At 62.2% G+C, this 56191-nt stretch carries 53 protein-coding genes (1 of these 53 cut by a window edge); 27 read left to right on the top strand and 26 right to left on the bottom strand.

The window, feature by feature from the left end:
- The 3 genes in view from J9892_RS09750 to J9892_RS09740 are tightly spaced (at most 28 nt apart) and all read left to right on the top strand, a layout consistent with a single transcriptional unit that may run on beyond the window.
- A protein-coding gene (locus tag J9892_RS09750) for a cytochrome ubiquinol oxidase subunit I (RefSeq protein WP_246876654.1) crosses the window boundary here: on the top strand, window positions 1-932 show its 3' portion. It extends 640 nt beyond the left edge of the window; only the last 932 of its 1572 coding nucleotides appear in the window; its start codon lies beyond the left edge, outside the window; its stop codon occupies window positions 930-932.
- Window positions 932-2059, top strand: coding sequence for a cytochrome d ubiquinol oxidase subunit II (gene cydB, locus J9892_RS09745; protein WP_042015906.1), 1128 nt, complete (start codon window positions 932-934; stop codon window positions 2057-2059). The genes J9892_RS09750 and cydB overlap by 1 nt, the downstream gene beginning before the upstream one ends.
- Window positions 2060-2087: 28 nt before the next feature.
- The gene (locus J9892_RS09740; RefSeq protein ID WP_010674207.1) at window positions 2088-2201 is read left to right on the top strand and encodes a CydX/CbdX family cytochrome bd oxidase small subunit; all 114 of its coding nucleotides are present in this window, start codon (window positions 2088-2090) and stop codon (window positions 2199-2201) included.
- Window positions 2202-2265: 64 nt separating this feature from the next.
- Here the strand turns inward: J9892_RS09740 and J9892_RS09735 are convergent, their stop codons facing one another.
- The 5 genes from J9892_RS09735 to J9892_RS09715 form a co-directional block, all read right to left on the bottom strand.
- On the bottom strand, window positions 2266-3435 hold the full coding sequence (locus J9892_RS09735; protein ID WP_010674208.1) for an MFS transporter: 1170 nt from the start codon (window positions 3433-3435) through the stop codon (window positions 2266-2268).
- Between the two features lie 435 nt (window positions 3436-3870).
- Window positions 3871-4674, bottom strand: coding sequence for a 2,5-didehydrogluconate reductase DkgB (gene dkgB, locus J9892_RS09730; RefSeq protein ID WP_041212773.1), 804 nt, complete (start codon window positions 4672-4674; stop codon window positions 3871-3873).
- 67 nt (window positions 4675-4741) lie between these two features.
- Window positions 4742-5032, bottom strand: a complete 291-nt coding sequence (locus tag J9892_RS09725; RefSeq protein WP_041212774.1) for a putative quinol monooxygenase — start codon at window positions 5030-5032, stop codon at window positions 4742-4744.
- A 153-nt stretch (window positions 5033-5185) separates the two neighbouring features.
- Window positions 5186-5551, bottom strand: coding sequence for a VOC family protein (locus J9892_RS09720; protein WP_102948235.1), 366 nt, complete (start codon window positions 5549-5551; stop codon window positions 5186-5188).
- Between the two features lie 26 nt (window positions 5552-5577).
- Window positions 5578-5964, bottom strand: coding sequence for a DUF6404 family protein (locus tag J9892_RS09715; protein WP_102948236.1), 387 nt, complete (start codon window positions 5962-5964; stop codon window positions 5578-5580).
- A 168-nt stretch (window positions 5965-6132) separates the two neighbouring features.
- On the opposite strand from J9892_RS09715, the gene J9892_RS09710 reads away from it, so the two are divergent.
- Window positions 6133-7035 (top strand): LysR family transcriptional regulator, encoded by a 903-nt coding sequence (locus tag J9892_RS09710; RefSeq protein WP_102948237.1) that lies wholly within the window; start codon window positions 6133-6135, stop codon window positions 7033-7035.
- 181 nt (window positions 7036-7216) lie between these two features.
- Here J9892_RS09710 and glpK read toward each other — a convergent pair whose 3' ends face one another.
- The 3 genes from glpK to tnpA all read right to left on the bottom strand — a co-directional run bounded on the left by glpK (window position 7217) and on the right by tnpA (window position 10594).
- Window positions 7217-8719, bottom strand: coding sequence for a glycerol kinase GlpK (gene glpK / locus J9892_RS09705; protein WP_043155270.1), 1503 nt, complete (start codon window positions 8717-8719; stop codon window positions 7217-7219).
- A gap of 54 nt (window positions 8720-8773) precedes the next feature.
- Window positions 8774-9622: an MIP/aquaporin family protein gene (locus J9892_RS09700; protein WP_042880435.1), complete on the bottom strand. Its 849-nt coding sequence runs from the start codon at window positions 9620-9622 to the stop codon at window positions 8774-8776.
- Window positions 9623-10168: 546 nt separating this feature from the next.
- Complete coding sequence (tnpA, locus tag J9892_RS09695; RefSeq protein ID WP_041205574.1) at window positions 10169-10594, bottom strand: IS200/IS605-like element ISAeme8 family transposase; 426 nt, start codon at window positions 10592-10594, stop codon at window positions 10169-10171.
- A gap of 57 nt (window positions 10595-10651) precedes the next feature.
- On the opposite strand from tnpA, the gene J9892_RS09690 reads away from it, so the two are divergent.
- From J9892_RS09690 to tyrA, 7 genes are all read left to right on the top strand, one after another.
- Window positions 10652-11791 (top strand): RNA-guided endonuclease TnpB family protein, encoded by a 1140-nt coding sequence (locus J9892_RS09690; protein WP_041206863.1) that lies wholly within the window; start codon window positions 10652-10654, stop codon window positions 11789-11791.
- A gap of 47 nt (window positions 11792-11838) precedes the next feature.
- Entirely contained in the window at window positions 11839-13206 is a 1368-nt protein-coding gene (gene glpT / locus J9892_RS09685; RefSeq protein ID WP_102948239.1) for a glycerol-3-phosphate transporter, read from the top strand.
- Between the two features lie 101 nt (window positions 13207-13307).
- A complete protein-coding gene (locus J9892_RS09680; RefSeq protein WP_010674233.1) occupies window positions 13308-14066 on the top strand; it encodes a DeoR/GlpR family transcriptional regulator in 759 nt (252 codons plus the stop codon).
- 449 nt (window positions 14067-14515) lie between these two features.
- Window positions 14516-16003, top strand: a complete 1488-nt coding sequence (glpD, locus tag J9892_RS09675) for a glycerol-3-phosphate dehydrogenase (protein WP_210538237.1) — start codon at window positions 14516-14518, stop codon at window positions 16001-16003.
- Between the two features lie 102 nt (window positions 16004-16105).
- Entirely contained in the window at window positions 16106-17185 is a 1080-nt protein-coding gene (glpQ, locus tag J9892_RS09670; RefSeq protein WP_103243388.1) for a glycerophosphodiester phosphodiesterase, read from the top strand.
- 360 nt (window positions 17186-17545) lie between these two features.
- Window positions 17546-18619 carry a 3-deoxy-7-phosphoheptulonate synthase gene (locus J9892_RS09665; RefSeq protein WP_010674236.1) on the top strand — a complete coding sequence of 358 codons (1074 nt, stop codon included), beginning with the start codon at window positions 17546-17548 and terminating at the stop codon, window positions 18617-18619.
- A gap of 118 nt (window positions 18620-18737) precedes the next feature.
- Window positions 18738-19877, top strand: coding sequence for a bifunctional chorismate mutase/prephenate dehydrogenase (gene tyrA / locus J9892_RS09660; RefSeq protein WP_048207358.1), 1140 nt, complete (start codon window positions 18738-18740; stop codon window positions 19875-19877).
- A 114-nt stretch (window positions 19878-19991) separates the two neighbouring features.
- Here the strand turns inward: tyrA and hdfR are convergent, their stop codons facing one another.
- From hdfR to J9892_RS09610, 10 genes are all read right to left on the bottom strand, one after another.
- Window positions 19992-20867 carry an HTH-type transcriptional regulator HdfR gene (hdfR, locus tag J9892_RS09655; RefSeq protein ID WP_039038620.1) on the bottom strand — a complete coding sequence of 292 codons (876 nt, stop codon included), beginning with the start codon at window positions 20865-20867 and terminating at the stop codon, window positions 19992-19994.
- A complete protein-coding gene (locus tag J9892_RS09650) occupies window positions 20867-21223 on the bottom strand; it encodes a DUF413 domain-containing protein (protein ID WP_010674239.1) in 357 nt (118 codons plus the stop codon). The genes hdfR and J9892_RS09650 overlap by 1 nt, the downstream gene beginning before the upstream one ends.
- Window positions 21224-21513: 290 nt before the next feature.
- Entirely contained in the window at window positions 21514-21996 is a 483-nt protein-coding gene (eco, locus tag J9892_RS09645) for a serine protease inhibitor ecotin (protein ID WP_005328180.1), read from the bottom strand.
- Between the two features lie 187 nt (window positions 21997-22183).
- Window positions 22184-22741 carry a DUF1566 domain-containing protein gene (locus J9892_RS09640; RefSeq protein WP_102948244.1) on the bottom strand — a complete coding sequence of 186 codons (558 nt, stop codon included), beginning with the start codon at window positions 22739-22741 and terminating at the stop codon, window positions 22184-22186.
- Window positions 22738-24090 (bottom strand): DUF1566 domain-containing protein, encoded by a 1353-nt coding sequence (locus J9892_RS09635; RefSeq protein WP_210538240.1) that lies wholly within the window; start codon window positions 24088-24090, stop codon window positions 22738-22740. Before J9892_RS09635 ends, J9892_RS09640 begins: the two co-directional genes overlap by 4 nt.
- Window positions 24091-24152: 62 nt before the next feature.
- The gene (locus tag J9892_RS09630; protein ID WP_210538236.1) at window positions 24153-26567 is read right to left on the bottom strand and encodes a proprotein convertase P-domain-containing protein; all 2415 of its coding nucleotides are present in this window, start codon (window positions 26565-26567) and stop codon (window positions 24153-24155) included.
- Window positions 26568-26596: 29 nt separating this feature from the next.
- A complete protein-coding gene (locus J9892_RS09625; RefSeq protein WP_210538235.1) occupies window positions 26597-28639 on the bottom strand; it encodes a prolyl oligopeptidase family serine peptidase in 2043 nt (680 codons plus the stop codon).
- Complete coding sequence (locus J9892_RS09620) at window positions 28639-30807, bottom strand: TonB-dependent hemoglobin/transferrin/lactoferrin family receptor (protein WP_201956442.1); 2169 nt, start codon at window positions 30805-30807, stop codon at window positions 28639-28641. Before J9892_RS09620 ends, J9892_RS09625 begins: the two co-directional genes overlap by 1 nt.
- 249 nt (window positions 30808-31056) lie before the next feature.
- A complete protein-coding gene (locus J9892_RS09615) occupies window positions 31057-32904 on the bottom strand; it encodes a DUF3413 domain-containing protein (RefSeq protein ID WP_010674246.1) in 1848 nt (615 codons plus the stop codon).
- 43 nt (window positions 32905-32947) lie between these two features.
- On the bottom strand, window positions 32948-33175 hold the full coding sequence (locus tag J9892_RS09610) for a YejL family protein (RefSeq protein ID WP_039038627.1): 228 nt from the start codon (window positions 33173-33175) through the stop codon (window positions 32948-32950).
- Between the two features lie 73 nt (window positions 33176-33248).
- Between J9892_RS09610 and yejK the strand changes: the two genes are divergently transcribed.
- The 5 genes from yejK (at window position 33249) to ugpC (ending at window position 39714) form a co-directional block, all read left to right on the top strand.
- Entirely contained in the window at window positions 33249-34298 is a 1050-nt protein-coding gene (gene yejK, locus J9892_RS09605) for a nucleoid-associated protein YejK (protein ID WP_039038628.1), read from the top strand.
- A gap of 395 nt (window positions 34299-34693) precedes the next feature.
- The gene (gene malE, locus J9892_RS09600; RefSeq protein ID WP_041212786.1) at window positions 34694-35875 is read left to right on the top strand and encodes a maltose/maltodextrin ABC transporter substrate-binding protein MalE; all 1182 of its coding nucleotides are present in this window, start codon (window positions 34694-34696) and stop codon (window positions 35873-35875) included.
- A gap of 73 nt (window positions 35876-35948) precedes the next feature.
- Window positions 35949-37604, top strand: coding sequence for a maltose ABC transporter permease MalF (gene malF / locus J9892_RS09595; protein WP_210538234.1), 1656 nt, complete (start codon window positions 35949-35951; stop codon window positions 37602-37604).
- Window positions 37605-37616: 12 nt separating this feature from the next.
- Window positions 37617-38507 (top strand): maltose ABC transporter permease MalG, encoded by an 891-nt coding sequence (gene malG / locus J9892_RS09590; protein WP_010674251.1) that lies wholly within the window; start codon window positions 37617-37619, stop codon window positions 38505-38507.
- A gap of 70 nt (window positions 38508-38577) precedes the next feature.
- Window positions 38578-39714: a sn-glycerol-3-phosphate ABC transporter ATP-binding protein UgpC gene (gene ugpC, locus J9892_RS09585; protein WP_010674252.1), complete on the top strand. Its 1137-nt coding sequence runs from the start codon at window positions 38578-38580 to the stop codon at window positions 39712-39714.
- 127 nt (window positions 39715-39841) lie between these two features.
- On the opposite strand, the gene ppk2 is transcribed toward ugpC, so the two are convergent.
- On the bottom strand, window positions 39842-40672 hold the full coding sequence (ppk2, locus tag J9892_RS09580; protein ID WP_010674253.1) for a polyphosphate kinase 2: 831 nt from the start codon (window positions 40670-40672) through the stop codon (window positions 39842-39844).
- Window positions 40673-40828: 156 nt separating this feature from the next.
- Here ppk2 and J9892_RS09575 point away from each other — a divergent pair, with 156 nt between their 5' ends.
- Window positions 40829-41635 carry an alpha/beta fold hydrolase gene (locus J9892_RS09575; RefSeq protein ID WP_210538233.1) on the top strand — a complete coding sequence of 269 codons (807 nt, stop codon included), beginning with the start codon at window positions 40829-40831 and terminating at the stop codon, window positions 41633-41635.
- Window positions 41636-41701: 66 nt separating this feature from the next.
- Here J9892_RS09575 and J9892_RS09570 read toward each other — a convergent pair whose 3' ends face one another.
- The 3 genes from J9892_RS09570 to J9892_RS09560 all read right to left on the bottom strand — a co-directional run bounded on the left by J9892_RS09570 (window position 41702) and on the right by J9892_RS09560 (window position 44047).
- Window positions 41702-42511, bottom strand: a complete 810-nt coding sequence (locus J9892_RS09570) for a MipA/OmpV family protein (RefSeq protein ID WP_233735830.1) — start codon at window positions 42509-42511, stop codon at window positions 41702-41704.
- Window positions 42512-42684: 173 nt separating this feature from the next.
- Window positions 42685-43755, bottom strand: a complete 1071-nt coding sequence (locus tag J9892_RS09565) for an AI-2E family transporter (protein WP_029314318.1) — start codon at window positions 43753-43755, stop codon at window positions 42685-42687.
- Window positions 43756-43777: 22 nt separating this feature from the next.
- Window positions 43778-44047 carry a sulfurtransferase TusA family protein gene (locus J9892_RS09560; protein ID WP_042880621.1) on the bottom strand — a complete coding sequence of 90 codons (270 nt, stop codon included), beginning with the start codon at window positions 44045-44047 and terminating at the stop codon, window positions 43778-43780.
- A gap of 127 nt (window positions 44048-44174) precedes the next feature.
- On the opposite strand from J9892_RS09560, the gene J9892_RS09555 reads away from it, so the two are divergent.
- Window positions 44175-45629 (top strand): M48 family metalloprotease, encoded by a 1455-nt coding sequence (locus J9892_RS09555; protein ID WP_223918331.1) that lies wholly within the window; start codon window positions 44175-44177, stop codon window positions 45627-45629.
- 133 nt (window positions 45630-45762) lie between these two features.
- Here the strand turns inward: J9892_RS09555 and J9892_RS09550 are convergent, their stop codons facing one another.
- The gene (locus J9892_RS09550) at window positions 45763-46242 is read right to left on the bottom strand and encodes a TlpA disulfide reductase family protein (RefSeq protein WP_210538232.1); all 480 of its coding nucleotides are present in this window, start codon (window positions 46240-46242) and stop codon (window positions 45763-45765) included.
- A gap of 60 nt (window positions 46243-46302) precedes the next feature.
- Between J9892_RS09550 and arsC the strand changes: the two genes are divergently transcribed.
- The 3 genes from arsC (at window position 46303) to J9892_RS09535 (ending at window position 48343) form a co-directional block, all read left to right on the top strand.
- Window positions 46303-46653, top strand: a complete 351-nt coding sequence (gene arsC / locus J9892_RS09545; protein WP_010674260.1) for an arsenate reductase (glutaredoxin) — start codon at window positions 46303-46305, stop codon at window positions 46651-46653.
- Entirely contained in the window at window positions 46650-47024 is a 375-nt protein-coding gene (locus tag J9892_RS09540; RefSeq protein WP_052815666.1) for a DUF2069 domain-containing protein, read from the top strand. The genes arsC and J9892_RS09540 overlap by 4 nt, the downstream gene beginning before the upstream one ends.
- 248 nt (window positions 47025-47272) lie before the next feature.
- Window positions 47273-48343, top strand: coding sequence for a linear amide C-N hydrolase (locus tag J9892_RS09535; protein ID WP_210538231.1), 1071 nt, complete (start codon window positions 47273-47275; stop codon window positions 48341-48343).
- A gap of 39 nt (window positions 48344-48382) precedes the next feature.
- Here the strand turns inward: J9892_RS09535 and J9892_RS09530 are convergent, their stop codons facing one another.
- A complete protein-coding gene (locus J9892_RS09530; RefSeq protein ID WP_182721810.1) occupies window positions 48383-48994 on the bottom strand; it encodes an ACP phosphodiesterase in 612 nt (203 codons plus the stop codon).
- On the bottom strand, window positions 48991-49314 hold the full coding sequence (locus J9892_RS09525; RefSeq protein WP_124813585.1) for a hypothetical protein: 324 nt from the start codon (window positions 49312-49314) through the stop codon (window positions 48991-48993). The genes J9892_RS09530 and J9892_RS09525 overlap by 4 nt, the downstream gene beginning before the upstream one ends.
- Before the next feature lie 65 nt (window positions 49315-49379).
- Here J9892_RS09525 and J9892_RS09520 point away from each other — a divergent pair, with 65 nt between their 5' ends.
- A complete protein-coding gene (locus J9892_RS09520) occupies window positions 49380-50159 on the top strand; it encodes an ABC transporter substrate-binding protein (protein WP_049637107.1) in 780 nt (259 codons plus the stop codon).
- 58 nt (window positions 50160-50217) lie between these two features.
- Window positions 50218-51348 carry a beta-aspartyl-peptidase gene (iadA, locus tag J9892_RS09515; protein ID WP_124813583.1) on the top strand — a complete coding sequence of 377 codons (1131 nt, stop codon included), beginning with the start codon at window positions 50218-50220 and terminating at the stop codon, window positions 51346-51348.
- An 81-nt stretch (window positions 51349-51429) separates the two neighbouring features.
- Here iadA and J9892_RS09510 read toward each other — a convergent pair whose 3' ends face one another.
- On the bottom strand, window positions 51430-52332 hold the full coding sequence (locus J9892_RS09510; RefSeq protein WP_210538230.1) for a lysine exporter LysO family protein: 903 nt from the start codon (window positions 52330-52332) through the stop codon (window positions 51430-51432).
- 532 nt (window positions 52333-52864) lie between these two features.
- On the opposite strand from J9892_RS09510, the gene J9892_RS09505 reads away from it, so the two are divergent.
- The 4 genes from J9892_RS09505 to J9892_RS09490 all read left to right on the top strand — a co-directional run bounded on the left by J9892_RS09505 (window position 52865) and on the right by J9892_RS09490 (window position 56016).
- On the top strand, window positions 52865-53635 hold the full coding sequence (locus J9892_RS09505) for an ABC transporter ATP-binding protein (RefSeq protein WP_010674267.1): 771 nt from the start codon (window positions 52865-52867) through the stop codon (window positions 53633-53635).
- Between the two features lie 65 nt (window positions 53636-53700).
- A complete protein-coding gene (locus tag J9892_RS09500; RefSeq protein WP_041212797.1) occupies window positions 53701-54474 on the top strand; it encodes an ABC transporter substrate-binding protein in 774 nt (257 codons plus the stop codon).
- 105 nt (window positions 54475-54579) lie between these two features.
- A complete protein-coding gene (locus tag J9892_RS09495) occupies window positions 54580-55320 on the top strand; it encodes an ABC transporter permease (RefSeq protein WP_010674269.1) in 741 nt (246 codons plus the stop codon).
- A 3-nt stretch (window positions 55321-55323) separates the two neighbouring features.
- A complete protein-coding gene (locus J9892_RS09490; RefSeq protein WP_010674270.1) occupies window positions 55324-56016 on the top strand; it encodes an ABC transporter permease in 693 nt (230 codons plus the stop codon).
- Window positions 56017-56191 lie beyond the last annotated feature (175 nt).

Genomic DNA, 56191 nt, shown 5'->3' with positions numbered 1-56191 from the left:
TGGAGATGCGCTTCGCCCTGCGATCCTTTGCCATCGCCTCGGGTTTTGGCCTCGCGGCCATCCTCTCTGTCATCGTGCTCGGGGACGAGTCGGGCTATCGCTCGGGGGAGGTGCAGAAGGTCAAGCTCGCCGCCATCGAGGCGGAGTGGGAGACGGAGCCCGCCCCGGCTTCTTTCACCCTGTTCGGCCTGCCGGATCAGCGTGCCGAGACCACCCACGCGGCCATCAAGATCCCCTATCTGATGGGCATCATCGCCACCCGCTCCCTGGATGAACAGGTAACGGGCCTCAAAGATCTGAAAGCGCAGCACGAGGCGCGCATTCGCAGCGGCATGTTGGCCCACGAGGCGCTCGAAGCGATGCAGGCAGATAGCAGCAACCAGGCGGCCCGCGCCACCTTCGAGCGCCACCGCGGCGATCTGGGCTACGGCCTCTTGCTCACCCCCTATGCCAAGGAGATTGGCAAGGCGGACGAGGGGGCCATCGCCAAGGCGGTGGAGGACTCCATCCCCCAGGTGGCGCAACTGTTCTGGAGCTTTCGCCTGATGGTGGGCATCGGCGTGGCGCTGCTGGCACTCTTTGCCGCCGCCTTCCTGCAGCTGTGCCGGGGCAGGCTGGTGCAATCCCCGCGGCTGCTCAGGGCCCTGCTCTGGTCTATTCCGCTGCCCTGGATTGCCATCGAGGCGGGCTGGTTCGTGGCGGAGTTCGGTCGCCAGCCCTGGACCATCAGCGACGTGCTGCCGGTGTCGGCCTCCGTCTCCCTGCTGCAACCGGGGCAGCTCTGGTTCAGCCTCATCGCCATCTTCTTCATTTACAGCAGCCTGCTGGTGGTGGAGCTGTTCTTGTTGCGTCATGTGATCCGCAAAGGGCCTGCCAGCCTGCAGACGGGTCGTTATCAAGGTGAAGTGTTGCAAAACGGGAGTCCTGCCTGATGGATTACGAAACCCTGAAAGTGATCTGGTGGGGGCTGGTGCTCTTCCTGCTGGTCGGCTTCGTGGTGATGGATGGCTTCGATCTCGGGGTCGGCATGCTGCTGCCCGTGGTCGGCAAGACGGATGACGAGCGGCGGGTGCTGCTCAACAGCGTAGGGCCGGTGTGGGAGGGCAACCAGGTGTGGCTCATCGCCGGTGCCGGAACCCTGTTTGCCGCCTGGCCCCTGGTCTATGCCGCCGCCTTCTCGGCGCTTTACGTGCCCTTCATGTTCCTGCTGTTCGGTCTCTTTTTGCGCCCGGTGGGCTTTGACTATCGCAGCAAGCTGCCGGACCCGGTCTGGCGCCGCTGGTGGGACCGCGCCCTGGTGGTGGGTGGTCTGTTGCCGACCCTGGTGTTTGGTGCCACCCTTGGCCTGGTGCTGCAAGGGCTGCCGTTTCGCTTCGATGCGGCCCTTCGCATCCACTATGGCGCCTTTGCGTTCCACTGGCCGCTGCTGTTGACCGCCATGGGGACGGCGCTGGCGCTGCTCTTGCTGCACGGTGCCAGCTTCCTGCAGTGCAAGACCCAGGGGGCCATAGCAGCGCGCAGCGCCCGCCTCGCCCTCTGGCTCGGCCCCCTGGCGAGCGCCCTCTTTGCCCTTGGCGGCGTCTGGCTTGGGGAGATGGCGGGGTATCGCATCACGGCCATCGGCGATCTCAACGGCGCCCTCACTCCGCTGATGAAAGAGGTGGTGGCGGTGCCGGCGGGCTGGCTTGGCAACTTTGTCGCCCATCCGGTGCTCTGGGCCGTGCCTGTGCTCGGGCTCCTGCTGCCCCTGGTGTGCGCGCTGGCAAGCCGCCTCGGCAAGTCCGGGCTGGCGCTCGTTGCCAGCGGCGGTGCCTGCGCCGCCATGATGCTGACCGTGGCCATCGCGCTCTTCCCCTTCGTGCTGCCCTCGTCCCTGGATCCGGCCAGCAGCCTGACCCTGTGGGACAGCACCTCCAGCGAGCGCACCCTGCTTATCATGCTGGGGATCGTCGGGGTACTGATGCCGGTCAACATCGGCTACACCCTCTGGGTCTACCGGGTGGTGCGCGGCAGGGTCAGCGCCGAGCAGGTGCGCCAGCACGGCCACAGCCTCTACTAATCCGCTTCAACACAAGGATCAATGCGATATGTGGTATTTCACCTGGTTGCTGGGGCTGGGGTTCGCCTTGCTCTGCGGGCTGGTCAACCTGCTCTGGCTGGAGGCGCGCTGGGCTGCCGATGAGGATCTCAAGGAGCCCTGAGCCTCGCATCTTGCCCATGAAAAAAAGGCCGACACAGGGTGTCGGCCTTTTGCTTGCCCGGGGGTCAGGCAAGGGCGGCGCGGCGCTCGCCCGCTTCGCTGACATGGGTGAGGCCGTAGGCCAGCAGCACGATGAGGGCACCAATCCAGGGGGTGTGCATCAGGCCGAGGTGCTCCACCACGAAACCGCCGACCACGGAGCCCAGCGCAATGCCGACGTTGAAGGCGGCGATGTTGAGGCCGGAGGCCACATCCACGGCATTGGGGGTGTGGCGCTCGGCCTGTTTCACCACCAGTACCTGCAGACCCGGCACGTTGCCAAAGGCGAAGGCGCCCCACACCAGCACGGTCAGTACCGCCAGCACCGGGTGCGGTGCGGTGAAGGTGAGCACCAGCAGCACCACGGCGAGACCTGCAAACAGCAGCTTGAGGGCAGGCAGCGGGCCCATCCGGTCGGCGAGCTTGCCGCCCCAGATATTGCCGACGGCGACCGATACCCCGTACACCAGCAGAATGAGGCTGACCGCGCCGGCGCTAAAGCCGCTCACCTGTTGCAGGATGGGGGCGAGGAAGGTAAACGCCGTGAAGGCACCGCCGTAACCGAGCGCCGTCTTGGCGTAGACCAGCAGCAAGGGTTTCCTGGTAAGCACCGAGAGCTGCTCGCGAACGCTGGAGGCGGCCCCCTTCGGCAGGTTCCCCGGTACCAGCAGCAGGCTGCCCACCATGGCGACGAGGCCGAGCAGGCTCACCACCAGGAAGGTTTCGCGCCAGCCAAAGACCTGACCAATCCAGGTGCCAAGCGGGACGCCGGTCACCAGGGCGACCGTGAGGCCGCTGAACATGATGGCGATGGCGCTGGCCGCCTTCTCTTTGGCCACGAGACCCGTGGCGATGGTGCTGCCCACCGAGAAGAAGACCCCGTGGGCCAGCCCGGTGAGGATGCGGGCGACAATCAGGCTCTCGTACCCGGGGGCCTGCCAGGCCAGCAGGTTGCCGACGGTGAAGAGGGCCATCAGCCCCACCAGCAGCCACTTGCGCGGCAGCTTGCCGGTGAGTGCCGTGAGCACGGGGGCGCCGATGGCCACCCCAAGGGCATAGAGGCTGACCAGGAGGCCCGCCGAGGGGAGCGAGACATTGAGCTGCTCGGCGATGGTGGGGATGAGCCCCACGATCACGAATTCGGTGGTGCCTATGGCAAAGGCACTTAAAGTGAGGGCAAATAACGCCAGTGGCATAACAACTCCTTGGATTGGGACTCCCGACGGGAGAATGGCGCCAGTATGCCGAGGGTGTTTGTTGGTAAAAATGACGGCAACGTCAAATTACTTTTGCCAAATCAGCAGCAATGGGGCCGTGAAATGGGGTATTGGGAGTGGTCGAGGCAACTGCGGCAAGAGCGGCCGTAGCGCGCGAGGTGGGTGCAGAGACAACGCGCACGGCGGCAACCCGTGCAGAGCGAGCCGGGACAGAGAGAAAAGAGGAAATAGAAATGAGGTAAGAGGTAAAGGATTGAGGGAAGGTGTTGGAGGAGGACTCGGGCGGCGGTGACGCGCGGTATTGGGGACAAAAAAAGCGGGAGGCATTGTGCCTCCCGCTGGTGCTGAAGAATGTCATTGAGCCTTATTTGCTCCCTTCTCCCCTGGCGGGAGAAGGGCTGGGGATGAGGGGGATCAATCCCAATCCGGCGCAAAGTCCGGGTTGGCGCAGCGCTCACCCCGATCCAGGGTGGCAATCTGCGCCATCTCGTCGCTGCTGAGCCGTACCTTGAGTGCGGCCAGGTTGGCGGCCAGATTCTCCCGTTTGGTAGAGCTCGGGATCACCGTCATACCCTGGGCCAGCAGCCAGGCCAGCGACACCTGGGCCGCCGAGACGCCGCGGCGCTTGCCGATCTCCATCAGCAGCGGCTCGGCGAGCACCTTGCCATAGGCGAGCGGCATATAGGCGGTGATGGCGATACCCTGCTCCTGGCAGAACTCGACCACCTTGCGGTTTTGCAGCAGGGGGTGGATCTCCACCTGCTGGTGGGCGATGGCGCCCGGCCCCAGGATCTCGACCGCCTGTTTAAGCTGGGCCACGGTGAAGTTGGAGACCCCGATCTCCCGGGTCAGGCCCCGGGCTTTGGCCTCGGCGAGTTGCTCCAGATAGACCGCCATCGGCACCTCATCCTGGGGGGAGGGCCAGTGAATGAGCGCCAGATCCAGATAGTCGGTGCCGAGTTTTTCCAGGCTCACTTCCAGGCTCGGGATCACCTTGCCCGGACCGAACTCGCTGGTCCACACCTTGGTGGTCAGGTAAATATCCTGGCGGGGCACGCCACTCTCGCTCATCAACTGGCCGACTTCGGCCTCGTTGTCATAGATCTGGGCGGTATCGATATGACGGTAGCCAAGTTCCAGCCCCTGGAGCAGGGAGTCGCGAAGGGGCTGATCTTTCAGGCGGAAGGTTCCAAGACCCAGGTTGGGCATCTTCATCATCAAATTCCTCAAGTTATTGTTTCTACGCTCAAATGATGGGCTTTGCCTGCGCCGAGGGCGGAGGCAGTCAGGCGCGCCGGTAGCGGCTCACGACCCGGTTGGCAAACCAGGGGGAGGCGAGGCTGGCAAAGGCGATGTAGTGGGGCTGCTGCTGGTGGGCGAGCAGGGCGGCTTCACTCTCCCACTCCTCGTACAGCATCCAGCTATGGGGGCTCTCCAGGCTCTGATGCAACTGGTAGCGAAGGCACCCCGGCTCTTGCAGGGTCGCGGCGATCAGCGGCTCGAGGGCAGCGCGAAACTGGGCGGCGAATTCGGGTTTGGCGTCAAGCTGGGCAATCACAATCAGGGGGGATGGCATCTGAACCTCCTCGTTAAGACGGGAGTCAGTATGCCCGCCCCAGACTGGGGGATACAGGGCAGCAGTCGCAAAACACCATTGAGGTGAGTGCAGCAATGTGGCCTCCCCATGGCTGGTCGTGGTGCAGGTGGGCCAGGGGAGGGCGGAATATTATCAAGCGCTGGCCGGTTCGGACCAGACCGCAAATTCATTGCCGCTGGGCTCGACAAAGTGAAAGCGGCGGCCACCGGGAAAATCGAACAGGGGGCGCACTATGGTGCCCCCTGCGCCGGCTACCTTGCTCTGGGTCGCCTCGATATCGGCGCTGTAGAACACCAGGAGCGCCCCGCCCTGAGCACTCTGGCTGCACAGTTCGGTGCGGTAGAAGCCGCCATCCAGCCCTTCTCCCTCGAAGGCGCAATAATCGGGGTCGTAGTCGGCGAACTGCCAGCCGAAAGCGGCCTGAAAGAAGGCTTTGGTGGCGGCAATATCCCTGGCCGCAAACTCCACATAGTTCAGTTTTTCATGGGCCCTGGTCATAAGGCGCTCCTTGTCGACATCGGTGGTTATTTCGGTTGCCAGCGCTTTTGCGTGCGGCTCGTGGAGTGGGGCAAGGCGTCCCAGGGGGTCAGCTTGAGCTGCTTGCGCCTAAACCAGAACCAGGTCCCCATCAGCAGACCGAGCCCGATGCCAAACAGCAGGCTCTGGCGCAGGGCAAACCCCGGGCTCACCTCATCCTGCCAGCCGAGGCACCACATCAACACCCCCCAGATAGCGCCGATGGGGAGTCCCAGGGCAAGAACGTTGATCAGAAAGCGTTCGTAGTGGGGCGGCCTGATGGTGAACCCCGCCTTTCGCAGCAGCCAGATGATCGGCGGGTTGTAGTTGAGCGTTTGCACGCCCTTCTCGGCCAGCTCCCGATGGGCGGCGGCCAGCCTGTTGTCGAATGTCATGGATCGTCCCTGTCATAGTGTGGCGCCATACGGTGCCGGTTGGCGGCATTGTACTGGCAAGGGCGCAGATAAAACAGGTGGTGCGTCACGATACGAAGCGACGCCTGTCTTGCCAACTCCCGGCCATTGCACCTATAAAGACCCATTACTCTTGCCAGGATGACAACAATGAAGACCCATTCCGATGAATTGACCCTGTTTGTGGCGGTGGTGGAGGCGGGCAGCTTTCGCCAGGCGGCGGAGAATCTCGGCATGGATAATTCCGTGGTGAGCCGCGGCATCAAGCGCCTCGAAGAGAAGCTCGCCACCGTGCTCCTCAACCGCACCACCCGCCGGGTCAGCCTGACCGAGGAGGGGAGCTGGTTCTATCAGCGGGCGGTGAAGATCCTGGCCGAGATGAGCGAGGCGGAAGGGTTGCTGCTGATGCGCCGGGAGCAGCCGGAGGGCATATTGCGGGTGGACGCCGCCACCCCCTTCATCCTGCATAGATTGGTGCCCATCATCGGCGAGTTTCGCCGCCGCTACCCCGCCATCGAGCTGCAACTGCACAGCTCCGAGGGCTTCATCAACCTGATGGAGCGGCGGGTGGACATGGCCATTCGCATCGGCGAGCTGACGGACTCCTCCCTGCGGGCCCTGCCCCTTGGCCGCTCGCGGCTGCGGCTGCTGGCCTCCCCCGACTATCTGAAGGCACGCGGTACCCCGCGCCAGCCAGCTGACTTGCTGGCTGGCCACGAGCTGCTCGGTTTTTTGCACCCCGATCACCTCAATCATTGGCCCCTATTGAGCGAGGAGCAGGGGGACCGATTCGCCATCACCCCGACCCTGCGGGCCAGCAGCGGGGAAACCTTGCGTCAGCTGGCGCTGGCGGGGCAGGGGATCGTCTGCCTGTCGGACTTCATGACGGGGGATGACAGGGCGAGCGGGGCGCTGGTGGAGGTGCTGGCCCGCAGCAACAGCGGCGCCTCGCGCCCCATCCATGCGGTCTTCTACTCCGATGCCCAGCGGGACATCCGGCTGCGGGTCTGGCTCGATTTCCTGAAAGAGCAGCTCGGTGCTGAGGCGTTGTAGAGGGCTTGTCGACAGTTCCAACCCCCTCCACGAGGGGGAGGGGTCATTTTCTCCCACCCCTTGGCAAGGGGAGGGCTGGGGTCGGGGGCGGTCAGAACAGTCGTGCTCGCCAATAAAAAGAGGCCGACATCGCTGTCGGCCTCTTTGCTTTTTTCATCTCAAGGACGCGTTGGTTACCCCATCACTCCTCTTCGGCCCAGCGGCGTGAGCGTTCCACCGCCTTCTTCCAGCCGCTGTAGCGCTTGGCGCGATCGTCGCGGTCCATCTGCGGAATGAACTCGCGGTCCACGCTGAACTTGTCTTCCAGCTCGTCGGAGCTCTTCCAGAAGCCCACGGCGAGGCCGGCCAGGAAGGCGGCGCCCATGGCGGTGGTCTCGATGCGGGTCGGACGCACCACAGGGGTGTGCATCATGTCGGCCTGGAACTGCATCAGGAAGTCGTTGGCCACGGCGCCGCCATCCACCTTCAGGGCTGCCAGCTTGATGCCGGAGTCCTGCTGCATGGCATCCAGCACGTCGCGGCTCTGGTAGGCGATGGATTCCAGCGCAGCGCGGATGATGTGGTTGCGGTTGGCGCCACGGGTCAGGCCGACCATGGTGCCGCGAGCATACGGATCCCAGTAGGGGGCGCCCAGGCCCACGAAGGCCGGCACCAGGTAGACGCCGTTGGTGTCGCCTACCTTGCTCGCGAAGTAGTCGGTATCGCGGGCATCGTGGATGATCTTGAGCTCATCGCGCAGCCACTGGATGGTGGCGCCACCCATAAATACCGCACCCTCGAGGGCATAATTCACTTCCCCTTTCGGGCCGATGGCGACTGTGGTCAGCAGGCCGTTGCTGGAGCGAACCGGCTCGGTGCCGGTGTTCATCAGCATGAAGCAGCCGGTACCGTAGGTGTTCTTGGCCATCCCTTTTTCGAAGCAGAGCTGGCCGAACAGGGCGGACTGCTGGTCACCGGCGATACCGGCGATGGGGATGCGGGCGCCGCCGCCACGGGTGGTGTAGCCATAGACCTCGGAGGAGGGTTTGACTTGCGGCAGCATGGAGGCGGGGATGCCCAGCTCGTCCAGCATGCGCTCATCCCACTTCAGGTCGCGGATGTTGTAGAGCATGGTGCGCGAGGCGTTGGTCGGGTCGGTGACGTGCACCTCGCCGTTGGTCATCTTCCACACCAGCCAGGTGTCGATGGTGCCGAACAGCAGCTCGCCGTTCATTGCCTTCTCCCGGGCCCCTTCCACGTTGTCCAGGATCCACTTCACCTTGGTACCGGAGAAGTAGGCATCCAGCACCAGGCCGGTGTTTTCGCGAACGTACTCTTCAAGGCCCCGGGCCTTGAGTTCTTCACAGATGGCCGCGGTGCGGCGGCACTGCCAGACGATGGCGTTGTAGATGGGCTTGCCGGTGGCCTTTTCCCAGACGACGGTGGTTTCACGCTGGTTGGTGATGCCGATGGCGGCGATCTGCTCGCTGTGCAGGCCGCTCTTGGCCAGCACTTCGGTGAAGACGGAGGACTGGGTCGCCCAGATCTCCATGGGGTCGTGCTCGACCCAGCCCGCTTTCGGGTAGTGCTGGGTGAATTCGCGCTGGGAGGTCGCGACGATGTTGGCGTCCTGATCGAAGACAATGGCACGGGAAGAGGTGGTGCCCTGGTCCAGCGCAACGACAAATTTCTTTTCAGCAGACATGATGTTCTCCACGTTTTTATTTTCCACGTTGTTACACGTTGGGGAGGGCCGCTCTCAGGCGGCGGCCTCTTCTTTGTTAGACAGCTTGGAGGCTTCTTCGGTGGCGACGCGGTTGCCCGGGACGCAGGGAGCCAGCACTTTCACATACAGGGCGGTACCGATCTGGGCGCCGACGATGGGGCCAAGGATGGGGACCCAGAAGTAGGGGTTGTCACGACCACCGGTCAGGGCCACGTCACCCCAGCCAGCCACGAAGGCGAACAGTTTGGGGCCGAAATCACGGGCCGGGTTCATGGCAAAGCCGGTCAAGGGGCCGAGGGAGGCGCCGATCACCGCGATCAGGATGCCGATGAGCAGGGCGGCGGCGAAGCCTTTGGGGGCGCCGTTGTTGTTGTCACCCAGTGCCATGATGCCCAGCATCAGGACGGCGGTGATCACCATCTCGACCGCGAAAGCCTGCATGTTGGAGAGCAGGGCATTGGGGTAGGTGGAGAAGATGCCTGCGGTGCCGAGGCTCTCGACGCTGCCGCGCACCACGTTGTGGGTCAGCTCCCACTGGGTGAACAGGTTGCTGTAGAGGGCGTAGACCAGGGCGGCGGAGGCGAATGCCCCGGCTATCTGGGCGATGATGAAGGGCACCACCTTGCGCTTGTCAAAGCCGCAGAAGGTCATCAGTGCCAGGGTCACGGCAGGGTTGAGGTGGGCACCGGAGATGCCACCGGTGACATAGATGGCGATGGCGACACCCAGGCCCCAGGTAATGGAGATTTCCCATTGCCCGAAGTTGGCGCCAGCCAGCACCAGGGCGGCCACGCAGCCGACGCCGAAGAAGATCAGCAGGCCGGTGCCGATAAACTCGGCGAGGCACTCGCCAAGCAGGGTATTGGGTCTTTGTATGCTCATAGTTGTTATTCCTTATATCCACCCACAGTAGGTTTGATGTTCCGTTTTGTTATCTTTCATTCCCATTCATTGCGCCCGAAAACGTTTCTTCTTGTTTTTTGAGCTTGCGCAAACGTTATGCTCGTTTGCGCTCGTTCTTGGACGAGAGAGAAAATAAACCTTCTGCGTCAATTCACCATCCCCCCGCCACCGGAAATGTGGGCAAGATCCCATTCATTGCTAAGAAAATGTGACGAAAAGCAACAGTTGTCGGCCATATTACTCCTTAGTGAGTAGCCAAAAGCCACGCCATGCGTGGGCTGACCCTGGATGCGCGTTCACTCACAGCGTCACAATTTTTGTAATAAAACTGCAATAATTTAGCGCTCATCACAGATTAAATGTTCACAAATGAGCACAATAAGCTCGCTTGCGAATCAAGACGCGTCTGATCGCCGGCATGAGCGGGGCGTCCTCAACCGCCCAGAACAACAATAAAAGGAAGCAGAACATGCTTAGCAACTGCCCCGTAAACCCTCGCCCAATCGGGCGGGGATATAAGGGGAGCTAATCTGGTGTGTTCTGCGAGGCCACATACGCCTTGAGCGTTTCGATAGTGGCCCCGCCAGCACTGCAAGCAAAGTAAGAGCGCGACCACAGGAGCCCGCTATTACTTTGCTTTCGTAGGTGCGTATTCAATATGCGGATCTGGCGGCTACTGATCGACTTCAAATTATTGACCAACACACTGACGGCCAACTTCGGTGGATAGGCTACGAGCAGATGAACGTGATCGGCTTCGCCATCCATCTCCAGAATGTCGATCTCCAACTTCTCTGCCGCAGATAAAAATGCGCCGCGCATCTGCTCGATCATGGTGCCATCAAGCAGTTTGCGGCGGTACTTCGTGGTGAAGATTAAATGCACAACTAGCTTGCTGACGGAGTGACGCCTCCGCAGATACCTAGTCAAATCATCATGATGCACACTCACTTGCAATACTCCGTTAAAAGTCATACTGTATGGGTATCCTAGTAGCGAGCGGTGACTTTGAGAAGAGCAACGAAAGTACGCATTTATCCGACCGACGAACAAGCGGCATTCTTGAATGCCCAGTTCGGCGCGGTGCGGTTCGCGTACAACAAGGCCCTTCATATTCAACGACACATGTTCAAGCGTCACGGGATTTCACTGAAACCGAAACGCGACCTGAAACCCATGCTCGCAGTGGCGAAAAAATCGCGCAAATACGGCTGGCTAAAGGAGTACGATTCACTCGCCTTGCAGCAAGCGGTGATTAATCTCGACAAGGCATTCGCCAACTTCTTCAATCCCAAGCTCAAGGCACGAATGCCTACCTTCAAGAGCAAACGGGGCAGGCAATCCAGCTATCACCCCAACGGAAAGGTGCTCACAGCGGCTATCCAGTTGCCGAAGATGACGCCCATCAGGGCGGTCATTCATCGAGATATTATCGGCGTGGTATCCAGCATCACAGTCAGCCGTGGCCCGACAGGGAAATACTATGCTTCCATCCTTTGCGAGGATGGCTGCGAGGCTCCCGCCAAGCCCACCTTCATCACGGACGTGACTGGCTGTGATATGGGGCTGTCCCACTACCTCATTGAGTCGAGCGGCAAAAAGATTGCCAATCCACGCCACCTTATCAACGCCAGTCGCAATCTACGACGCAAGCAAAAGGCACTGTCTCGCAAGAAAAAGGGCAGCGCCAACCGTGGCAAGGCAAGACGGCAACTGGCCGCCCTGCACGAACGGGTAGCCAATGCCCGCGCCGATTTTCAGCACAAACTCTCTCACACGATGGTTGACGAAAACCAAGCGGTCATCGTGGAGACATTGAAATCAGCGAACATGATGAAAAATCACAAACTGGCCCGCGCCATTGGCGATGCTGGTTGGCATGGTTTCATCATGAAGCTGGAGTACAAGGCACAAGCGGCGGGTCGCCACCTAATCAAACTTGATCAGTGGTTTGCCAGCTCGAAACTGTGTAGCGATTGCGGCCACAAGATGCCGGACATGCCGTTGCATCAGCGGCAGTGGGTATGTCCAGCGTGTGGGGCAGGGCATGACCGCGACATTAACGCGGCCATGAATATCCAGCAACAAGGCATATTGGAATTAAAGGCGGCGGGACACGTCGTTTCTACCCATGGAGGCCAGCGTTAATCTGCCAATTCGGCAGTAGCGGCCTAAGAAGTGGGAAGCCTCGCCGCTTGCGGCGGGGAGCAGTCACTCTCTTCAGGCCTGCACCCCATATCGACCGGCTGCCGGCCGACAAGGTGGATCCCTTCTATAAACGCATGCGTTGGCAGGTGTTCTTCGGGATCTTCTTCGGGTATGCGGGTTACTACCTGGTACGGAAAAACTTCAGTCTGGCGATGCCCTACCTCATCGAGCAGGGCTTCTCCCGCGGGGATCTGGGTCTGGCCCTCTCCGGCGTCTCCATCGCCTACGGTCTCTCCAAATTCCTGATGGGGAACGTGTCGGACAGATCCAACGCGCGCTACTTCCTCTCCGCCGGTCTGCTGCTCTCGGCAGGCATCATGTTCATGATGGGGACCATGCACTGGGCTACCTCCAGCATTGGCATCATGTTCGTGCTCCTGTTCCTGAACGGCTGGGCACAGGGCATGGGCTGGCCTCCCTGCGGCCGCACCATGGTGCACTGGTGGTCACAGAAGGAGCGGGGTGAGATCGTCTCGGTCTGGAACGTGGCCCACAACGTGGGCGGCGGCATGATAGGCCCCCTGTTCATCCTCGGCATGGGCTGGTTCAACGACTGGCGCAGCGCCTTCTATGTGCCTGCGGCGGCGGCGGCGGCCATCGCGGTGATTGCCTTCTTCGTGATGCGCGATACCCCGCAATCGGTCGGTCTGCCCCCCATCGAGGAGTACAAGAACGACTACCCGAAGGATTACAACGAAAGCCACGAGCAGGAGTTCTCCGCCAAGGAGATCTTCATGAAGTACGTGCTGCACAACAAGCTGCTCTGGTATATCGCCATCGCCAACGCCTTCGTCTACCTCATCCGTTACGGCGTGCTGGACTGGGCGCCCACCTATCTGAAAGAGGCCAAGGACTTCAGCGTGGATCACTCCTCCTGGGCCTACTTCCTCTATGAGTGGGCGGGGATCCCGGGCACCCTGCTGTGCGGCTGGATCTCCGACAAGATGTTCAAGGGCCGCCGTGCCCCGGCAGGCATCCTGTTCATGGTGCTGGTGACCCTCTCCGTGCTGGTCTACTGGTTCAACCCGGCGGGGAACCCGACCATCGACATGATGGCCCTGGTCGCCATCGGCTTCCTCATCTATGGCCCCGTCATGCTGATCGGCCTCTACGCCCTGGAGCTGGCGCCCAAGAAGGCGGCCGGTACCGCGGCGGGCTTCACCGGCCTGTTCGGTTATCTGGGTGGCGCGGTCGCGGCCAACGCCATGCTGGGCTATACCGTTGACCACTTCGGCTGGGACGGCGGCTTCATGGTGCTCACCGTCTCCTGCGTGCTCTCCATCATCCTGCTGGCCATGACCCTCAAGCACGAGAACGAGTCGATTGCCGCCAAGGCGGCTGCCCATAAGGCATAAAACGTGATCCTGCCCTTATCGATTGGAAAAGGGATCAGGTACACTGCCAAAGGCCCCGCACCTGCCGGGGCCTTTTTTCGTCTCATCTGCGGAGTGCAAGCGTGAAGCAAACCCAACGACATCTGGAGATCCTGGACGTCCTGACCCGGCAGGGTTTCGTCTCGACCGACGATCTGGTGACCCATTTTGACGTCAGCCCCCAGACCATTCGCCGGGATCTCAACGATCTCGCCGAACAGAACAAGATCCGGCGCCATCACGGCGGGGCCTCACTGCATTCGAGCACCGTCAACACCGCCTACAGCGCCCGCAAGGTGATGCAGCTCAAGGAGAAGGAGCGCATCGCCCGGGAAGTGGCCGCCAACATCCCCGACGGCTCGTCGCTCTTTATCGACATCGGCACCACCACCGAGGCCATCGCCCGGGCCCTGCTCGACCACCGGGAGCTGCGCGTGGTCACCAACAACCTGAACGTCGCCAGCATCCTGACCGCCAAGGATGACTTCACCGTCATCATCGCCGGCGGCGAAATTCGCAACCGGGATGGCGGCATTGTCGGGGAGGCGACCCGCGACTTCATCGGCCAGTTTCGCATGGACTACGGCGTCATCGGCATCTCGGGCATCGACAGCGACGGTTCCCTGCTCGATTTCGACTATCACGAGGTGAAAATCGCCCAGGCCATCATCGCCCACTCCCGCCAGGTGTTCCTGGCCGCCGACCACACCAAGTTTGGCCGCAACGCCATGGTCAACCTCGGCAACCTCAACCAGATCCACGCCCTGTTCACGGATCAGGAGCCGCCGGAGAAGCTGATGCGACTGATGTCCCAGCATCAGATCGCCTGCCATATCTGCTGAGCTTCCCCGTACAGGCATCAGGCCGCCTCGGGGCGGCCGCTTTTTTTTCTGCCCCCTCCCGGCCTGCGGCGTCTCCCTTGCGGCGCCTAAGAGGCCAGTTCCTGGCGCTGACACACCTTCTTTGACCCCTGATGTTGCCCCCGCACTCGGGCACCCGGTTTGCACCGACGCTAGGCGCCTGCGAGGAATTCACGCCATCGCCTTCATCACCTTGCCCCATGGGCACCCCCATCCGGCACTCTTTGTTCTCCTCCCTGCCCGAAATGGCTGTTTCCGGCAGACCTTAGCTTGGCCAGGCCATCACCGACTGGCAGCATTTTTAGCATTGTGAAAACAATCGCGATCACATTTCTCTCACGAAATGTTCGTTTATTGGTTTTTTATGTTCTAATATGAGCGAAATCAAACATTGCTGTCATGGCAAACACAAAATAAGAAAGTAGGTGAACATGAGCGAACATTATGATCTGGTCGTCGTCGGCGGCGGCATCAACGGGGTCGGCATCGCGGCAGATGCGGCGGGGCGGGGGCTGAAGGTGGCGCTGTTCGAGGCGAGCGATCTCGCCTCTGCCACCTCGTCCAACTCCAGCAAGCTGATCCACGGCGGCCTGCGCTATCTCGAACATTACGAATTCCGGCTGGTGAAAGAGGCGCTGGCGGAGCGGGAGGTCCTGCTCGGTATGGCTCCCCACATCGCCCGTCCCATGCGTTTTCGTCTGCCTCATCGCCCGCACCTGCGTCCGGCCTGGATGATCCGCGCCGGTCTCTTCCTTTATGACAACCTGGCCAAGCGGGACAGGCTCAAGGGGAGTTGCGGTCTGCGCTTCCTGCCACAGGACGGTCTCAAGAGCGGCATCAACAAGGGCTTTGAATACTCGGACGCCTGGGTCGACGACGCCCGGCTGGTGGTGCTCAATGCCATGCTGGCGCGGGACAAGGGCGCCGATGTCCAGACCCGTACCCGCTGTGTCAAGGCGGTGCGCGGCTCCAAACACTGGACCCTGACGCTGGAGCGGGAAGGGGGCGAGCAGTTCACCGTCAGCTGCCGTGGTCTGGTCAATGCGGCGGGCCCCTGGGTCAAGACCTTCTATGACGAGAGCCTGAGCGAGAAATCCCCCCGCGGCATTCGCCTCATCAAGGGGAGCCACATGATAGTGCCGCGCATCCATGAGCGCGAAGAGGCCTACATCCTGCAAAACGAGGACAACCGCATCGTCTTCGTCATCCCCTACCAGCAGGACTATTCCCTCATCGGCACCACGGACGTGGAGCACAAGGGCAGCCCGCGGGAGGCCAAGATCAGCGATGCCGAGATCAACTATCTGTGCAAGGTGGTCAATGCCCACTTCACCAGGCAGATAAGCCCGGCAGACGTGGTGTGGACCTATGCCGGGGTGCGCCCCCTGTGTGACGACGAGTCCGATTCACCCCAGGCGGTGACCCGGGACTACACGCTCGAGCTCAGTGGTGAATCCGACGGCGCGCCGCTGTTGTCGGTGTTTGGCGGCAAGCTCACCACCTACCGCAAGCTGGCCCAGGCCGCCTGCAACAAGCTCAAGCCCTGGTTCAGCCAGATGGGAGAGGACTGGACCGCCTCCTGCCGGCTGCCCGGTGGCGAGTTCGACTGCTCGGTGCGTGAACTGGCGCGTGCCTTTGCGCTGGAATTCGACTGGCTCGACGATCGCAGCGCCCTGCGCATCGCCGAAGCCTATGGCGCTCATGCCCGCCTCTGGCTGAAGGAGGAGCGCGGCCAGCACTTTGGCGCCGGACTGTATGAATCCGAAGTGCGCTATCTCATCGCGCGCGAATGGGCCCACTCCCTGGAGGACATCCTGTGGCGCCGCAGCAAGCTGGGGCTGCGCCTGTCGGAATCCGAACAGCAGCAGCTCGGTGCCTGGCTGCTCGAGCACCACCACGCCCTGCCCGAAGCCTGCTGATGACCCATGGCGGGCGGCCTTTGCCGCCCGCCGTCAAACTGCAATAAACCCCTGCTATAACAATTACCTGCATCCTACACACCATAACAACGAGACCTCTTGATGAAGCAACCTCACCGTACCCTGATAGCCCTTGGCCTTGGGGCTGCCCTGGCGCTGCCCGCACTGGCCGCTGACGAAGGCAAAATCGTGATCGCCCACCGTGGTGCCTCCGGTTACCTGCCGGAACACACCCTGGAATCCAAGGCCCTGGCCTATGGCATGGGCGCCGACTATCTGGAGCAGGACCTGGTGATGACCAAGGATGACCAGCTGGTGGTGATGCACGATCACTTCCTCGATGGCATCACGGACGTGGCCGAGCGCTTCCCCGGCCGGGCCCGCCCGGACGGTCGCTACTATGTGGTGGATTTCACCCTGGACGAGGTGCGTTCCCTGCGCATGACCGAGCCGTTCCAACTGGTGGACGGCAAGCAGGTGCCGGTCTATCCGGCGCGCTTCCCGTTGTGGAAGTCGAGCTTCAGGATCCACACCTTCCAGGAAGAGATCGAGATGATCCAGGGGCTCAACAAGAGCACCGGCAAGCACATCGGCATCTACCCGGAGATCAAGGCTCCCTGGCTGTTCCGCCACGAAGGCAAGGACATCTCCAGGGCTGTGCTCAAGGTACTGAAGGAGTACGGCTACACCAGCAAGAGCGACAAGGTCTATCTGCAGTGTTTCGATGCCAACGAGCTCAAGCGCATCAACAGCGAGCTGATGCCCGCCATGGGTATGGACTTGAAGTTGGTGCAGCTGATGGCCGAGACCGACTGGAACGAGACCATGGTCTACGATGCCAAGGGCAAGGCAACCCCCTATGACTACGACTGGATGTTCAAGCCGGGGGCCATGAAGACCATCGCCACCTATGCCGAGGGGATAGGTCCCTGGAAACCCATGGTGGTAACCGAGCCGGGCACTCCCGGCAAGCCGGTCTTCACCGGCATGGTGAAAGAGGCCCACGCGGCCGGTCTCAAGGTGCATCCTTATACCTTCCGTCAGGATGAGGGGCAGATCCCGGCCTATGCGAAAGACTTCACCGACCTGCTCAACATCTTCCTCTACCAGGCCGATGTGGATGGGGTATTCAGCGACTTCCCCGACAAGGCGGTCGAGGCTATCAAGGCCCACGGCAAATAATAAAAGAAGAGCAACACGGGAATGCAAGCGGGGCCAGGTGCCCCGCTTTTTTGTGCCCGGCGTCATCGCCGGGATGAGGGGCCATGAGAGGGGGACAGAGAGATGATATTGAAATGGATGGATGTAATCTAATGTTTACGATTCGGGGCTAATTTGGCCTCGCGAGTCGCTACTTTTGAGTTGTTTCACTCTGCATTCTTGGTCATTTATCCATCTATCAGCGTGCAAAGACGCTGGTTTCACTTGATTGTTTGTTTTTCCTTGGTAAGGTGGGGGCGGTTGCGTAACAAAGTGCTGACTTGTGTAAATAAAAATATACGGTCAGCGCCCTTGGCTTGAAACAGTAGAGAGAATGAGAAGATGCAAAGAGATCCCCTGAACAACATCCATATCCAGTCCGAACAAGTGATGATCACGCCTGCCCAGCTCAAGGAGAAACTGCCCATCTCCGATCGCGCGTTGGCATTCGTGCAAGGGGCCCGCAATACCATCGCCGACATTATCCACCGTCGCGATCACCGCCTGCTGGTGATCTGTGGTCCCTGCTCCATCCACGACATGGACGCCGCCAAAGAGTACGCAACCAGACTCAAAGCGCTGCATGACGCCTATCAGGACTCTCTCTACATTGTCATGCGGGTCTACTTTGAGAAGCCGCGCACCACGGTCGGCTGGAAGGGCTTTATCAACGATCCGAACCTGGATGGCACCTTTGACGTGGAGCTGGGTCTGCACCGCGCCCGCGAGCTGCTCTGCTGGCTGGCCGAGCTGGAGTTGCCGCTGGCCACCGAGGCGCTCGACCCCATCAGCCCGCAATACCTGGCGGAGCTCTTCTCTTGGTCGGCCATCGGTGCCCGCACCACCGAATCCCAGACCCACAGGGAGATGGCGTCCGGCCTCTCCATGCCGGTCGGCTTCAAGAACGGCACCGACGGCAACCTCGGCACCGCCATCAATGCGCTGCAGGCGGCCTCCAGCCCCCACGCTTTCATGGGGATCAACCAGCAGGGTCAGGTCGCGCTGCTGCAGACCCAGGGTAACCCGGATGGTCATGTGATCCTGCGCGGCGGCAAGCACCCGAACTACGACTCGGTCAATGTGTCGCTGGCGGAAGAGGCGCTGGAGAAGGCGGGTTTGCTGCCCGGTCTGGTGGTGGATTGCAGCCACGGCAACTCCAGCAAGGATCACCGGCTGCAGCCCAAGGTGGCCGACAACGTCATTCACCAGATCCAGGAGGGCAACCGCTCCATCATCGGGGTGATGCTCGAATCCAACCTGTTCGAAGGCAACCAGTCCAGCGAGCAGCCCAAGTGCGAGATGCGCTACGGCGTCTCCATCACCGATGCCTGCATCGACTGGGAGACCACGGATGCGCTGCTGGCCCGCTGCCACAGCCAGCTGGCGGCACCACTTTTGGCCAGAACATCGGCATAAGCCGTGGTATCTTGTTGTAACTGATTGAACCATCGAGGTATCACGGCCCACGCAGTGATACCTTGTTGCCTCTTGAATGACAGGGCGTCGCTGCGGGCGGCGCCAGCAGGGACTGGACATGGCGGAAGAGTTGAATGCCCTCAGGGACAAGATAGATGCGGTGGACAAGCAGCTGATTGATCTGCTGGCTGCCCGTCTCGCCCTGGTGGGGGAAGTGGGGGAAGTGAAGAGCCGGCACGGCCTGCCCATCTACGCGCCGGATCGGGAGGCGAGCATGCTGGCCCGCCGCCGCGCCGAGGCCGAGGCACTGGGGGTGCCGGGGGACCTTATCGAGGATGTGCTGCGCCGGGTGATGCGCGAGTCCTATATTCTGGAGTCCGCCAGCGACAAGGAGCACCACTTCAAGTGCATGAAGCCTGAGCTCGGCAAGGTGGTGATCATCGGTGGCCAGGGGCAGCTTGGCCGCCTGTTCGGCAACCTGTTCAGCCTCTCGGGCTACCGGGTCGAAACCCTGGGTCAGGCCGATTGGCCACGCGCCGACGAGATCCTGCACGGCGCCGGGCTGGTGATGGTGGCGGTGCCCATCGACGTCACCTGCCAGGTGATCGACCGGCTCGGCAACCTGCCGGCGGACTGCCTGCTGGTGGACGTGACCAGCGTCAAGAGTGAACCGCTTGCCCATATGTTGGCGGTACACCAGGGGCCGGTGCTGGGGCTGCACCCCATGTTCGGGCCGGACGTGGCGAGCCTCGCCAAGCAGGTGATCGTCTGCTGTCAGGGGCGCGAGCCCGCCGCCAGCCAGTGGCTGTTGGAGCAGATGACCATCTGGGGGGCGCGTTTGCAGCAGGTGGAGGCCAAGGCCCACGACGAGGCGATGACCTTCATTCAGGCGCTGCGCCACTTTGCTACCTTCGCCTACGGCTGGCACCTCTCCCGGGAGCAGGCCAACATCGACCGCCTGCTTGCCTTAAGCTCTCCCATCTACCGGCTGGAGCTGGCCATGGTGGGACGGCTGTTTGCCCAGGATCCCCACCTCTACGCCGACATCATACTGTCGTCGCCGCAGAACCTCGCGATGATCCGTCGTTACTACCAGAACTTCGGCGAGGCGCTGGGCCTGCTGGAGCGGGGCGACAGGGAAGGCTTCATCGAGGCCTTCAGCCAGGTCTCCGGCTTCTTCGGCGAGCGGGCGGAGGAGTTCCTGCGCGAGAGTCGCACCCTGCTGGCCCAGGCCAACGACCGTCGTCATCACGGCTGATGCACAAAGACATCCATACAAAAGGGGCCTGATGGCCCCTTTTTAATGTTGTTTGTGCTGCACCGATAACCAAGGTAGATGAAAACACAGGTCTGGGCGTGAAATCGCCCTCTTTCATTCGGCAGGCGGTTGACGCAAGTCGGCGTCATGCCAGCCCAGCGGCAGGGTGAGCAGCTGATCGATCAGCTCCCGGCGGTCGGATTTCTCCAGATAGGCGAGGTAGAGCGGGCGGCTCAGGGATTGGCCCCCTTCCACCAGATGAAGCTGCCCCTGCTCCAGGAAGGGGCTCACCATGCGCCTTGGCAGGTAGGCGGCGCCACCGTTGGCCAGCACGAATTGCAGGGCCATGCTGGCGGAGCTTGAATGCAGCACCGGGGTCTTCTGCAGGCTCTGCAATCGGCTCGATGGCGGTTCGAAGCTGGTGCCCCAGTCGAGATGAATGTGGGGCATCTGCATCAGGCTGTCGGCGTTTGCGGCCGGCTCCCGGCTCACCAGTTCGAACACCAGCTCGCCGATGGGGTGCAGGGCAATCTCGTCGATCTTGGTCGGCTCGGAGAGCAGGGCGAGATCGAGGGAGCGCTCCAGCAACTGGCGACAGAGGTGCTCGCGGGAGGCGGTTTCGAGGCGCACCGCGAGGCCGGGGGCCAGGGCATAGACATGGTTGAGCCAGTCGTTGAAGTCGAGCTCCCAGAAGACGGCGGGGGCGCCGATGGCAAGCTGCTGGCTGAAACCGGGGGAGAGGGCCACGTCCTGCTTGGCGCGCCCCAAAGTATGCAGAATGGCGTCTGCGTAGGGCAGCAGACGCTCACCGGAGGCAGTCAGGCGGATGTTGTTGCGATGACGGGCAAACAGGCTGACCCCGAGTTGCTGCTCGAGCTGGCGGATCCGGAAGCTCACCGCCGACTGGGTCAGGTAGAGATTTTCAGCCGCCCGGCCAAAGTGCCGGGTCTTGCTGACCTCGATGAAGGTCCGAAGCAGCTCGGTATCCATTAATCGAGGGACTCGTCGCTGCCGCCACCGCCGCCTTCAAAGCTGCCACCCGCATCTTCATTGGCGCCGCCTGCGACGGTGCACAGACGGTGCACGCGCTTGGGACCAATCACCTTCAGGTATTTGAACCACACCTTGGCGTGGGGGTTGTTGCCGGCTGCGCCGGATTTGACCTGTTCGATAAAGGCACTTTCTACGTCATCGCGCGGGGCCAGGTTGCCCTGATAGAGCGCCAGCATCACTGTGCCGTACTTTTCCAGACTGTCCGCTTCGGCCACGGTGAATTCGCCACTGCGACGCAGGCCACGGGGAAAATGTTTGAAGTCGTTGAAACGCTTGTCTGATTCGAAGCTCATAGTGCTCTTGTTCTGGTTAGTTTGACCTTTGCGGGCAAGTATCATCAGGCCGTCGCAGAGTGCAAAATCAATTTTCTTACTATGTTAATAAATATCTTTTATCGAACAGCCTTTGTCTCATCCCGAGGGAGAATTTTGCGGTCCGCAGCACAAAAAGCCTGAAAAATAGTGGAGTTATGTCAGGTTTTGTACAGCTGGACCCGGTCTCTGCAGGGTAAAAACAATAAAATAAAGGCGCCATACGGCACCTTTGTGTGTTCATGGATTGGCTGAACCTGAGCGTCGGGCACTCATTCAATCATGGCTGGCTGCGCCAGGTTGTCGGCACGCCACAGACGGTAGCGCACTTCATACTCCTGCGGCACATAGATGACGAACGGCAGCTTGGAGTTGTAGTTCACGAAGAAGCCCTGACCATAGATCTGGACGAAGCTCTCTTTCTTCTGGCCATCCGGGCAGGCCATCAGGGTGCTGACAGGACCCGAGACCTGGCCCAGGGTCAGGTAGTTGTAGCCCCAGCCCTTGACGCTGTGCTGTTCCAGGTTGCCGGCGAAGCGGGGCAGGTTGCAGTCCACCAGCATCTTCTTGCCCACTTGCAGCTCGACCATCATGTCGGCTTCGTTTTCGACTTCCGGCAGGCGGATCACGACACGTTCCTGGTTCACTTCGGCGGCAGGGAACATGCTGATATCAAATTTTTTCGGTTCGGCGGCGAAGGCATGGCCGCCCAGTAACAAGGCGCCCAGCAGGCTAAAACGCAATACGGTTTTCATCTGTACCTCATGGGATTGGTTCAACGCCGCTAGACTAACCGCTCTGCCCGTTTCACGCCAGCGCTCCGGCGCGCAAAACCAGCCTGAACCGGCACCGGGTGACGTAATTTGATGCTTTTTTGACGCCTTCCACCCCAAAGGGGCCATTCGGGGGAAAACCGGGCAGGGGAGTCCCCGCCCGGATGGCTCACCTTACCAGCAGCACCTGCTTTGCCCAGGAGCCTGGGACCCGCATGCCGACGGCGCCACTGGTGATGTCCAGATAGGCGACGCCCTTGCTGGCGGGCACCGGGGTCGAGGACCAGAGGTAGACATAGCCGTCGTTCACCTCCTTGCCGTCCCCGGCCATGGCGCGGGGGAAGATGGCCTCGTTCAATGCCGGCTTGTAGCAGGCGGATTCCAGTATGCTGGTGAGCTCCTTGATGGTGGGCAGGCGCCAATCGGTATGGCCGCCGAAACCGTGGAGGGCATGGGTCGGCTCGGTGCGGATCCGCTCTGCGGTCAGCAGGGCCTGCTGCCAGTAGAGCCGGGTCGGCTCGCCGCTGCAGCTTCCATTCTGCCAGCTTTGGCCGAGCTGGCAGCGCATCCAGGTGAGGCCGGAGGCCCGGTCGGTGACGGTGCCGTTGCCGCGATCCAGGAAGCGGGAGCTGGGGCTGGTGCGTGGCATGGTGTCGTCGCAGATGGCGATGGCCAGTGCCAGCGGGCTGCACAGGGTGAGCAGCAGGGTCAGAAGATACTTGTTCATCGGGTTACCTCGGCCACAAGGCGCAGTTGCAGACCGTTGGCATCATCGCTGTTTTGAACTGGAGTGGGATAGTCGGTGCCGGCATCCTCGCCGAGGAAGATGTGTGCAATGGCGCTCAGGGGGGCGCTCTCGAGGCGTCGGGACGGGGTCAGGGTCTGGCTCCAGTAGTAGCCGCTGAAAACCGTGGTCGTGGTGCCGACATCGGGGAAGTAGCGCACATCCAAGCTGACCAGCTGGCCATCCTGGCGGGCGAGGGAGCCGTAGTGCTGCAGGCTCATCAACTCGCGGGAGTGGGGCAGACGCCAGCCCTGGATGCCGCACAGCTGCTGCGCATCGAGCCACTGACGATACTGCTCGGTGGAGCAGATGGCCTCCCCCTCGGGGCAGGCGTAGTCCCGCTCCTCCTGGGTGGGCACATAATCGCCGAGGGACCAGGCGAAGGTGCGGTGCTTGTCTCGCGGGCTGTCGGCATCATCGAGCTTCTTCTCCCAGATGAGGCCGGTGTTGAGATCCTCCACGCACTCCCACTCGTCGGCATTGTCCGCCAGGGGCTGCCCCTTGCCGTCCAGCTTGCGATAGCGCAGGGGCGCCTGGCCCAGGCTCGCCTCCTGGCCCGGGTGATCCGCAGGCTCCTGGGTGAGCAGGTAGTCGACACCATCCGTGTAGGTGGTGACGCCGCTGGCGGTCACCAACGCCCGGGGTTGCTGCTGCATCAGCACGGCGGCGAGTCTGGCCTGCTGGCTCAGGAGCTCGGGGCTTGCGGCAAAGTGCCGGGCGAGCTCGGGCAGCAGGGTGACCTGCCCCTGCCAGATCTGGCGTTGGCGCTCGCCGGTGGCGAGACCTGGCAGGCTGGCGGCGTCATCCCGTGTCGTCAGGGCGAGCGCCTCCAGTGCCCTGTTGAACTCCTCCAGCTGCACCAGGGCCGCGAGTCCCTGACCCGGTTGCAGGGGCGCAAGGGCGAGCAGCAGCTCGGCCTGGGCAGGCGGTATCCCGTCCGCGACCCGGGTCTGCAGCAGCGTGCTCAAGGGGGTGGGGGTGAGGTGCTGATCGTCCAGGCGCGCTGCCGGGTGGGTCAGGGTCAGGGCGCCCGGCTCCCGGGGGAGGAACAGCAAGGGGCTGGTGAGCAGGCCGGGGGCGCTGGCGCTCAACTGGCGCGCGCCAGCCTCGCCACTGACCACGGGCTCGCCTGGCTCGCAGTTGTCGTTCTGGTTCTGGTTGACGCACAGGGTGCCCGCTGCGGGCAGGTTGACCGTCAGACGGTAGTCCGGCGCGGTCAGGGGCGCCTCGTCGGATCCGCCACCACCACAGGCGCTGAGCAGGGGGGCCAGCAGACAGGCCAGCGGGGTCATTCTCATCTTCATTTCTTGTCCTTGGAGGGGCCTTGGCCCCTCTTTGCTTTTATGGGGATGGATCAGCTGCGACGGCAGAGGCGGCGCCAGAGGGTGAGCGGCAGCAGCCAGAGCAGGTTGACAGTACCGCCCCCGCTGCTGTCCGCCGTGTCGAAGTGGATGATGCCGTCATCCGGCGGGGCGACGGGCTCACCACACTGGGCGCCGGTGCGCTGGCTGATGCTCCAGCCGGTGATGCGCCCCTGATGGCCCGGTTTGCTGTCCACCACCTCCAGGGTCCAGCGACCGGCCAGCGGCTCTCCCACCAGGGGGGTGAAGGGCTGCAGGGGCAGCAGCTCGGTGGGGAAGACCCCCTTGAGCCGTGGCAACGGGCTGTATCCCTTGTCCCAGATCTGGATGCGGGTGCCTGAGGGGGAGTTGAGCCAGATCTCCAGCTCATCCAGGGCCAGGTGTTGCAAGTCCAGGTTCAGCTGCAGGCGATCGCTCACCCGGGCGTCGCTCTTCTCCAGCACCAGGCTGGTTTCGCTGATGCCGCGCACCTCCTCGCTCTGGGCATCCTTGAGGGTCAGCGGCTGGCCGTTGGCCCGGCTGATGACGGGGGTGCCTATGGGCAGGGTGAGGGACTGCTGCCACTGACGCTCGGTCGGGCTGGTGCCGCTCATGGCGAGGCTCACCGGCAGGCTCACCTCGTCGCCACAGGCCAGCGGGCTGGCGGCCAGCAGTCGTACTGTGGTGGTGAGGCTGGCACCGGCCGCCAGGGTGGTTGCTGACCAGGCCAGGGGATCGGCCTGCAAGCCGGCGGGCAGGGACAGGGTCAGGGCGTTGAGGGTCACCGGGGTGCTGCCGGCGTTGCTGAGGGTCAGCTGCACCGACTGGCGCTGCCCCAGCGGGATGGCGCTCCCCTCGGCGAGGGCAATATTGACGGGAGCTTGCAGCAGCCCGTGCTGGCGAAATGCCTGCTCCAGCAGACGGGCATAGGCTCGCGTCGGGTAGAGACGGGCTGCAGTATCCACGGTGATCCGGGCCAGTTGCGGCATGCGAATGGCCGGCCCCAGGCCGAAGTGGGATTCGATGATGACGCGATCAAACTCGTCCCTGGCCGCCTCACCGTGCTCGGCCACCGCCGTCAGCAGGGCCTGGAACAGCGGGGTGCCCCAGAGCTGATCCCCGTTGCTGCCGTTGATGGTGCGGTGGGCCGGGTAGCGGTAGTACGGATGGTAGCGGGCGCGCAGATCGTCGAGCTGGCGCGGGGTGCGGTCGGTGAAGCGGGCATCCCAGTTGAACACCATGGCGGGTTCGAATTGGCGACCGGCTTCGCTGCGCTGGCGTTGACTGGCGGCCAGGTAGTCGCCAAAGCCCTCGCCGATGGCTCCCCAGTCACCCTCTTCCCCGAGATCCGGCAGGATGTGGTGCTGTACCCCGTGGCCGAACTCGTGCCAGATGACCATGGGATCCTCGGCATCGGGCACGCCGCTGCGACCCAGCTCCAGCCTGCGTTCGAACGGATCGTAGAGGGAGTTGTCCTGATAGCCCGCGTCCGTGTCGATGTCGAGCGCCCCGGGGATGAGCTCGGTGAAGCCGAGCGCCTTGAGGTGGCGCTGGGCGAGATCCAGATGGTAGTAGGCGTTGATGTCCGCAAAGCCGCGATCGTCCCGGGTCAGGCGAAAACCCTGCACGTCACTGCTGCTGTAGGGGGCCGATTCGGGGGCCATGACATCCACCACCCTGGCATGGGGGCCGCTCAGGCGATACTGCCCGGCTTGCAGGCTCACCGGCAGGGGAACCGGATCCTGGTAGGCGGCTTCTGCCAGCACCAGCGCGTCGTGCCAGACCAGGCTGGCGTCCTGCAGGCGGGTGCGGGGATCGGGGTCGAACACCCGTGCCTGAACCTGCTGATCGCCTGCGTCGGCGACATGCAGAGGGCGGGTAGTTGCCTGATCCCCGAGACGGCCAAGCTCCTGCTCCCCGTCGCAACGGGCAAACAGCTGCACCTGGCTGGCCTTGGCATTGCCTGCCTTGTGCTCGCGCACCCGCTGGCGCAGGGTAGGCACCAGGGTATCGCCGTCTCGCCAGTACCAGGCTTCGACCGGCCCCAGCGTCTCTATCTGGTTGCCGTCGGTGCGCAGGGTGGCGAGCAGGGGATCCAGGGTGCCGCTGGCATCGCAGCCGGGCGCTGTGCTCTGCAAGGGGCGCAGGTTGTGGTAGAGGCGCCAGGGGCGGCCGTCCCCGTCGACACTGACGGCGGCCTGGGTGGCGGCCACCGGCAGGCCGTTCACCAGCTGGCGAAAGCTGTAATGGTGGCCGAGCAGGCTGGCCCTGTCGTAATCGGGGGCGAGGAGCACACCGAGGCGCTGCTCGAGCCAGCGCTTCGGCGTCGTGGTCAGGGGTTGTTCATCGACAAACTGCAGATCGGCCGCCAGCAGCGGCGATGAGATCAGGGTTGCCGCCAGCCAGAGGGCCAGGGAAGAGGGTTTCATGGTTCACTCCAGAAAAAGAGGGCAAGGGGTCAGTGGTTGACGCCCGCCAGGGTGAGCAGGAAGGCAAACTCCTGCGCCGCACGCAGCGCCGCCGTTCGGGGGGCGCCCAGGTGGCCGCCGTCGAGTTCGGTGCGCAGCAGATAGGGGCCTGTTCCCGTGCTATGGGATCGCAGGCGGGCTATCCACTTGAGGGGTTCCCAGTAGGGCACCTGACTGTCGTGCAGGCCGCCCGTCACATAGACGGGGGGATAAGGGGCCTTGTGCAGGTTGTCGTAGGGGCTCAGGCGGCGCATGGCGGCATAGTCACCCGGGATGGCCGGATTGCCCCACTCGGCGTACTCCTGCCGGGTGAGGGGCAGCTCGGGATCCTGCATGGTGCCGAGCAGGTCGACGAAGGGAACTTGCAGCACGGCCCCGGCGAAACGGGTGGGCGCCTGGTTGAGTGCCGCTGCCACCAGCAGGCCGCCGGCGCTGCCGCCCATGGCAAACAGCCGGGCGGGATCGATGGCGGGATCCCGTGCCAGGGCATCGGCCACGGCGAGAAAATCATCCACGCTGTGCTGTTTGTCCCGGCCACGACCCTCCCGGTACCAGGATTCGCCGAGCAGACCGCCCCCGCGCACATGGGCGATGGCGTAGACGAAGCCGCGATCCAGCAGGCTCAGCACCCGGGGCTGGTAGTAGGGGCGCATGGGGGTGCCGTAGGCCCCATAGCCGTAGAGCAGCAGTGCCCTGGGGTGGGTAATGCCCTTGCGCCAGACCAGGGAGACAGGCACCTTGACCCCATCCTTGCCCGCGATCCAGCGTCGCTCGCTCTGATAGGGAGAAGTGTCCCTGCTCTCGGGTGTCCCCTCCCAGGCGCCGGAGGCGAGATCCAGCCAGCGCTGGTGAGGTGGTTCGGCCATCCCCTGGCGGCGAATGAGCACCTTGTCGCTGGCCGGTTCCTGGCTGCCCTGGATCCAGGCCGTGCCTGCGCCATCGGTGAGCGGCAGGCTGTGGGTCAACGCACCCTTGGCGTCCAGTACATCGAGCCAGTCATCCCCTTCCTTGCGGTATTGCAGCACGGTGTGCCGGGCAAAGAGGCGCCACTTCTCGAGTTCCCGGCCCTCGCCGGACCAGAGCCGTTGCCACTCTCCCTTCGCCACCAGGCTCAAGTCGGCCACCTGATAGAGGCCGAGGGCGCCGTCCCGGTTGCTCTTGAGCAGCACCCTGTCCCCCAGGGTATCCAGGTAGTATTCGAGGCCGCGCTCGCGCCCCTTGAGCAGGTCGGCCCGACCTGCGTCCAGCAGGTATTGCTCCGAGCTGTCGTGGTTGTTGCTTTGCAGCACCAGGTGGCGGCGATCCGTGGTGCGATAGAGGCCGAGCAGCCAGGCGGGATCGCGCTCCTCATACACCAGGGTCTCCTTGCCACCCTGCCAGGCCAGCAGTTGCCAGGGGCGCAGGGTCTGGCGCTCGTTGGCGAGGGTGTAGAGGATCTTGCCATCCAGACTCCAGAGCAGATCGCCGGCGCGGTGAGGCAAAGAGGCCAGAGTCTCGCCACTCGCCAGATCCAGCAGGGTGATGCGGTAGTCCCGATCTCCCCTGCGGTCTTCGGCCAGGGCAAGCAGGTGCCCGTCCGGGTGCAGGGCCCAGGCGGCGAGCTCGTAATACCCCTCCGCAGGTTGGCGGGGAGCCAGCCGCTTTCGGGGGGCGGCATTGGCGTCGCTGCGTTGCCACAGGCTGCCGTCCGCCTCCATGCGCCACTGGCTGCCAGCCTGGCTCAACCAGTCGTCCGGCACGGGTTCACCCCGCTCCCGGCCCTGCCACTCCGTCTGCAGGCGCTGCACCAGTGGCGTCTGGTCGGCGAGCTGCCGCTCGGTCCAGCGGTTCTGCTCGCGCAGCAGCGTCAGGAGGGCGGGATCCTGGCGGCTGTCGTCACGCCAGCCACCATAGGGATCGAGACGGGCTATCTCCCCCTTCATCAGTTGCGGGCGCTCGGGGATGAGGGGCGCGGCCTCCAGGGTTGCCTCAGGCTGGGGAGAGGCGGGGATCGGCGTGGCCAGCAGGCTGGCCAGGATCAATAGGCTGTGCATCAGATCCCCACGAAGGTGTAGCGCAGGCTGGCACTCAGGGTGCGGCCGCTCTGGGTGAAGAGGGAAGCATCGGTCCCGGCTTCCAGCCCGGCCACATCCTGATAGCGGGTGTAGCGGGTGTCGAACAGGTTGTCGAGCTTGAGGTTGACCTTGAGGGCGTCGGTGACCAGCCAGTCGGCCGTCAGGGCGAAACTGAGCCAGCCGGCACTTTCGAGGCAGTCCCCCTGGCGGCCGGTCAGGCTGTTGCCGCAGGTGGGCACCCGGCTCATGGCGGCGGCATAGTCCGCCTGAATGCCCAGACTCCACTCATTGGCCTGATAGCTCAAACGGGTGTTGCCCTCGAGGGGCGTCAGGGTGCGCAGCGCTTCACCTTTGTTGTCCTCGCCATCGACCCAGCCGAGCTTGGTAGCGAGCTCCCACTCCTGGGTCAGCCAGTAGCTGGCGGCGAGTTCGGCCCCCCAGGTTTCGGCCTTGGCGACGTTGCGATATTGGCGCAGGATGACGCCATCGCTCAGGCGCAGCCCCACCTCGCGCCAGTCGATGAAGTTGTAGTAGCGGTTGTAGAAGAGCGCTGGCTTGATGCTCCAGTTGTCCCCCTCGCCACTCAGCCCCCACTCGATGCTGTGGCTGGTCTCCTCCTTGAGCCCGGTATTGGCGATGATCTCGAAGGGCGGCAGGGCGAAGTAGTGAGGGATATTGCCGTACACCTTGTCGTAGGAAGGCGCCCGGAACCCGTTGGCGTAGCTGAGCCAGCTGCGCCACTGGTCGTTGAAGCGGTAGCTGGTGGCCAGGCTCGGGGAGAGGTGCCAGCTGTGGTTGCTGTCGTGGCTGCCGTCCAGCGGCGTGAGCCACTGGTGATCCATGCGCAGGGTGGGGGTGAACTGCCACTGGCCCAGGCTGGCCACGTCGCCGAGCCAGACTCCGGCCCTGTCGGTACGGGCTCGGCTGAAGGGGGCGGACTGGCCGGGTTGGGGAATGCCGGCCTCCAGACTCAGCTTCTCCACCGGCCGCTCGTGGGTGGTGCGCTCGAGCTCGATGCCGTAACTGAGCTGATGGGCGAGATGGCCGGTGGCGAGATCCCGGCGCACATCCAGCTCGGTACCGATCCTGTCTTCGGTGAAGGTGGCGAGTTCCCGTTCGCTGCGATAGCGCGGATAACCGCTCAGCAGATCGTTTTGCAGCAGGCTGCGCTTGTTGGCGGTGTTTTTCGAGTGATTGCCGTAGGCACTCCAGGTGAGACTGTCGGCCAGTATTGTGTCGAGGTTGCTCGCCTCCCAGGCCAGCTTGCCCCCCAGGGTGCGTTGGCTGCCCTGCTCGTGGTACTGGCGCACCTGCCACTTGCCATCGGGCTGGGGCACTTCGCGTGGCCCCTGATCCCGCTCGGCGTTGTCCTCGAAGTAGTCGAGTTCGAGGCGCAGCAGATGATGTTCATTCAGCTGGATGCGAGAGCTGGTGGAGGCGCTGATGCCATCCAGATCCGCCGGGATGCGGCTCTCGTCGTAGTTGGCGGTCTCATGCCCCTGCCAGCCGGAGAGGCGCAGCAGGTGTTCAGTATCCCGTATCCGGGCGGCGCCGGTGGCGCTCAGCTTCTGCTTGTCACTGCTGCCATCGTGCAGCACCTTGCTGCTGAGATAGGCATCCTGGCCCTGAAGGTAATCTTCCGGCTGCTTGGTGCTGATGACGATGGTGCCGCCGATGGCATCGGAGCCATGGAGGGAGGAACCGGCTCCCTTGGCCACCTCTATCTGTTTGACGTCGTCGAGATCGAAGCTGAAGCGCCCCACCTTGTCGTTGAGGTCGTCGGCGCCAAAGCCGTCGCTGACCCGCACCCCGTCCTTGATGATGAGCACCCGGTTGCCGCCCATGCCGCGGATGATGATGTTCTGGGGGCGGCCAGCGGAGCCGGTCACCGAGACGCCGGGTTCGTTCTTGAACACATCGGTGAGTTCGGTGGCAACCTGGCGATCCAGATCCTCCTCCGTGATGACGGTGATGGAACCGGACACGTCGGAGAGCTTCTGCTCGATGCGCTGTCCCTTGACCACGATGGTTTCCCGCCCCTTGAGTTCGGGGTGCATGTCCGTTGTGTCGACCCCGGCGGGATCGCTGGCAGCCAGCGCCGTACCGGACAGCAGCATGGGCCAGTAGTGAAGAAGTCGAATTTTCATATTTGAGAATAATTATTATTTAAGCCTGAGGGCGCGGATTATTGCAGAGGGAGTCAAGCAGATCAATAAATGACAATCATTATCATTTTGTTTTTATGATATTGATCGAATTGAATTTTTTGAGAGTTAAATCAGTAAGGTGGTGGCATACGTTTGCGAATGACGCCATGAGAAACAGGAGGACGGGTGTGGTGAGGGCAAGAAAAAGCCCGCCATAGGGGCGGGCTCAAGGAGGTGGGCTGGCGCAGATCAGGGGGCGCGATAGAAGCGATTGAGCTCGTTCATCACCTGGATCAGGGTGCCCATGTCCGGGGTGCCGTGCTTGATGGGGCGATAGGTGTCGCGGTCCAGCAGCTCGAAGTCCCCCTGCTTGTTGAACTGGGTGATGGTGTTGCCCTGATAGATGGCGAAGTCATTCTGATCCCCCGCCAGCAGCCAGGTGCGTGTACTGGCTTCGAACAGGTTGCGCCCCGTGCTGTAGTCACGATAGGGGTTGCGTACACCCAGCATGTTCTTCATCAGGGTCGGTACCAGATCCAGGTGGCTGCTCGCCTGCGCCTGGGGCGCAGGTTCGGCACCAGGCCAGGCCAGCACCAGGGGGACCTGCACCTGATAGGTCGAGTAATTGCTGCCATAGCCCCAGCTGTTGCTCTGGGTCTCGTTGAACTCCTGACCGTGGTTGGAGGTGACCACGACGATGGTCTGATCATCAAGCCCCTGCAATTGTAGTTGGGTCAGCATCTGCTCCAGCAGTTGATCGGTATAGAAGACCGCGTTCTTGTAGCGGTTCTCCAGCTTCTGCAGGTTCTCGGGCCGATAGGCAGTGGCCGGGTTGAAGCGGGTCAACTCGGGCTGGAAGGGGCCCTTGATGCTGGCTGGCACCTGATAATCCCCCGGGCTAGAGAGATAGACCAGAGAGAACCAGGGTCTGTCCGCGGTGCGCGTGCCAAGCCACTGCTGCCAGTCGTCGATGAGCCTGCGGTCATCGGTCTGGCGGGAGACGAAGACCTGCTTGCGCAGACCCGCAAGCAGACTCTGGCGATACTGCTTGGCATCTTCCAGTGCACCGAACAGGCCGAACTGGTAGTCCTGACGCAGCATCTCGTCGAACAGCACGGGGGGGCGCTTGTCGGCCCGGATGTCCCCGTAATAGTGGCCGGGCAGCCCGTAGAAGAGGCTGAACATCCCCATGGCTTCATCATTGCCACCACTCATGTGCTGGCGGAAATTGAAGTGGTTGTCCGCGTAGCGCTGCAGATTGGGCATGTTGATGTTGTTGAGCATGTCGGCTCGCAGGGAGTCGACCACCACCACTAGCAGGTTCTTGTGATCGCTGGGTGCGCTCACGCTGAGGGGGCGCAAGGGATAGAGCAGACGGTGCTCAGCGCTTCCCTGATCTTCGGCCTTCTTCTCATACTGCTCGAGGTCGAGCCAGCCATGCTTGGCCAGGAAGCTCCTGGCGGTCATGGGGTAGGAGAGGGGGAAGTTGGCCCGCTGCATGGTGATGGGTTGATACAGGGTCGCATCCGCCCAGCTGTTGACCAGATGGGTCAGGATGAAGCAGACCAGCAGGGCCAGTCCCACCTGATTGCCGTACTGGCGGCGTTTGCGCTTGTTGATCTTGCGCCACACATAGGCCGACAGCAGCAGTTGCAGCAGGAAGATGGCGGGCACCGCCACGAAGATGATGCTCCAGATAGAGCCCTCTTCGGTCTGCGCCTGATCCAGCAGCAGTTGCCACACCTGGCCATTCAAGTGGAACTTGAACAGCTGGAACACCTGGGTGTCGATAAGCAGCAGCACCAGCGCCAGGGTGGCGATGATGGATGAAATGAAGCGCAGCGGCTTCTCCCTGGGCAGGATGAAGCTCAAGGGGAAGATGGTCAGCAGATAGGTGACGAAGCTCAGGAACGAGAAATGACCTATCCAGCTGATGACGAGATAGGTCACGCCGAGCGTGGTCGACGGCCAGCTGATGGCGCCCAGGTAACGGGTCGAGATCAGCATGGCCAGGATGATGTTGAAGAAGGAGAACCAATGCCCCCAGGTGATCAGGCGAGAGACATTATCGCGATAGGGGTTGCCGGTTTCGACCATAATGATCCATCTGCTTGAAAAACATCAAAGAATGCGAAGAAACTCAGTGCGCATCGTGGCGATGGCCCACCGAGGCGGTGAGTGCCTGGATGAACTTCTCGGTGATCGCCTGGCGCTGGGCCGGGGCCATGCCGTTGATGATGTTGGTGGTCAGGTTGCCAAGGACCATCAGACTGAGATCCACCGGTGCCTTGTGTTTCTCCAGGGCGGTGATCAGGTCGTTCATCAGGGCGTCAAACTGCTCGTTATTGTACTTTGATACGATGGGCATAATCTTGGGTTCACCTCGGTTCAAAGCGCCTTATAATACTTCACCCTTTCGGCTAACACTATGGCTTTGTGACATGAGTCTCGATATCGACAAGATCATTCTTCACTCCCTGCGGGCGGGCAACGATGGCCAGCCCCACGCCGATACCCGCAGCCAGACCCTGCCTGCCGACGAGGCGGTACAAGGGCTGATGGCGGAGCTGCATCGCATCTACAACGGCAAGGGGGGAAAGGGCTTTGGCTTCTTCGCCGATCCCGAGGCCGCCGTCGCCGAGCTGGCGGAGGGGGAAGACGCCCCCAAGCAGCCTTCCCCCGCCTTTCGCATCGCCCTGGAGCAGCTGCTGGCGGAGCAGACCGAGTTCGTCCCCTTTTCCGTCAACCTGACCCAGATGCTGGTCAAGCAGCTGGTGGAGCATGCCCTGGACGAGCAGGGGGTGTTGCTGATTGCCAAGTACAACTATGTGGGGGTGGATTACCTGATGATCGCCCTGCTGGAAGGCAAGGAGAGCGTCACCGTGAGCGAGGCGCTGGAGCTGCGCCACATCCAGTACCTGGATATCGGCAAACTCAATCTGGTGGCCCGCATCGATCTCACCGAGTGGAAAACCCAAGGGGATTCGCGTCGTTATATCACCTTCAGCAAGGGCCGGGTCGGTCGCAAGCTGGGGGATTTCTTCATGGATCTGCTGGGGGCCCGGGAGGGCATGGATGCCAAGATCCAGAACAAGGGGTTGCTGCAGGCGGTGGACGATTACTGCGACAGCCGCCAGCTCGAACCGGCCGAGCGCAATGACTACAAGAAGCAGGTCTTCAAATATTGCACCGAGCAGGCCAGCGCCGGCGAGGAGATCGAGATCAAGGAGCTGTCGGCGGAATTGCCCGGTGATGGGGACCTCGATTTTTACAGCTTCATCGGTCAGGAGTACGAGCTGGAGGAGCGCTTCCCGGCGGACCGTTCCACCCTGCGGGGCTTGACCAAGTTTGTGGGCTCCGGTGGCGGCCTGACTCTGAGCTTCGAGCAGAAGTTGCTCAACAGCCGGGTCTTTTACGATCCCCAGACCGACACCCTGACCATCAGGGGAGTCCCGCCCAATCTCAAGGATCAATTGCTGCGCCAGTCGTAATGTGATCCAGCCGTCATTTCTTGCAAAAAGGCACCGGAGTCCGCTCCGGTGCCTTTTTATTTAAGGGGGTGATGTAGATGGAAACCACCTCAGTACTTTTGTTAACACATTGAACAAAATACCGGGAATGAAAGGGTTTTCAGTGGGATGAAATCCCTTTCAATGACGTAAATTGATTTCCTTTCTGTAATTTAATTTCCATATCTTGGCAAAAATATGGGGATATCCCTTCCTAAGTCGCTGAAATAAGAAAATGTTTTCATAACTTTCTGGAAGAAAATACGTAATTGCATTTCAAAAATGCGAGGCGTGTCATGTGAGGCATTGACTGCTTGGGATAATATGCATCTGCACACAATGCTCTTACAGCGCGGAACTAATACAAGGAAAGGCTCATGAAAAAGAAATTGCTGTCATCCCTGATCGGTCTGGCTACCCTGGGCGTGGCCTGCTCTGCCACTGCTGCCATTGATGAAGGTCAGCTGACCATCTGGATCAACGGTGACAAGGGCTACAACGGCCTGGCCGAAGTCGGCAAGAAGTTTGAAGCCGAAACCGGCATCAAGGTCACCGTCGCCCACCCGGATCAGGTTGAAGTCAAATTCCAGCAAGCCGCCGCCACCGGCAACGGCCCGGACATCTTCTTCTGGGCTCACGACCGTTACGGTGAGTGGGTCAAGTCCGGTCTGCTGGTTCCCGTGACCCCGAATACCGCCACCAAGGCCAAGTTCGAGCAATTCGCCTGGGATGCCATGACCGTCGATGGCAAGACCTATGGCTACCCGGTCGCGGTAGAAGCCGTCAGCCTGATTTACAACAAGGATCTGTTGCCCAACCCGCCGAAGACCTTCGAAGAGATCGCCAAGATCGACGAAGACCTGAAGAAAAATGGCAAGCGCGCCATCATGTGGGCCTATGACACCCCCTACTTCAGCTACCCCCTGGTGGCTGCCAACGGTGGTTACGCCTTCAAGAAGACCGCCACCGGCTATGACGTCAAAGACACCGGCGTGAACAACGCAGGTGCCAAGGCCGGCGTCGGCTACATCTCCGAGATGATCAAATCCGGTCACCTGGAGAAGGGCATTGACTACGGTGTGATGGACGCCAAGTTCAACAAGGGCGAAGTGGCCATGATGATCAACGGTCCCTGGGCTTGGAGCAACCTGGACAAGAGCGGCATCAAGTATGGCGTAGCCCAGCTGCCGACCCTGAAAGGCAAGCCCGCCAAGGCCTTCGTTGGCGTACTGGGTGCCACCATCAACGCCGCCAGCCCGAACAAGGATCTGGCCATCGAGTTCCTCGAGAACTACCTGCTGACCGATGCCGGTCTGGCGCCGATGAACGCCGACAAGCCGCTGGGTGCCGTGGCCCTGAAGTCCTTCCAGAAGACCCTGGAAGCCGACCCCAACATCAAGGCCACCATGCTGAACGCCCAGAACGGCGAACCGATGCCGTCCGTGCCCGAGATGAGCCGTTTCTGGTCCTCCTTCGAAACCGCCCTCAAGAACATCACCTCTGGCCGTCAGGGTGTTGACGAAGCCCTGGATACCGCTGCCAAGCGTATCGTCCAGTAAGCATGCACTACCCGGGAGGCCTTCGGGCCTCCCACTCTCTCAATCTCTCTTGGCGCAATAAAGGTTAATTGGCATGGAAGTAGTACCTTCTATCGAATCCTATGCCGGTCCGAAGAAAGACAAGTACGTCTGGCTGAAATGGACCATGGCGGCACTGATCGCAGTGCTTAATGGTTATGCGGCCGTGATGATGTATGCCAGCGGCGAGTGGGTATTTGCCCTGCTCGATCTGGTGGTCGTCTCCGTCGGTCTCTATGTCTTCATGAACAAGAAGACCTATGCCCACCGTTATATTTTCCCCGGTGTGGCAGGCATGGTTGTTTTTATCATCTTCCCTCTTGCCTACACGATCGGCATCGCCTTCACCAACTATTCGGGATCCAACTTGCTCTCCCTTGAGCAGGCACGGGATTACCATCTGAAAAAAACCTACAAGGTGACCGGCGGTGAATTCGATTTCACCCTCCTGGGTGGTGAGAACAATCAGTTTCAGCTGCTGCTGAAACAGGACGACCAATCCTTTATCAGTCAACCCCTTACCTTGCTGAACAACAAGGCGCTTACCCTGGCCGTCCGTGAAGGACGGGTCCGTGACGAGCCCCAGGTTATTCAGTTGCAACCCCTGGCCGGGGAGGCGACCGACAAGGCGGCACCCATTCGTGCCATCGTCGATCACCGCACCCACCTGAGTGCCCTGGATGTGGTACTGCCCGAAGGCAATATCCATCTGACCCTGAGCAGCCTGCGCAAGTTCGCCGCCCAGAAACAGCTCTATACCCAGCTGGTCGACGGCGCCGTGCTCAAGTCCGGCGTCATGATCAAGGACAGCAACCTGCTGCGTGACAACCAGAGCGGCGAGCTGATGCAGCCCAACGGTGACACCGGCTTCTACCAGTACATCGATGCGGAAGGTCACTTCGTCGGCAAGGGCATTGCCCCCGGTTTCGTGGTGAGCGTGGGTTGGAAAAACTTCATGCGCATCATGACGGACCCGGGTATCCAGAGTCCCTTCATGCAGATCTTCGTCTGGACCGTGATCTTCTCCGCCTGTTCGGTGGCGTTCACCCTGGCGATTGGCATGGTGTTGGCGTGTCTGGTGCAGTGGGAGCAGCTCAGGGGGCGTGGTTTCTACCGGGTCATGCTGATCCTGCCCTATGCGATACCGGCGTTCATCTCCATCCTGGTGTTCAAGGGCTTGTTCAACCAGAACTTCGGTGAAATCAACCTGTTCCTGGAAGCGGCCTTCGGCATCAAGCCGGACTGGTACACCAATCCCTTCCTGGCCAAGGTGATGATCCTCATCGTCAACACCTGGCTCGGTTACCCCTACATGATGATCCTCTGCATGGGCCTGCTCAAGGCGATTCCGGAAGATCTCTACGAGGCGTCTGCCATGGACGGGGCGGGGCCGGTACAGAACTTCTTCAAGATCACCGTACCGCTCTTGATGAAGCCGCTGACACCGCTGTTGATTGCATCCTTTGCCTTCAACTTCAACAACTTCGTACTTATCCAGTTGTTGACGAACGGGGCGCCGGACATCATCGGGGCCACCACGCCGGCCGGGACCACCGACTTGCTGGTGAGCTACACCTACCGGATCGCGTTCCAGGGCTCGGGTGGTCAGGACTACGGTCTGGCCAGTGCCATCGCCACCGCCATCTTCCTCATCGTGGGTGCGCTGGCCTTGCTCAACCTGAAATTGTCCAAAGCCGACAAGCAACTGTAAGGAGGCTTCAACATGGCAATCGTACAACCCAAATCAGTCAAATACCGGGTGTGGGCAACCCACCTGGTGATGTGGGGCTTCCTGGCACTGATCATCTTCCCGCTGATCATGGTCATCGCCATCTCGTTCCGTAACGGCAACTTCTCGGTGGGGGAGATCATCCCCACCAATCCGACCCTGGATCACTGGAAGCTGGCGCTCGGAATGTCCATCACCAACGCCGATGGCAGCATCACGCCGCCGCCGTTCCCGGTGCTGACCTGGCTGTGGAACTCCATCAAGGTGGCGGGCATCACCGCCCTGATGATAGTGGTGCTCTCCACCACCTGTGCCTACGCCTTCGCCCGTCTGCGGTTCCGTGGCAAGTCCACCATCCTGCAGGGCATGCTGATCTTCCAGATGTTCCCGGCGGTGCTGGCACTGGTGGCCATCTACGCGCTCTTCAACAAGATCGGTGACTACATCCCCTGGCTGGGTCTCAACACCCACGGCGGCCTGATCCTGGCCTACATGGGGGGCATTGCCCTGCACGTCTGGACCATCAAGGGCTACTTCGAGACCATCGACTCTTCCCTGGAGGAGGCGGCGGCCATCGATGGCGCTACTCCGTGGCAGGCGTTCCGCCTGATCCTGCTGCCCCTGTCGGTGCCCATTCTGGCGGTGGTGTTCATCCTGGCCTTCATCGGCTCCATCACCGAGGTGCCCATGGCCTCCATCCTGTTGCAGGATGTGAACAATCTGACCCTGGCGGTCGGGGCTCAGCAGTACCTCTATCCGCAGAACTACCTGTGGGGTGACTTCGCCGCAGCCGCCGTGCTGTCAGGCTTCCCCATCACGGTCGTCTTCCTGCTCGCCCAGCGCTGGCTGGTGGGTGGTCTGACCGCAGGCGGCGTGAAAGGTTAACGGTTCATGGCCGGGGGAGCTGGCTCCCCCCGTCATCACGATTTGCAAAGATTCAAGAGCGGAGCTCGACATGGCTGAAGTAGTACTCAACAACGTTCGCAAAAATTACGACCCGGCTGTCCACAAGGACACCCTGCGCAGCATCAACCTGGACATCAAGGAAGGGGAGTTCATCGTCTTCGTCGGCCCGTCCGGCTGCGGCAAGTCCACCCTGCTTCGGATGATCGCGGGTCTGGAAGACATCACCAGCGGCGAGCTGACCATCGGCGGGCGCTACATGAACGACGTGCCGCCGGTGGAGCGCAACGTCGGCATGGTGTTCCAGTCCTACGCCCTCTACCCGCACATGAATATCTACGAGAACATGGCTTTTGGCCTCAAGCTCAAGAAGATGGACAAGGAGAACATCCACAAGCGGGTGATGCGCGCCGCCGAGATCCTGGGTCTCGAGCCGCTGCTGGACCGCAAGCCCAAGGCCCTTTCTGGCGGTCAGCGTCAGCGGGTGGCCATCGGCCGCTCCATCGTGCAGCAGCCGCAGGTGTTCCTGTTTGACGAACCGCTGTCGAACCTCGACGCCGCCCTGCGGGTCAAGATGCGCATCGAGATCGCCAAGCTGCACAAGGAGCTCAACTCCACCATCATCTACGTGACCCACGACCAGGTGGAGGCCATGACGCTGGCCAACCGCATCGTGGTGCTGAGCCCGCTCAAGGGCGAGGCGGCCACCAACCTGGAGCAGTTCGGCACCCCCCTCGAGCTCTACCACAACCCGGACAACAAGTTCGTGGCGGGCTTCATCGGCTCCCCCAAGATGAACTTCCTGGCGGGCGAGCTGGTGGAGATCGGCGAGCAGGAGTGCGTGGTCAAGCTCACCTCCGGCGATACCGTGCGTGCCCGGGTGGATGCCCGTCGCGGCGCGGTGGGCGACAAGGTGGAGCTGGGCATTCGCCCCGAGCACCTGGTGCCGCTGGGTCATGCCCATGCCGACAGCCGCGTGAGCGGCGTGGTGCAGGTAGCCGAACACCTGGGGGCAGAATCCTTCGTCTACATGGACGTGGATGGTCACGACTTCACCGTCAAGGCGAGCTCCGACATCGACGTGGCCACCGGCCAGGAGTACAGCGTCGGCATCCCGGCCGAAGCCTGCTACCTGTTCGATGCCAAAGAGCAGGCGTTCCCGCGCACGGCCAAATATATCCGCGCCTGAGAGGGCGAGAGTGCCAGGTTTTCCTTTCTATACGTTCAATGCCTTTTGCCGGTCGCAAGACCGGCTTTTTATTGCCCGTCATCCGAAGCCCGGGTTCCGGCCAGCGGGGGCGGCTGGCCGGAACCCGTCACTGCCCGTGCTTGTCTGACTCGAGGGCGGCGGTGACGTCCGGCACGAAGTGCTGGCTGGTGAGCGGCGGGCGCTCATACCCTTCGGTCTTGATGGGAGGCAGGGTGATGGGCTCGTAGTGGATCGCCTCGTAGGGCACCTTGCCAAGGAGGTGGGAGATGCAGTTGAGGCGGGCGCGGCGCTTGTCGTCGGCGTCCACCACGAACCAGGGGCAATCCTCGGTATCCGTGTAGGTGAACATGTCATCCTTGGCGCGGGAGTATTCCACCCAGCGGGAGCGGGATTGCAGATCCATGGGGCTGAATTTCCAGCGCTTGATGGGAGTATTGATGCGCTCCTTGAAGCGTTTCTCCTGCTCTTCGTCGCTGACCGAGAACCAGTATTTGATGAGGGTGATGCCGGAGCGGATCAACATCCGCTCGAATTCGGGGCAGGCGCGCAGGAATTCGCGATACTCGTCGTCGCTGCAAAAGCCCATCACCCGTTCGACCCCGGCCCGGTTGTACCAAGAGCGGTCAAACAGCACCATCTCGCCCGCCGAGGGCAGGTGCGCCACGTAGCGCTGGAAGTACCACTGGGTGCGCTCCCGATCCGAGGGGGCGGGCAGGGCGGTGACCCGGCAGACCCGGGGGTTGAGGGGCTCGGTGATCGCCTTGATGACGCCCCCCTTGCCCGCGGCGTCGCGCCCCTCGAACAGCACCACCACTTTGAGCCCCTCCTGCTTGACCCACTCCTGCAACTTGACCAGCTCCTCCTGCAGGTGGGCGAGGTGATGTTCGTAGGTCTTCTTGTCCAGGCGGGGGCGTTTCTTGCTCTTTTCCTTGGCCATCATCCTCTCCTTGGTGACTCCTCGTTGTGAGTCTCTCCAGCTTGCACCAGGCGGGCACCCCTGCCAAGGGTGGCGTGTTACACTGCCGCCTCATCAGCCGCTGGCAACAGAAAAACAGGAAAGCCAGTTTCATCGCCGCTGGCAACAGGAGAAAACATGAAGCAGTTTATGGAGATAGCGGGCCGCCGCATGGCCTATCAGGACGAGGGGCAGGGTCCGGCACTGCTCTTTGGCCACAGCTACCTGTGGGACAGTGCCATGTGGGCACCGCAAATCGAGGCCCTTAAGGAGCATTATCGCTGCATCGTGCCCGAGCTTTGGGGTCACGGAGATTCCGATGTGCTGCCCGAGGGGCCCTGCACCCTGGCGACCCTGGCCCGGGATCACCTGGCGCTGCTCTATGCCCTCGGCATCGACGAGTGCGTGCTGGTGGGGCTCTCCATCGGTGGCATGTGGGGCGTGGAGCTGGCGCGCATGGCGCCTGCTCGCCTCAAGGGCCTGGTGCTGATGGACAGCTTCGTCGGCCTTGAACCCCAGATCACCTGCGAGCGCTATCTCGGCATGCTGGCGATGATCGAGCAGGTCGGCGCCGTGCCTGCGCCCATCGCCGATCAGGTGGCGCCGCTCTTCTTCGCCCATCAACCGGACGCGGCCCTGATGGCCGGTTTCAAGGCCCGGCTGGCCCAATGGCCCGCCGACAAGGTGGCGAGCCTGGTGGCGGTGGGGCGCAGCTTCGTGACCCGGGAGGATCGCATCGACTGGCTCGAAGAGATGAGGCTGCCCGCACTGGTGATGACGGGGTGCGAGGACAAGGCTCGCCCTGTGCTGGAGGGGTATCTGATGGCCGAGGTGCTGGGGTGCCCGTTCAGGGAGATCCCGGGGGCTGGTCACATCTCGACCTTGGAGAACCCCGCGTTCATCAACCAGGCGCTCGCCGAATTTCTCGCCGAAGTGGCAGGGTGACGCTGCGCCGGATAGCCGTAAAAAAGGAGCCATGGGCTCCTTTTTTGTTGTCCAGTCCGGATGGGGCTACCAGATGTAGCCCACCCCGAAGCCTGCATAGAGTTCTCCCTGATGCTGGACGATGGGGCTGTCCGCAATGTCATCGTCGTAGCGCTCGTAGTTGATGCCAAAGCCGCCAATCCAGTTGGCGCTGAAGCGATAGCTGCCGATGAGGGAGACCATGGGGGAGAGGGTGGTGCCCGTGTTCCACGCCGGCCTGTCCGCCCTCGCTTCGTCTTGCGAGACACCGCCGAAGTAGTAGTTGGCGAGGTTGTGGCTGCGCAGCATCACGCCGGCTCCCGGCATCAGCAGCAGGGGGCCGCGGATGATGGGGAAGTTGGCCCACAGCATCAGCTCCTGACCGTTGCTGGTACCGGTCACATCCGTGGTGGCCCGCACGCTCCAGAGGGCGTAGGGAGTGATGAGATCGGCTCCAACACCGGCCTCGAACTGCCCCTTGCGCTTCTCCATGCCATGGAGGAAGGGATCGTCGTCCGGGTCCAGGTTGCCAAAGCGCATCCGGCCGAAGGCATAGGTCGAGAGGTTGCCATCCCGACTCAGGTAGTAGCGGGCCCGATCCCCCAGATACATCAGGTTGTCACCAAAATAGAGGGCCCCCGGGATGGGCATCAGGGTATCGTCCTGGTGCTGGTAACGGGCCTGACCGCCGATGACGGCCCCGCCCAGCACCAGCCCCTTGGGAATGGTGCTGTCAGGGCTGTCGCTGGAGAAGGCGCTGAGGGCCCCGATATCGAGGTCTGCCCGGACGGGAGAACAGAACAGCAGTGCCAGAAAGGCACCCAGAGAGGCATGGCGCAGGGCAGGGACTGGGGACATGACAGATCCTTGTCGGTGGGTGGGCGTGGGAACGAATCAGACCGGCGTAGCAAGTCAAACGGATGTCGGTTTTCAATTAAACCCGACAAGGCAAGCATGAGCCAGCGTCACGGAGGTGCTGCTAGTGGCCGGTATCTGGAAGGGGCGAGACCCGGCCTCGCCCCTTGCCAGGGTCAGGGGGCGGGGCGGGGGAGATCTTCCCGCTTGGGCCAGGCATTGAGCACCGCTTTGACCAGGGTGGCGAGGGGAATGGCGAAGAAGACGCCCCAAAAGCCCCACAGACCGCCAAACACCAGCACGGCGATGATGATGGCCACCGGGTGCAGGTTGACCGCCTCGGAGAAGAGCAGGGGGACCAGCAGGTTGCCGTCGAGGGCCTGGATCACGAAATAGGCCACCATCAGCCAGGCGAAGTCGGGGGTCAGCCCCCACTGGAACAGGGCCACCATGGCCACCGGCACGGTCACCGCGGCGGCACCGATATAGGGGATGAGCACGGAGAAGCCCACCGCGACCGCCAGCAGGGCGGAGTAGCGCAATCCCATCAGGGCGAAGGGCACATAGGTGGCGATGCCGACGATGACGATCTCGATCACCTTGCCGCGGATGTAGTTGATGATCTGGTCGTTCATCTCCACCCAGACCCGGTTCACCAGGGTGCGGTTGCGGGGCAGGAAGCGGCGCAGGCCTCCCATCAGCACCTGTTTGTCCTTGAGCATGAAGAAGACCATCAGGGGCACCAGGATGGCGTAGATGAGGATGGCCACCACGTTGATGAGGGAGCTCAAAGAGGCGCTCACCAGTTGTTCGCCGCCGGTCAGGATGCGCTGGCGAATGTTGTCGATGATGGTTTCCACCAGGCTGACGTCGATGATCTCGGGGTATTTTTCCGGCAGGGTGCGGACATAGTCCTGGGCATGGGCCAGCATGGCGGGGGCCTCCTTGGCCAGGTTGACCCCCTGGCTCACCAGCGTCGGGATGAGGCCCAGCAGCATCAGGGTCGTCACCGTGATGAACAACAGCAGGACCAGGCTGGTAGCGACGGTGCGAGAAAGGCCGCCTCGTTGCAGGCGACTCACCGGCCACTCCAGCAGATAGGCCATCACCAGGGCCACCAGCAGCGGTGCCAGCAGATCCCCAAACAGCCAGAGCACGGCAAAGCAGAAGACCAGCAGCAGGAAGAGGGTGACGGCATCGGGGTCGGAAAAACGGGTCTGATACCAGCGCTTCAATACATCTAACATCGAGGCTTCCTTGAATGGCGGCTCACGGGGTGGGTGGCATGGGCTCGGGGGCGAGCAGGGCGTCCCGAGGGGGACGGGCAACGACGAGCAGCAGGGAGAGGCGGGCAGCTGACTCTTCCCGGGTCTGGACATGGTGACCCTGACGGCGCAGATAGGCGGGAATGTCCTGCCGGGAGCCTGCATCCCCGAGCTGGATGCACACGGATTGACCGGGCCGGGCCTGGCGCAACCAGAGCTTGAGCCGGATGAGGGGCTCGGGACAACGCCAAGGGGTCAGGTCGAGCTGTTCCATGAGAACTCCATCTCGTGCGTGGCGGTCATTATGGCCGTGATGAGAGGATGAAACAACGCTTGTGGGCCTTGAATGGCAAGGGTATTCTGCCGATGCCCGCTGGGGTCTGATTGGAGATAGAGATAACGTGGCACGTTTTTCCCCCCTGATAGCATCGCTTCCCCTGTTGGTCACCCTGATGGGGGCGACCTTCCACGCCCAGGGGAGCAACCAGTTGCCCGACATCGGTACCGCCGGGGTCGCCGCACTGCCCATCGAGCAGGAGGTGCGCTATGGCAACGCCTTCATGCGTTTTGCCCGGGCGGGCCTGCCCATCATCGATGACCCCGTGCTCAACGAATACATCGACGATCTGGGCCAGCGGCTGCTGACCAATGCCGACGGGGTGCGCTTCCCGTTCACCTTCTTCCTCATCAACGATCCCAGCATCAACGCGGCGGCCTTCCTCGGTGGCCGGGTCAAGGTGCACACCGGCCTCTTCCTTTACGCCGAGAGCGAGAGCGAGCTGGCCTCGGTACTGGCCCACGAAATCACCCACGTGACCCAGCGTCACATCGCCCGTTACATGGAGGCACAGGCGAGCAGCTCCGCCATGACCCTGGCCGGCCTGGTGGGCTCCATTGCACTCGCGGTGATCAACCCCACCGCTGGCATCGCGGCCTTGCAGACCACGCTTGGTTTGTCGATGCAGTCGGCCATCAACTACACCCGGGACAACGAATACGAGGCGGATCGCATCGGCATGAAGACGCTGTATGACGCCGGGTTCGATCCCATGGGCATGGCCAACTTCTTCCAGAAGCTGGCGGCGGAGTACCGCTATGCCAGCAAGCCGCCGGAGATGCTGCTGACTCACCCCCTGCCGGAGACCCGGATCAGCGAAGCCCGTGCCCGGGCCGGGAGCTATGGCGCGCGCGCCCTGCCGCCGAGCCTGGACTTCTGGCTGGCCAAGGTGCGCATCCAGGTGCGCTATGGCACCGAGACGCCCCAGGCGCTGCTCACCTACTTCGACAGCCGCCTGCAGAAGGGGGATTACCCCCTCAAGGATGCCGCCATCTATGGCAAGGCGCTGGCCCTGTTGCAGCTCAAGCGCACCGACGAGGCCGACACCCTGATGCAGGAGCTGGCGACTCGTCACCCGGAGGATCTCTTCGTGGTGGATGCCCTGACCGACATCGATCTCGCCAAGGGGCGCAGCGCCCAGGCCATCGCCAGACTGGAGCGCTTCCGCACCCGGATGCCGGACAACGAGGTGGTGGTGGTGAACCTCGGCAACGCCTATCTGGAGGGGGGCAACTACAAGAAGTCCATCGCCATCCTGGACCCTTATGCCCGGGAGCACGACGAGAACAGCCTGGCCTGGAGCCTGCTGTCGGACGCCTACCGCAAGGCGGGCAGAATGACGGACCTGCACATGGCGCGGGCTGAGACCCTCTCCCTGCGCGGGGACTACCAGGCGGCCATCGACGAACTGATCGTGGCCCGGGGCACCACCAGCGACAAGCTGACCCTGGCCCGCATCGAGGCGCGCATCACCCAGCTGGAGCGGGCCAAGAAGGATCTGGACAGCCTCAAGGGCTGAGGCCGGAGCGGGTTGATGGCAGGCGGGGTGCTCCTTTGGGGGCACCCCGCCTTGTTTTGCAGGCTAAAATAGGGCCTTTCATCGGTTTCAACGCATCTTGATGATGAAGACATGAATGTGATAGATGGCTCTGCTATGGGGCGCTCGCTAGGCGGCGTTTTATCTCGCCTATCTTCTGCTCGTCCAGCTCCCCCACCAGGGTCTCCAGCAGCGTGCCCCTGGCATCGAGCAGATAGCTGGTGGGCAGCGCCCCGGGCCTTGGGAACGGGAGGCGGGCGTCGTCATCCGGGATCATCAGGGGAACCCTGATGGCGTGGCGCCGTGCTAGCTCGGTCAGTTCGGTGGGGGAGGCGGGGTCATAGTTGATGGCGATCACCCGGATCTGGCCTTCCTGGTGCAATGTTGCCAGCAGGGGCATCTCCCGCAGGCAGGGGGCGCACCAGGGAGCGAAGTAGTTGACCAGCAGCGGTTTGCCACCGAGATCCGCGAGGCTGACCTTCTTTCCCGCGCCGTCGGTGAAGTCGGGTGCCGGGCTGCAGGCCCCCAGCAGGGTTGCCACAATCAGCCAACAGATCCGTTTCATTTCCATAGCCTTCCTGCTTACCCTGACCATCCGTTTCCCCTACAATAGCGCCATTTCTTGTCCCATCTTGCGATTAATCAGGGAGTTATCATGAGCGAGACCCAAATCTACCACAATCCGCGCTGCTCCAAGAGCCGTGAAACCCTGGCCTTGCTGGAACAGCACGGGGTCGCCCCCGAGGTGGTGCTCTATCTGGAGCAGGCCCCGAGCGAGGCACAGATCCGCACCCTCCTGAGTCAGCTTGGCTTCACGGATCCCCGACAGCTGATGCGCACCAAGGAAGATCTCTACAAGGAGCTGGGGCTCGGCGAGGTGAGCGGCGATGATCTCATTCGTGCCATGCACCAGCACCCCAAGCTCATCGAGCGCCCCATCGTCATCAAGAACGGGCAGGCCCGCATCGGTCGTCCGCCCGAGCAGGTGCTGGAGATCCTCAAGTGAGCACCCGCTTCGCTCGCCTGCTGACCCTGGCCGGTTTTTTCGGCCTGCTGGCCTGGGTGCTGCTCTGGCACCTCTGGCTCTCGCCCCACCCGGATCTCGCCCCCTGGCTGTTGCCGGTGATCTGGACGGTGCCGCTGCTCTTCCCCCTCAAGGGCATAGTGCAGGGCAATCCCTACACCCACGCCTGGGGCAACTTCGTGCTGATGCCCTACTTCCTGCACGCCCTGACCCTGATCACCACGGATGAGGGGGAGCGGTGGCTGGCGGTGGTGGAGCTGGTGCTCACCACCCTGGCGTTTGTGGGCACCATCTATTATGCCCGCCTGCGCGGCCGCGAGCTGGGGCTGAGTATCCGCAAGAAGAAAGATTGAGCGCCTCCCTGTCCGCCTGCTGGCGGGCAGGGAATGTGTCTGAAACCGACGCAAGCCAGCGAATGGCATCTGGCGGTATCGCCCCGAAGTGGCTTGCTTATCTCCTTGATTAATTTATGGATATTGATCGCTGATTGGCAGGGAAGCGCCTCTGTTGACAGATCTGCCACCCGGCTTGCCAGCCTCAGTCAGCCCCTGTTATGCAAAAAGGGGTATGCTTGTGTTTTCAACAGACTCGAGTGATCCATATGACAATCCTGCGTTCCCCCCTGTTGCACAAGACCCTGCTGGCCCTGACCGTCTCCCTCTCCGTCAGTTCCCTCGCCGATGCCTGTACCCGCGCCGTCTATCAGGGGGAGGGAGCGCTGGTGGTGACCGGTCGTACCATGGACTGGCGCAGCGCCATGCCGACCAATCTCTGGGCGCTGCCCCGTGGCATCGCGCGGGAAGGGGAGGCCGGCGCGCACTCCATGACGTGGACGTCGCGCTACGGCTCCGTGGTGGCGGCAGGCTTCGATGCAGGCACCGCCGACGGCATGAACGAGAAGGGGCTGGTGGCCAACCTGCTCTATCTGACCGAGTCCGAGTATGTGACCCCGAGCGACAAGGATCCGCGCAAGACTCTCTCCATCTCGCTCTGGGCCCAGTACGCGCTGGACAACTTCGCCACCGTGGCCGAGGCGGTCGAGGCCCTGTCGAAGGAGGAGTTCTATGTGGTGACCACCCTGACCCCGGATGGCAAGCCGGGCCAGCTGCACCTCTCCCTCTCCGATGCGAGCGGCGATTCCGCCATCTTCCAGTACGTGGGGGACAAGCTGCAGATCTACCACGACCGCAGCTATCAGGTGATGACCAACTCGCCGACCTTTGACAAGCAACTGGCTCTCAACGACTACTGGGAGGAGATTGGCGGTCTCACCATGCTGCCCGGCACCAACCGCTCGGCGGATCGTTTTGCCCGCGCCTCCTTCTATATCAAGACCCTGCCAAAGACCGACCAGGCCAACGAGGCGGTGGCCGGGGTGATGAGCGTGATGCGCAATGTCTCGGTACCCATGGGGATCAGCACCCCGGATCAGCCCAACATCTCCACCACCCTGTGGCGCAGCGTGGCGGATCAGCAGCATCGCCGCTATTTCTTCGAGCTGACCCATCTGCCCAACACCTTCTGGGTGAGCATGGACAAGCTGGATCTCGCCGCGGGGGCCCCGGTGCGCAAGTTGCCCCTGACCGAGCAGCAGCTCTATGCGGGGGAGACGGCGGAGAAATTCGTCCCGGCCAAGGCGTTTCGCTTCCTGCCGGCCAGCCCCAAGGCCTGAGCGTTCCCCCGATGACAACGCCCCGCTCGGGGCGTTTTTTTATGGTGGGGATGAGGTGGCCGTGCGGTGGGCGGCGATCTGCGCCTCGCAAAAGCGCATCAGCTCCGGGTAGAAGTGCAGGAAGGCGTGCTCGGCCTCGATCCAGCGAGCCTGATCCAGGGCGTGGAGCGCCTCCCCGAGCGGTACGGGGCGGCGCAGCCGACGACCGATGCCGTTGAGGGCCGCTCCCACCCCTTCCCGGTACTGGTAGGAGGCCAGCCAGTCCTGCTCGGCCATGCGCCGCAGGGCCATCGGCAGGCCCTGTGGCAGGCTGTGATGATCCAGGAGAAGCTGACCATAGCTCTGCGCCAGAAAGCGGGGCAGGGGGGCTGCGCTGAACCTCTGCCAGTGCTGGCTGAGCCAGTGATCGTAGAGCATGTCCACCACAATGCCGCCGAAGCGGCGCCAGGGGGGGGCGAAGCTCGCCACGGTGGCCCGATGGGCCGGGTGGGCATCGGTGAAGGCGTCTATCTTGCGGTGCAGCCAGATCCCCTCGTCGAAGTGGTCAGCCAGACCCGTCGGCAGCGGGCCCTTGATGAAGTCCCCCAGCAGGTTGCCGGTGAGGGAGCTGCCGGTATGGGCCGCCAGATGGAGGTGGGCGAGAAAATTCATGGGATGGGGCTCGCGTGCCTGGGCGTGAACGGGTGATCCGAGCCTAACGAATCGTGGCCGGATTGACCATGGGCAGGATGTTTCATCCCCAAGTCCCCTTGCCGGACAAATTTGAGGCGTGGTAAGGTGCTTGCCATCTTTGTCACAGGACGCGACAAATCACCATGATGCGCAAAGCCAGAGGCTTTTTTCTGGCCTTCTACTTCAAGCCTTTCTATCTCTCCGAGTGGTTCGACGAATAGGTCGAGGCCCCGGAGCAGTTCATTGACGCCCATGGCGGCGTAATCCCGCTCATCTGCAATTTGCCGTTTGTTGGCCATCGCTTGCCCGCGCCTGCGATGCCTTGACCGCGCCTGTGCGCTTTTTATGTAATGGAGTACTCACGATGAAGACCACACTGACCCTGTCAGCCCTTGTTGCTGCCTGTCTGCTCGCCGCCCCCGTCACCGCCAAGGAGTGGAAGACGGTACGCTTTGGCGTGGAGGGGGCCTATCCACCCTTCTCATGGACCGATGCGTCCGGAGAGATCAAGGGATTTGACATCGATCTTGCCAACGCCCTGTGCCAGCAGATGGCCGTCAGGTGCGAACTGGTGGCCCAGGATTGGGACGGCATGATCCCGGCCCTGCTGTCGCGCAAGTACGACGCCATCATCGCCGCCATGTCGATCACCGACGAGCGGCGCAAGAAGGTCGACTTCACCGAGAAATATGCCCACATTCCCAACCGCTTCGTGGCGGCCAGGGGCACCGAACTGACGCTGACGCCGGAAGGGATGGCGGGCAAGCGCATCGGCGTGCAGCGGGCCACCACCCACGACAAGTACCTGACCGACAACTTCGGCTCCAGCGTCACCATAGTGCGTTACGGCAGTGCCGATGAAGCCTACCTCGACCTGAAGGCGGGACGGGTGCTGGCCCTGCTGGCAGACGCCTCGGCCATCGAACAGGGGTTGCTTGGCAAGGAAGGGGGCGACAAGTTCGACTATGTGGGGCCGGCCCTGACCGACCGTCAATGGTTTGGCGACGGCATGGGGATCGCGGTGCGCAAGGGGGATCAGGATCTCAGGGCCAGGCTGAACGACGCCATCAAGGCCCTGCGCGCCAACGGCAAGTATCAGGAGATCAACCGGAAGTACTTCAAGTACGATATCTATGGCGGTTGATGGGTAACAGTCGGAGGGAGCCTGCTCCCTCCTTTTTCATGCAGCAAGGAGAGACCCCATGTTGACCCTGATCGAGGGTGCGCAGATCCATAGTCCGGCCCCGCTCGGCCAGCAGGATCTGCTGGTGACGGATGGCCGCATCGCCTGGATGGGTAAGGGGCTGACGGTTCCGGTCGACTGGCCACTGACGCGGGTGGACGCTGGCGGCCGCTATCTGGTGCCTGGACTGGTGGACCCGCTCGCCCATATCACGGGGGGCGGCGGCGAGGGAGGCTTCGGCTTTCGCACGCCGGAGCTCTCGGCAAGGGAAGCTCTGGCGGCGGGGGTTACCACGCTCGTGGCGGCGCTCGGCACCGACAGCCTGACCCGCAGCCCGGCCCAGGTGCTGGGGAAGGTGCGCGAGTTTCGCGCCGCCGGGGTGAGCGCCTTCATGTACACCGGCTCCTACCACCTGCCGGTCAAGACCCTCACCGGCACGGTGGAGTCGGACATCATGCTGATCCCCGAGGTGCTGGGGGTGGGGGAGGTGGCCATCAGCGATCACAGGTCCAGCGCCCCCACCCACGACGAGCTGGCGCGGCTGGCGAGCGAGGCGCGGGTGGCCGGGCTGTTGTCGGGTAAAAGTGGCGTCAGCTTCTTTCACCTGGGGGATGGCCGCGGGGCGCTGGCGCCCCTGCGGGCGTTGCGGGACGGCACCGACATCCCGCAACGCCAGCTCTACCCCACCCACTGCAACCGCAACCCCTGGCTCTTTGCCGAGGCCATCGAGTGGGGTCGGGCAGGCGGCTGGGTCGACCTCACCACGTCGAGCTTCCCGGATCTGCTGGATGACGGGGAGCGGCTCGCGGCCGACGCCCTGGTGGCGTTGCTGGCGGCGGGCGTGCCCGTGGATCGCATCAGCTTCAGCTCGGATGCCAACGCCAGTCTGCCGCGCTTTGACGGCGAGGGGCGTCTCATCGAGCTGCGCTGTGGCCAGATAGGGAGCCTGTGGCAGGAGGTGGTGGCGGCCTGCGGCAAGGGGGTGGCGCTGGAGACGGCACTGGCGGTAGTGACGGCCAATCCGGCCAGGGCGCTGGGGCTGGCGACCAAGGGCACGCTGGCGGTGGGGCAGGATGCGGATCTGCTGCTGATCGACCCTGATACGTTCGCCATCGAGCGGGTGATGAGTGGGGGCCGGTGGCGCACCTGAATACCGGCGTCTGTCATCCAGCCCGCTCAGTTCATCAAAAAAATCCCGGCAGCAGTGCCGGGCTTTGTCGTGCCATGGGGTTCAGATGGCCAGGAACCCCAGAATCAGAATGGGGCCGAGCAGGCTCAGGATAAAGCCGGAGACGATGGCCACCGGCACCACCTGGATGCCGCCGGATTTCTGGATGACAGGCAGGGTGAAGTCCAGCGCCGTGGCGCCGCCGTAGCCGATGGCGGCGCTGGGGTGGCGGCGCATCAGCACCGGGATGATGAGGATGGCGATAAGCTCGCGCCCCAGATCGTTGATGAAGGCGGCGGAGCCCAGCACCGGGCCCAGCTTGTCCGCTACCAGGATGCCGGAGAGCGAATACCAGCCAAAACTGGAGCTCATCGCGAGGCCATGGGCAAAGGGCATGCCGAGCAGCTGGGCGGCCAGCAGGCTGCCGAGCCAGCTGCTGAGGATGACGGTGAGCGCGATCTTCATGCCCCAGGGGTTGAGCAGGATCTGGCGCAGGCGCATGCCGGAGTTGCGCATCTGGATGCCGATGAGCAAGAGCAGCAGCATCAGGGCCCACTCGCTCAACTTGTCGATGGGCAGGGCACGCATGTCCACCACCAGCCCCAGCAAGACGCCCCCCAGCACCACGAAACAGAGTTGGAGGGATTCCCATAACAGGTGCAGCTTGCTCGGCATCTTGCCGTCACTGGCCTCGTGGGTGGGGGGGCTGCGCTTGTCCAGCCACCACAGGGCCAGCAGGTTGCAGAGGGTAATGGCTGCGAGCATCACCCCTGCCACCTTGAAGATCACTGCCAGGTTGCTGCCCAGGTTCTCCACATAGGCCAGCCCCAGCCCCATCAGGAACAGGATGAAGTAGACCATCTTGCCCAGGGACTGGTTGACCAGTTTGATCAGACGGGCGGAAGAGAGGGGAACCAGATAGCCGATCACGAGCGGCAGCAGGATCAGCAACACATTGAGCAACATCGGGGCCTCGATCACAAAACGTGGAAAAACGGCACCTTATCACGACTTGTTGCACCTGTGTCACGGATCTGTGCATCAGCATGGCCCATACGGGACTTTTTTATCATATTGTTGTGTTTTTTGATGACAGTCAGCTGTGCACGCAAACAGAGAAAGAGGGGCACATCACCTGAAAAATCAATTTCATCCCCATGAAATGACGAGAGAAGGGGAATCTGCCTGGGTGAATAAAGTCCTTTTGGGTGACATCTGGCGGATATGGTGAAATATGCTTGCTACCAGTGCGCTGCGGGTATAAAAGAGCGGTAGGGAAGGTGCGACAAAAAATGGATTTTATGCAGACAAAGTGCTGAAAAATACTCAATAGGCCAATAAAAATACAGATAAAACACCAAATACCTCGGTTCTGTATTGTTTTTTCACTACCTCAATGATATTTTCGCTGAAGGTTGCCATCGGTTAACGTTTTGTTAAATGGACGATGGTGGAGTCACGCCGAAGCGGCGTCTAGGGACAGACAAGGTTGTAATGGATGAGCGACGTTGCCGCACTGGAAGTTCGTGATCTGCACAAGTATTTTGGCACCCACGAAGTGCTCAAGGGCATCGATATGACGGCCCACAAGGGGGATGTGATCTCCCTCATCGGCTCCTCGGGTTCGGGGAAGTCGACCTTTCTACGCTGTATCAATCTGCTTGAAACCCCCTCATCGGGCAGCGTCTCCCTCCACGGGGAGCTGATCCGGATGAAAACCAGCCGTTCCGGCGAACGCCTGCCGGAAGACATGCGCCAGGTGGAGCGCATCCGCAGCCGACTGGCCATGGTGTTTCAAAGCTTCAATCTCTGGTCCCACATGACCATCATGCAGAACATCATCGAAGTGCCCATCCAGGTGCTCAAGGTGCCCCGTGCCGAGGCCATCGCCAAGGCGGAGCATCTGCTCAACCGGGTGGGGCTGTGGGAGCGTCGCGACTATTATCCCGGTCACCTCTCCGGCGGCCAGCAGCAGCGGGCCGCCATCGCCCGGGCGCTGGCGGTGGAACCCGAGGTGATGCTGTTTGACGAGCCTACCTCGGCCCTCGACCCTGAACTGGTGGGGGAGGTCCTTGGCCTGATGCGCGAGCTGGCGGAAGAGGGGCGTACCATGATGGTGGTGACCCACGAGATGTCCTTCGCCCGCGACGTGTCGAACAAGGTGATGTTCCTGCACCAGGGGCGCGTGGAGGAGGAGGGCAATCCCAAGGAGATCTTCGCCCATCCCAAGTCGGAGCGATTCAAGCAATTCATCTCGTCCATCTATTGATGGAAGGGATTCAATTTAAACCATCCGTACTTTCAACGATCGACGTGTTTATCAAGGAGAGATACATGAACAAGCTGATGCTGGCGACTGCCGTGATGACGGCCCTGTGTTCCGGTAGCCTGATGGCCAAGGAGTGGAAAGAGGTCCGGATCGGGGTGGAAGGGGCCTATCCCCCCTTCTCCTGGACCGAGCCGAGCGGCGAGGTGAAAGGCTTCGACATCGACATCGCCAACGCCCTGTGCGACGAGATGAAAGTGAAGTGCACCCTGATCAAGCAGGACTGGGACGGCATCATTCCGGCGCTGCTGTCGCGCAAGTATGACGCCATCATCGCCACCATGGACATCACCGAAGAGCGCAAGAAGAAGGTGGACTTCACCCAGAAGTACCAGCACATCCCGGCGCGCTTCGCCGCCAAGAAAGGGACCGAGATCCAGCTCGACAAGGCCTTCATGGACGGCAAGACCATCGCCGTGCAGCGTGCCACCTCCATGGATACCTACATCACCGACAACTTCCCCAACGCCACCATCAAGCGCTACGGCACTGCGGATGAAGCCTACCTCGATCTGAAATCCGGCCGTGTCGACTACGTGATGGCCGACTCCGCCGCCATCAGCGACGGCCTGCTGAAGAAGGAAGGGGGCGATGCCTTCGAGTTCATCGGCCCGAAACTGACCGATCCCAAGTGGTTTGGCGAGGGGGCCGGCATCGCGGTGCGCAAGGCTGACAAGGATCTGAAAGAGAAATTCAATGCCGCCATCCTGGCCCTGCGTGCCAATGGCAAGTACAAGGAAATCAACGACAAGTACTTCGACTTCGACGTGTACGGCGAGTAAGCCGACGTCAGGCGAACAACGACAGGTTGATCCCGTCAGTAGTCATCGGGCCCGTTGCCTTCCGCTGGGAGTGACGGGCCCGATTGCGATGGAGCTGCATTGCATATGTTTGATTTGAAAGGATACGAAACCTCTCTGCTGGAGGGGGCCTGGATCACCCTGGAGGTGGCGCTCGCCTCCCTGCTGCTGGCCCTGGTGCTCGGCATGCTGGGGGCCCTGGCCAAGCTCTCTCCCTACAAGTGGGCACGCGGCATCGCGGCGGCCTACACCACCGTCATTCGCGGCATCCCGGATCTGGTGCTGATGATGCTGCTCTTCTTCGGCGGCCAGGTGCTCATCAACGGGATCTGCACCTGGGTCAACGAGGCCTACAACAACCACCTGCTGGCGAGCAACCCGAATCAGGAGTGGGTCTCCCTGCTGCCCGATTACATCGACATCAGCCCGTTTGCGGCCGGGGTCGCCACCATCGGCTTCATCTTCGGTGCCTACATGACCGAGACCTTCCGCGGCGCCATCCTGGCGGTGGACAAGGGGGAGCTCGAGGCGGCCCGTGCCTTCGGTATGCGGGCAAGCCAGGTCTTTGTGCGGATCCTCTTTCCCCAGATGATGCGCCACGCCCTGCCCGGGTTTGGCAACAACTGGCTGGTGCTGCTGAAAACCACTGCCCTGGTCTCCATCATCGGGCTCGATGACATGGTGCGAAAGGCGTCGCTCGCGGCGGGCTCGACCCAGCAGCCTTTCACCTTCTACATGGCGGTGGCGCTGATCTTCCTGGTCTTCACCGCAGTCTCTACCTCGGCGCTCAAGTGGGCCGAGCGTCACTACGCCATCAAGACGAGGTAAGCCATGGATTTCTCGATCATTCTCAAGGAGTGGCCCACCTACTGGGAGGGTCTCTATACCACCATCTGGCTGGTGGCCGCCTCGCTCATGCTGGGGCTCATGCTGGCGGTGCCCATGGGCATACTGCGCAACAGCCGCAACTGGTTGATAAAGGGGCCAATCTGGGCCTATATCTACTTCTTCCGTGGCACCCCGCTTCTGGTGCAGCTTTTCATCATCTACTACGGTGCCGCCCAGTGGGAGTGGCTCAAGAACAGTGCGGCCTGGTCCCTCTTCTCGGAAGCCTGGTTCTGTGCCCTGCTGGCGTTCACTCTCAACACCGGTGCCTACACCGCCGAGATAGTGCGTGGCGCCGTGATGAACATGCCCAAGGGGCAGATAGAAGCGGCAAGCGCCTTCGGCATGACCCGCTGGCAGACCCTCACCCGCATCATCCTGCCCAACTCGTTTCGCCGTGCGCTGCCGGCCTACAGCAACGAGGTGATCTTCATGCTGCAGGGGTCGGCGGTGGCGGGCATCATCACCATCGTCGATCTGACGGGGGCCGCGCGGATCATCAACTCCCGCTACTACAGCCCGTTCGAGGCGTTCCTGACCGCAGGTCTGCTCTACATGCTGCTCACCTTCGTCATCGTCTGGTTGTTCAAGAAGTGGGAAGCCCGCTGGCATGCCCACCTGCGTCCGCGCAGCGTCTGACTGCCAGCAGAGAAAAAGCCCGCAACTGCGGGCTTTTTTTTGGTTCTTCGCGGGATCTTGGGGAAGTGGAAGTTGACAGACAGGGTGCTGGTAAACTGGCTGTCTCCAAACACACCACCACCATCACCCTGCTGTCGCCGTGCATCATATTGATATTGCCTCCTTCTGGCCAGGT

Origin of the sequence: Aeromonas sp. Prich7-2 (assembly GCF_017939255.1) — a bacterium.
GTDB classification, from domain to species: Bacteria; Pseudomonadota; Gammaproteobacteria; order Enterobacterales; family Aeromonadaceae; genus Aeromonas; species Aeromonas caviae.
Note: the sequence above shows the minus strand (reverse complement) of the source record. Positions and strands in the feature narration are given on the sequence as shown.

What these genes read in the sequence shown, in the direction of transcription:
- cydB (WP_042015906.1), top strand. Translation starts at nt 932, where the DNA reads ATGGATTACGAAACCCTGAAAGTGATCTGGTGGGGGCTGGTGCTCTTC.
- J9892_RS09740 (WP_010674207.1), top strand. Translation starts at nt 2,088, where the DNA reads ATGTGGTATTTCACCTGGTTGCTGGGGCTGGGGTTCGCCTTGCTCTGC.
- J9892_RS09735 (WP_010674208.1), bottom strand. Translation starts at nt 3,435, where the DNA reads ATGCCACTGGCGTTATTTGCCCTCACTTTAAGTGCCTTTGCCATAGGC.
- dkgB (WP_041212773.1), bottom strand. Translation starts at nt 4,674, where the DNA reads ATGATGAAGATGCCCAACCTGGGTCTTGGAACCTTCCGCCTGAAAGAT.
- J9892_RS09725 (WP_041212774.1), bottom strand. Translation starts at nt 5,032, where the DNA reads ATGCCATCCCCCCTGATTGTGATTGCCCAGCTTGACGCCAAACCCGAA.
- J9892_RS09720 (WP_102948235.1), bottom strand. Translation starts at nt 5,551, where the DNA reads ATGACCAGGGCCCATGAAAAACTGAACTATGTGGAGTTTGCGGCCAGG.
- J9892_RS09715 (WP_102948236.1), bottom strand. Translation starts at nt 5,964, where the DNA reads ATGACATTCGACAACAGGCTGGCCGCCGCCCATCGGGAGCTGGCCGAG.
- J9892_RS09710 (WP_102948237.1), top strand. Translation starts at nt 6,133, where the DNA reads ATGAAGACCCATTCCGATGAATTGACCCTGTTTGTGGCGGTGGTGGAG.
- glpK (WP_043155270.1), bottom strand. Translation starts at nt 8,719, where the DNA reads ATGTCTGCTGAAAAGAAATTTGTCGTTGCGCTGGACCAGGGCACCACC.
- J9892_RS09700 (WP_042880435.1), bottom strand. Translation starts at nt 9,622, where the DNA reads ATGAGCATACAAAGACCCAATACCCTGCTTGGCGAGTGCCTCGCCGAG.
- glpD (WP_210538237.1), top strand. Translation starts at nt 14,516, where the DNA reads ATGAGCGAACATTATGATCTGGTCGTCGTCGGCGGCGGCATCAACGGG.
- glpQ (WP_103243388.1), top strand. Translation starts at nt 16,106, where the DNA reads ATGAAGCAACCTCACCGTACCCTGATAGCCCTTGGCCTTGGGGCTGCC.
- J9892_RS09665 (WP_010674236.1), top strand. Translation starts at nt 17,546, where the DNA reads ATGCAAAGAGATCCCCTGAACAACATCCATATCCAGTCCGAACAAGTG.
- tyrA (WP_048207358.1), top strand. Translation starts at nt 18,738, where the DNA reads ATGGCGGAAGAGTTGAATGCCCTCAGGGACAAGATAGATGCGGTGGAC.
- hdfR (WP_039038620.1), bottom strand. Translation starts at nt 20,867, where the DNA reads ATGGATACCGAGCTGCTTCGGACCTTCATCGAGGTCAGCAAGACCCGG.
- J9892_RS09650 (WP_010674239.1), bottom strand. Translation starts at nt 21,223, where the DNA reads ATGAGCTTCGAATCAGACAAGCGTTTCAACGACTTCAAACATTTTCCC.
- eco (WP_005328180.1), bottom strand. Translation starts at nt 21,996, where the DNA reads ATGAAAACCGTATTGCGTTTTAGCCTGCTGGGCGCCTTGTTACTGGGC.
- J9892_RS09640 (WP_102948244.1), bottom strand. Translation starts at nt 22,741, where the DNA reads ATGAACAAGTATCTTCTGACCCTGCTGCTCACCCTGTGCAGCCCGCTG.
- J9892_RS09635 (WP_210538240.1), bottom strand. Translation starts at nt 24,090, where the DNA reads ATGACCCCGCTGGCCTGTCTGCTGGCCCCCCTGCTCAGCGCCTGTGGT.
- J9892_RS09630 (WP_210538236.1), bottom strand. Translation starts at nt 26,567, where the DNA reads ATGAAACCCTCTTCCCTGGCCCTCTGGCTGGCGGCAACCCTGATCTCA.
- J9892_RS09625 (WP_210538235.1), bottom strand. Translation starts at nt 28,639, where the DNA reads ATGCACAGCCTATTGATCCTGGCCAGCCTGCTGGCCACGCCGATCCCC.
- J9892_RS09620 (WP_201956442.1), bottom strand. Translation starts at nt 30,807, where the DNA reads ATGAAAATTCGACTTCTTCACTACTGGCCCATGCTGCTGTCCGGTACG.
- J9892_RS09615 (WP_010674246.1), bottom strand. Translation starts at nt 32,904, where the DNA reads ATGGTCGAAACCGGCAACCCCTATCGCGATAATGTCTCTCGCCTGATC.
- J9892_RS09610 (WP_039038627.1), bottom strand. Translation starts at nt 33,175, where the DNA reads ATGCCCATCGTATCAAAGTACAATAACGAGCAGTTTGACGCCCTGATG.
- yejK (WP_039038628.1), top strand. Translation starts at nt 33,249, where the DNA reads ATGAGTCTCGATATCGACAAGATCATTCTTCACTCCCTGCGGGCGGGC.
- malE (WP_041212786.1), top strand. Translation starts at nt 34,694, where the DNA reads ATGAAAAAGAAATTGCTGTCATCCCTGATCGGTCTGGCTACCCTGGGC.
- malF (WP_210538234.1), top strand. Translation starts at nt 35,949, where the DNA reads ATGGAAGTAGTACCTTCTATCGAATCCTATGCCGGTCCGAAGAAAGAC.
- malG (WP_010674251.1), top strand. Translation starts at nt 37,617, where the DNA reads ATGGCAATCGTACAACCCAAATCAGTCAAATACCGGGTGTGGGCAACC.
- ugpC (WP_010674252.1), top strand. Translation starts at nt 38,578, where the DNA reads ATGGCTGAAGTAGTACTCAACAACGTTCGCAAAAATTACGACCCGGCT.
- ppk2 (WP_010674253.1), bottom strand. Translation starts at nt 40,672, where the DNA reads ATGGCCAAGGAAAAGAGCAAGAAACGCCCCCGCCTGGACAAGAAGACC.
- J9892_RS09575 (WP_210538233.1), top strand. Translation starts at nt 40,829, where the DNA reads ATGAAGCAGTTTATGGAGATAGCGGGCCGCCGCATGGCCTATCAGGAC.
- J9892_RS09570 (WP_233735830.1), bottom strand. Translation starts at nt 42,511, where the DNA reads ATGTCCCCAGTCCCTGCCCTGCGCCATGCCTCTCTGGGTGCCTTTCTG.
- J9892_RS09565 (WP_029314318.1), bottom strand. Translation starts at nt 43,755, where the DNA reads ATGTTAGATGTATTGAAGCGCTGGTATCAGACCCGTTTTTCCGACCCC.
- J9892_RS09560 (WP_042880621.1), bottom strand. Translation starts at nt 44,047, where the DNA reads ATGGAACAGCTCGACCTGACCCCTTGGCGTTGTCCCGAGCCCCTCATC.
- J9892_RS09550 (WP_210538232.1), bottom strand. Translation starts at nt 46,242, where the DNA reads ATGGTCAGGGTAAGCAGGAAGGCTATGGAAATGAAACGGATCTGTTGG.
- arsC (WP_010674260.1), top strand. Translation starts at nt 46,303, where the DNA reads ATGAGCGAGACCCAAATCTACCACAATCCGCGCTGCTCCAAGAGCCGT.
- J9892_RS09535 (WP_210538231.1), top strand. Translation starts at nt 47,273, where the DNA reads ATGACAATCCTGCGTTCCCCCCTGTTGCACAAGACCCTGCTGGCCCTG.
- J9892_RS09530 (WP_182721810.1), bottom strand. Translation starts at nt 48,994, where the DNA reads ATGAATTTTCTCGCCCACCTCCATCTGGCGGCCCATACCGGCAGCTCC.
- J9892_RS09525 (WP_124813585.1), bottom strand. Translation starts at nt 49,314, where the DNA reads ATGGCCAACAAACGGCAAATTGCAGATGAGCGGGATTACGCCGCCATG.
- J9892_RS09520 (WP_049637107.1), top strand. Translation starts at nt 49,380, where the DNA reads ATGAAGACCACACTGACCCTGTCAGCCCTTGTTGCTGCCTGTCTGCTC.
- iadA (WP_124813583.1), top strand. Translation starts at nt 50,218, where the DNA reads ATGTTGACCCTGATCGAGGGTGCGCAGATCCATAGTCCGGCCCCGCTC.
- J9892_RS09510 (WP_210538230.1), bottom strand. Translation starts at nt 52,332, where the DNA reads ATGTTGCTCAATGTGTTGCTGATCCTGCTGCCGCTCGTGATCGGCTAT.
- J9892_RS09505 (WP_010674267.1), top strand. Translation starts at nt 52,865, where the DNA reads ATGAGCGACGTTGCCGCACTGGAAGTTCGTGATCTGCACAAGTATTTT.
- J9892_RS09500 (WP_041212797.1), top strand. Translation starts at nt 53,701, where the DNA reads ATGAACAAGCTGATGCTGGCGACTGCCGTGATGACGGCCCTGTGTTCC.
- J9892_RS09495 (WP_010674269.1), top strand. Translation starts at nt 54,580, where the DNA reads ATGTTTGATTTGAAAGGATACGAAACCTCTCTGCTGGAGGGGGCCTGG.
- J9892_RS09490 (WP_010674270.1), top strand. Translation starts at nt 55,324, where the DNA reads ATGGATTTCTCGATCATTCTCAAGGAGTGGCCCACCTACTGGGAGGGT.